This is a genomic window from Pseudomonas sp. RGM 3321, assembly GCF_022836805.1.
Taxonomy (GTDB): Bacteria; Pseudomonadota; Gammaproteobacteria; order Pseudomonadales; family Pseudomonadaceae; genus Aquipseudomonas.
In genome coordinates this window covers 1-45,687 of the sequence record NZ_JALHBH010000081.1, presented here as the reverse complement: position 1 = coordinate 45,687, position 45,687 = coordinate 1, and the positions used below count along the sequence as shown (strand labels likewise).

Sequence of the window (45,687 nt, the reverse complement as noted above, 5' to 3'; positions counted from 1 at the left end):
CAGCGCTGGGTCACGGCGATGGACATTGCGATTGGGCAGGCCAAATGCCTGGACGATCCTGAGATGCGCGAGGTGTTGGTGGCGATTGCGAATTGGAGGATGGATAAAAAGATTTTTGGAGACGTCCAGAAGCTGCTTGGCTGGACACAACTTAGCTCTGAAGCGCAGGTGTTGGTAAGAGCTACCTATCTTTACTATCAAGAAGGCGAGTTTCCCCCTAGAGAATTAGTACCGCTTACACCTCCAGCTTTGATTACGGATCCCTTGGAAAAAGGAAGCTCACGGTGAAGCATCTTAAGCCAAAGACCTTGCTTCGACCACGACTGAGGCCTTACATCTGGACAACTGTAATATTTCTGGCTCTCTGGCTCGGATTTGTTTTGCTTATATATTTAAAAGCACAGGAAAACAACATGGAACTTCGAGACATAAATCCGGTAACCCGTTGGGGAATCGCAATCATTATAGGAACCGTCTTCCTTACCTACAGCGGTCACTGGTGGGGTAAAGCTGTTGCTCATGAGAAGGCCGAACTGACGGCCTATAAATCAAACGTAGCAGCACAGATCTCAGATCAGCAGTCTACCCTAAAACGGACATATGCCTTGGAAATGCGCGGAATCGGACTAGCTGTGGGTGGCTGGCATCAATCATCTGTGTGGCGAAAAATAAAAGAGAAGAAAAACAACTTCTCTTCGATCTACTCGCAGAATCCGAGAGACTACACAGACTCCCTGCTTTCCAGAGAGAATACTCAGAGAGCCAATATCCGAGCTGCCTTTAAGCATTCAGCCGGAGAGTCGGTCGCATACTGGCCCATCCCGACGTTCGCAATTGCTCCACCCAAGCAACCCTCAGACACGGGTGCATCCGATAGCATACTGAGCGGTCGTAATGCAGCAACTTTAGGGGTCACTCTCTTCTTATGGCAGGACGCCGATAACACCACCCATCTCCAAAGTATGATTGAACATCTTTTTCTTTTCTTTGACGAAAATCAGAACGTGCCTCAGGCATTGATTGTTAGTGAAGATGGCGACCTAACCCGTAACGGGTTACGCGTTGCGGGTACTCCAGGACTGCAAAATGCTCAGGTTGTACCCACTGTGTTCGAAAGTATGACCGGATTGTTGGTCACTCGGTCGGATAGAGTGGATAGGTATATTCGTCCTTATGCGGTCCAAGAACCGGAAGACAACCAAAACAAGAACACTGACCTAGGCAAACTTTGGGCTTTCTACTGGGAGCATTCACGCAAATTCAGAAAAGTCTATGAGGACTCCGAGAAAGCCAAAGGCATTGAGGATCCCCTTTCACCCGGCACCATGTCCACCGCCTACTGGCAATCCCAACTCCCTACCCTCTGGAAAACCATCAGCAACCGTGGCCCTGGCAATTTCGAACCCTCCCCCTGGCTGCCGATCCGTTGGGGTCAGCATCAGGTCAAGGAGTTCGACGCTGCGCCGGTGCTCGGCTATCTGCATCGCCCGATCAAGGCGCCCATGCAGGATGAAAACGGCAAGCGTCTAAAACCGGCCTTGCAAGCCAAAGCGTTGCAAGCCGCCTGGGTGCAGGCGCTGGATACCTTGCCAGATGGTCAGAAACCTGTGCGGGTGTTCTATGACAGCACCAATAACCCGGAAGCGGAAATCGCCCTGAACAACGCCCTGCACGACCTGAACAAGGACGGCCACGGTCTTGAGCTGGGCAATGTCGAAGAGGGCTACAACATCGGTCGTCGTCTGGGCAATACCGGGGTCAGTGGTGCGCTGGTCGAGATCAATCTGGCGACCATCGCCAGTTACAAGGATGGCGGCGTCAGTGCCGTGGTCTACGCCGGCACCGATGGCAGCCTGACCGTACAAATGGTCCGCCCGCCCGATGAAGCCCGCAAAGCGAAGAACAGCCAGAACCGCGGCGCAGACCCGTTCACCTTCGGCTCGCCAACCGGCGGAGCACCCGCAGAGTGAGTTATCCGGTCTGCCTGGGCGACGCCACCAGCAGCGGTGGCCGAGTGGTGTCCTGCCAACTGGCAGGCACCCACACCCTCAACGGCAAGCCTCCGGCCGTGCTGGGCGACAAAGCCACCTGCACGCTTCATGCGGGTGAGTTCGCCTTTATCGAGGGCCACCCCACCCGAAAACTGAACGGCATACCGGTGGTCCTGCACGGCCACCGACTGGCGTGTGGCTGTCAGGGTGTGGCCAGCCATGCTCTGAATGTGCGAGTGGTTTAGGATATTTCGTGATCAGGTCATGCAGCGCAAGTACAGGAAACAACGTGGAACTGCCCCCTCAATTGGAACAAGGAAGAAACATGTACACGCGTTTTTGTCAGGCCGTCGTAGGGATGCATTTAGTCGCCGGGATGGTTCTATTAGCGGGCTGTGCGCAAGAGTCAGTGCCCCGTGTGACGAGTTGATTGGTGACTACGCCACAAAGCCCAAGAATCAGCCAAGGATTCGTATCGAGAAAAGCGGCGAGAAGTTCTTGTTCACGCATAGCGAATCAGGTGCACAGGTCAGTGAGCCGCTCACCCCCTTACCCAACGCCGAAATAGTGGAAATGTTTGAAGGAAAGATAGTCCCGCCTCGCTGCATTCTCACCGCTGATGGTATGAAGATAATGAAGCTCCCCGCTGGCAGCGGCGTTAATCCCACAGAGGATCCCGATCGGAAACTTTCGCATTATCCCGAGCCCACCCCATTCCTCATGGGCATATCTGCGGGAGTAGCGGCTGTACTGGGTCTTTACCCCGTACCTCACCAAGAACAACTCAAAGATATCGACGAGGAAGATGAAGAGGACGAAGGTTACATTTACAGTAAATAACCTACAGTTCGTGCAAATAAAGAAAAGCCCCGACTCTCACGAGCCAGGGCTTTGTCATACCGCACAAACCACTATTCCTGAACCACCCGCACAATCCGTTGCGGCAGTGGAATCTCGATGCCTGCGTCCTTCAGGCGGTCGCGCGCTTCGATGTTGAACATCGACGTCACGTCGCCCATATCGCCACTGCTGGTCCAGACACGCAGGGACAAGGTAATTGCGTTCTCCCCCAGCGCAGCCACCACAGCCTGGGGGCCCGGGTCCTTGAGTACGCGCGGGTCGTCGGCCATGTCCAGCAGGACCTGCAAGGCCTTCTTGAGATCGGCGTCGTGGCTGACGCCGATGTCGAAGGTGATCTTGCGGGTCGGCTGACGGTTGGTGTTGGTGATGATGCCGTTGGACAGGTTGCCGTTGGGAATGATCACGGTACGGTTGTCGCCGGTGCGCAGCACGGTGTGGAAGATCTGGATGTTGTCGACGGTTCCCGACACACCCTGCGCTTCGATCCAGTCACCGATGCGGAACGGGCGGAACAACAGAATCAGCACGCCACCGGCGAAGTTCGCCAGGCTGCCTTGCAGGGCCAGCCCGATCGCCAGACCGGCAGCACCGATCGCCGCCACGAACGAGGTGGTTTCCACGCCGATCATCGACGCGACGCTGACCACCAGCAGGATTTTCAGAATGATGTTTGCCAGATTGCTGACGAAGCCCTGCAAAGCCAGATCGGCGTGTCGCAAGGCCAGCAAGGCGCCAAGTTTGCCGGTCAGCCGGTTGATCAGCCACCAGCCTACACACAGTGTGACGACTGCCAGCAGCAAGCGGCTGCCGTACTCCATGATCATCGGAATCCAGGCCTGCGACGCTTGCCACAGATGACCGACTTCTGCGTTTAAATCCATCGTTATCTCCTTACCCACCATGAACTGCCATCGAAACCACGGCGACCTGCCGTCATTTCAATGCTCAAGGCGATTCGGACTGGCCGGGGGACGCAGGGTTCCCCGGCTTTCAGTGCAAATAAAATATTAGTCGCGGAAGTTGTTGAATTGCAGTGGCATGCCCGAATCATAGGCACGCAGCGCTGCGATCGCTTCTTGCAGGTCGTCGCGCTTCTTGCCGGTCACCCGCACCTGCTCGCCCTGAATGGCGGCCTGGACCTTGAGTTTGGCTTCCTTGATGTGGGCGACGATTTTCTTCGCCAGCTCCTTGTCGATGCCTTCACGGAGGGTGACTTCCTGCTTCATCAATTTGCCGGAGGCATAGGCGTCCTTGATCTCTAGGCATTTCGCGTCGATCTTGCGTTTGACCAGCGCCAGCTTGAGGATTTCGATCATGGCCTCCAGCTGGAAGTCTGCTTCTGCGGTCAGCGTGACAGTCAGTTCCTTGAACTCGAACGTGCCTTTGCCTTTGAGGTCGTAGCGACGGTCCAGCTCTTTGATAGCGTTGTCGACGGCATTCGTGACTTCGTGTTTATCCAATTCGGACACTACGTCGAACGAGGGCATGTATGTTCTCCAGATAAACGGCGTGCGCACGATTCGGGCACGCGTGACTTGACGGTTTGAAAGAACGCTCATTATAACGAGACTTTTCCTGCATTCACTGTGAGCCTTTCATGCACGTCCTTGTTTTCACCTTCAGCAGACCGCTTCAACGCCTTAACGTGCCTCACTGATGGCGCTCACATGGCATGTTATCGGCGCGGGGAGTCTGGGCACTCTGTGGGCGGCGCGACTGGCGCGCGCAGGTCTGCCGGTGCGGTTGATCCTTCGCAATGCTGAACGGCTGGCGGCGTATAACGCAAGCGGCGGTTGCGTGACACTGGTCGAAAACGATATCTCCCATACGTACTCGGTCGAAGCACAGACCGCCGAACATCAACAACCCATCGAGCGGCTGCTGGTCGCCTGCAAGGCCTACGACGCTGAGCATGCTGTTGCGCAGTTGGCACCGCGTCTGGTGGCTCGTGCAGACGTCATCCTGCTACAAAACGGCTTGGGCAGTCAGGACGCTGTGACTGCAAGAATCCCCCATATCCGCTGCGTGTTCGCCTCCAGCACCGAAGGCGCGTTTCTGGAGGCGGACTGGCGCGTCAGGTTCGCTGGCCACGGTTTCAACTGGCTGGGTGATGTATCCGACCCGACAGCCCCCGCGCTTGTGCAGGATTTGCACGACAGTGGCATTCCCCACGAATGGACACCGGACATCCTGACGCGGCTGTGGCGCAAGCTGGCCTTGAACTGCGCGATCAACCCGCTGACGGTCCTGCACGACTGCCGTAATGGTGGCCTGCTCGAGCACGCGTGCGAGGTCGCAACACTTTGCGCTGAGCTGAGCGATTTGCTGGGCAGCTGCGGCCAGCCAGCGGCCGCACAGGACCTGCACGATGAAGTGTTGCGTGTTATCCATGCAACGGCAGCCAATTACTCATCCATGTATCAGGACGTACTTCACGGGCGACGCACCGAAATCAGCTACCTGCTGGGTTACGCGTGTGCAGCGGCCGTGCGTCATCGCTGTCCCGCAGCACACCTGCTGCAATTGCAGACACGTCTGACAGCACATCTGGCACACAAGGGTTTGCGTACTGACTAGCGCGCGCTACCCTGCTCGCATCACACGTCACTGCGACTTGCCCAATGCCTTTGCGTCAACGCCTGGAAAACCTGCCGGTAGGTCAGAAACTGCTGGCCGCCCTGCTGGTCCTGATGACCACCGTGCTGCTGGTTGCGAACCTGACCTTCATCAGCGCGGCTTATTACATCTCTCAGGAAGCGATGGCCCCGCAGGCCCTGCAGACCATTGGCCGTCTGATCAGCAGCGCCAATCTCAACGAGCGCGCCTTGAACTCGCCTGCCGATGCACGTGCCTTGCTCAAGGAACTCAAAAGCTACGGCCCGCTACGTGCAGCGGCCATATATGACAGCGACGGAGAACGACTTGAGCAGATGCAACAGGGCGAGGGCCTGCAACTGCCCAGGCACTACAAAGACCTCGAAAGCTGGCGGCTTACCGAGTTTCGCAGCACGCAGGTCATCACCGTACCGAAAGGCGACGAACCGCCCGGGCACATGTTGCTGGTTGCCAGCAGCGAGCTGCCTCCCGCGTTCTACACCGGCACACTGACCGCGAGCCTGGGCATTCTGGTGTTCAGCGTGTTGCTGTGGCTGGTGGTGGCACGGCAGATCCGGCGCTTGATTACAGAGCCCATTTATCAGCTGGAAGAACTGTCGCGGCAGGTGACCCGCGAAGAAAACTACGCGCTGCGTGCAGAGCCTGGCAACGAGGATGAAATCGGCAGTCTGGCCGAGGCATTCAATACCATGCTGTCGCGTATCGAAGCGCGTGAGCAACAACTCAAGCGCGCTCGGGATGATTCCCAGGAAGCTTACGATCAGGCACAGGGGCTGGCCGAGGAAACCCGCCATACCAACCGCAAACTGGAACTGGAAGTTCAGGTGCGCAGCAAGATCGAGAAGAAGCTCACCGGCTTTCAGAACTACCTCAACAGCATCATCGATTCGATGCCCTCGGCGATGATCGCGCTGGACGAGCAGCTGTACGTCACCCAGTGGAATCAGGAGGCGACAGCGCTGTCCGGAACCACGCTGGACGAAGCGTTGAACCAGCCGATCTTTCTGGCCTTCGAACCGATGCGCTCGTTTCTGCCGCAAATCAAGCACACCGTCGAGCGCCACAGCGTGACCAAGATCGAGCGCGTGACCTGGATCAAAAACGACGAGTCGCGCCACTATGCACTGACGTTCTACCCGCTGACCGGCGATGCCGGGCGTGGCGTGGTGATCCGCATCGATGACATCACCCAGCGTATATCGCTGGAAGAAATGATGGTGCAGTCGGAGAAGATGTTGTCTGTCGGCGGTCTGGCCGCGGGCATGGCCCACGAGATAAACAACCCGTTGGGCGCCATTCTGCACAATGTGCAGAACATCAGGCGGCGTCTGTCCCCGGAACTGCCGAAGAACATTGAGCAGGCCGAAGCCGATGGTGTAGACCTGGCACAGGTCAATCATTACCTGGAAAGCCGCGAAGTACCAAAACTGCTCGATGGCATCCAGCAAGCAGGTGCGAGGGCCGCAAAGATTGTCAGCCACATGCTCAATTTCAGCCGCTTGAGCAGTCGTCAGCTTTCAGCTTGCGACTTGCCGGCCTTGATCGATCAGGCAGTGGAAATTGCCAGCAACGATTTTGACCTTACCGTCGGTTTCGACTTCAAGGGCCAGCACATCATCCGTCAGTTCGACCCCGAACTGGGTCCGGTGCCGTGCATCGCCAACGAACTGGAGCAGGTGCTGCTGAACCTGCTGAAGAACGCCGCTCAGGCCATTCACCAGCGCCCGGAGAGCGAGGAGCCTGGACGCATCATCCTGCGCACCCGTCTCAACCCGCCCTGGGCCGAAATTCAGGTGGAGGACAACGGCATCGGCATGTCCGAAAACGTCCGCAAGCGTACTTTCGAACCGTTCTTTACCACCAAGGAAATTGGCCAGGGCACCGGGCTGGGTCTGTCGGTGTCGTATTTCATTGTTACCAATAATCATAAAGGCCAGATGGAGGTGCATTCCTCTCTCGGCACAGGCACCTGCTTTACGCTGCGTCTACCGCTGGTGGCCAATCAGGTAAGCGTTCAGCAGCAGGTTATTTCCAAGTCTTGATCAGGAATCGCAGCGATGGGCTTTCGTTTGTCGAAGATTTACACACGCACCGGTGACGCCGGAGAGACCGGTCTGGGCGACGGTCGACGGGTGTCCAAGGATCATCCGCGCGTCGAGGCCATTGGTGAGGTCGATACGCTCAACAGCCAGCTCGGCCTGTTGCTGGCCGGACTGATCGATGAGGCCAAAAGCGTGCCGGCCCTCAACGAAGTGATCGAGGTGCTCGCGCCTTGCCAGCATCGGCTGTTCGATCTGGGGGGCGAACTGGCGATGCCGACCTACAAAGCGCTGAATGACGCTGAGGTCGCGCGGCTGGAAGCAGCAATCGACGTGTGGAATGAAGAACTGGGGCCGCTGGAAAATTTCATCTTGCCAGGCGGCTCATCGCTAATCGCTCAAGCGCATATCTGCCGTAGCCTTGCGCGCAGTGCCGAACGCCGTTGCCAGCATCTGAATGCGGTCGAGCCACTGGAAGGCGCCGGGCTGGCGTACATCAACAGGCTGTCGGATTTGTTGTTCGTCGCAGCTCGGCTGATCGCCAGAAGACAGGGCATCGCGGAAATACTTTGGCAGCCCGCGCCCAAGCCGGTTTGATCGGCGCCACGAGGCTTATCGTTCCCCCCGCGTGGTAATGCATTTTCATGACGCTCTACGCGACTATCGTGCGACGCTCCGCGTCGGCATGCCGTTCAGGACGCTCTGCGTCCTCTGTAGCAACTCAGACGATCTCGTCAGGCCAGAACGCGCGGATCCCGGCCACGCCCTGTGCGCCGCTTTCCCAGGCCTGTTGGCGCTGCGCAGGGCCTACGCCGCCCAGCAGAAAGACAGGCTTGTTGAAACCTGCGATCAATCGGATGGCCTGCTCCCAACCCAGCGGCTGTGCGTCCGGATGAGTCAGGGTGGGCTGAACGGGTGACAGGGTGACGAAATCCACCCCCATCTGTTCGGCCAGAGCCAGCTCTTCGGCGTTATGACATGACGCGGCCAGCCAGCGATTCTCAGGGAACGGACGTCCACGACTGGCGTACTTGCGCAGTTGCTCCGCCGTGAGGTGCCAGCCAGCGGACGGGAAGTCTCCCAGCCACTCCAGAGGGCCTTTGAGCATGAGCTGCGCCTTGCCCGCACACAGCCCCGCCGCATCCACCGCCAGATCGCGGTACTTCGGGTCATAGCCACCAGGAGCCCGCAACTGGACCAGCTTGATACCGCCCGCGATAGCTTTCTGCATACCGCGCAACAGCTCGATATTGTCCAGCCCGTCAGGCGTGATCAGATACTCGCCGGGCAAACGTGCCGCGGCGACAATCGGCTGGTTGGCGGCCGGAAAGTCGTAGTCAGGCAGCTCTCGCGCAGCCGCCCAGACCAGTGGCTGCCCTTCTGCACCATGCGGCTCGCCGGTAAATGCCGAAACTTCCCAGACATCCAGCAATACCTGCTTGTCCGCATAGTCGTGACAGACCTTGATCAACGGGCGCGCTGCCGTGACCTCAATCGCCAACTCTTCCTGAAGTTCACGTGCGAGTGCGGCCTGGATGGTCTCACCCTCTTCGACCTTGCCACCGGGAAACTCCCAGAGGCCACCTTGATGCTGAGTGTCGGCACGTCGGGCAATCAATACACTGCCGTCAGCGCCACGAATGACGGCGGCAGCCACATGAACTCGTTTCACGATCAGGACTCCTGCAGGCCTGCCTGCTGCCAGCGTTTGAAGGCGGGCCACTGGTAGATGGTTTCGATATACGCCAGCGCCTCTGACGGCAACTGGACGTGGTAGCCGCGCAGACGAATCGCCACCGGTGCGAAGAACGCATCAGCAATGCTCGGCTTGCCAAACAGAAAAGGGCCCGTTTGGGCAGCGGCAGCGCGACATTCGGCCCACAGCTCGACAATGCGGTCGATATCGTTCTGGGTGTCGACGGTGATCACTTCCAGCGCCTTATCCTGACGCAGGTCCATTGGCATGTTCGAGCGCAAGTTGACGAAACCACTATGCATCTGCGCACACGCCGAACGGGCCTGGGCACGCGCGGCGGTGTCACGCGGCCACAGCTCGACGTCCGGGAAGCGCTCGACCAGATATTCACAGATCGCCAGCGAATCGATGATCGTGCCGTGCTCACACTGAAGCGCAGGTACCTTGCCGGTTGGCGAGTACTTGAGAATGTTCTCGCGGGTGTCCGGCAGGTTCAGGCGGATGACCTGATCGGTGAACGCAGCACCGGTCATTTCCAGCACCAGCCAGGGACGCAGCGACCAGGAGGAATAGCGTTTGTCGCCGATAATCAGATGCAGGCTCATGGTTCAGCTCCATTGCGCCCGGCGCGAAGGCAGGATGCTCGCGCGCCGGGCATTGAGTCAGGTGCGATATTCCGCGTTGATCTTCACGTATTCGTGAGAAAGGTCGGTAGTCCAGATGGTTTCGCTGCAATCACCGCGACCCAGCTCGATACGGATGGTGATTTCTTCTTCGGCCATTACCGCCGAGCCCTGCTCTTCGGTGTAGGTCGTGGCGCGGCAGCCCTGGCTGGCAATGCATACGCCGCCCAGGAATACGTCGATCTTGCTCACGTCCAGGTCCGGCACGCCTGCGCGGCCGACAGCCGCCAGAATACGCCCCCAGTTCGGATCGGAGGCGAACAGGGCGGTCTTGATCAGCGGCGAGTGGGCCACGGCATAACCGACGTCCAGGCACTCCTGATGATTGTCGCCACCGTTGACTTCTACCGTCACGAACTTGGTCGCACCCTCACCATCACGCACGATGGCCTGAGCGACATCCATGCACACGTCGAACACGGCTTTCTTCAACGCGTCGAACAGCGGGCCCTTGGCCTCGGTGATCTCGGGCAGATCAGCCTGACCGGTGGCAATCAGCATGCAGCAGTCGTTGGTCGAGGTATCGCCATCGATAGTGATGCGATTAAAGGACTTGTTGGCACCGTCGCGAATCAGGTCCTGCAGTACGCTCTGTGACACTTTGGCATCGGTGGCGATGTAGCCAAGCATGGTCGCCATGTTCGGGCGAATCATGCCTGCGCCTTTGCTGATGCCGGTCACGGTGATGGTCACGCCATCTTGGGTGAACTGACGGCTGGCGCCTTTGGGCAGGGTGTCGGTGGTCATGATGCCGGTCGCCGCAGCGGCCCAGTTATCCACAGACAGATCATCAAGCGCAGCTTGCAGCGCGCCTTCGATCTTTTCCACAGGCAACGGCTCGCCGATCACGCCCGTTGAGTAAGGCAGCACCGCTGATGCATCGACGCCAGTCAGTTGCGCCAGCTTTTCGCAGGTACGTCGCGCAGCAACCAGACCTGGTTCGCCAGTGCCCGCGTTGGCATTGCCGGTGTTGGTCAGCAAATAACGCACCGTGCCCTGAACGCGCTGCCTGGCCAGGATGACTGGCGCGGCACAGAACGCATTCAAGGTGAATACACCGGCAACGCTGGAGCCTTCAGCACAGCGCATGACCACGACATCCTTGCGCCCTGGGCGTTTGATGCCGGCAGAAGAAATGCCAAGTTCAAAACCGGGAACCGGGTGCAACGCAGGCAAAGGACCAAGACCAACAGCCATCGGGGTGCTCCTCAAGGAGTATGGCGCCGTCCGCATCGGTACGGCGATCAATGAAAAAACGCCGCGACGGGCAAGCCGGTCGCGGCGCAGGTATTACACAGTCAAAGGCTTAGTTGATCTGGCCGTGACAGTGTTTGAATTTCTTGCCCGAACCACACCAGCACAGTTCGTTGCGACCCAGTTTCTGGTCGTTGCGGACCGGCTCGGATGCGACGGCTAAAGGCGCTTCGCCACCCTCTTCATCCAGCAGCGGCTGGTCGATGCCCGGCGCAGGAGCGTGTTCGAACTGCATGCGGCTGGCCAGTTCTTCGGCTTCCTGACGCAGGCGCGCCTCTTCTTCCTCTGGATCTTCGCGACGAACCTGAACGTGCGAAAGTACACGAATGGTGTCGCGCTTGATCGAATCGAGCAGTTCCTGGAACAGCGTGAAGGACTCGCGCTTGTATTCCTGCTTCGGGTTCTTCTGAGCGTAGCCGCGCAGGTGGATACCGTGGCGCAGGTGGTCCATGGTCGACAGGTGATCTTTCCACAGGTCGTCCAGCACGCGCAGGAGGATCTGCTTCTCGAAGGAACGCAGGGCTTCGGCGCTGGCCTGATCTTCCTTCTCGTTGTACGCCACCAGCAGCTGCGCCATAATTTTTTCGCGCAGGCTGTCTTCGTGTAGGTTGTCGTCTTCGTCCAGCCACTGCTGGACGGGCAGTTTGACGGCAAAGTCGGTGTTCAGCGCAGCTTCCAGGCCAGCAACGTTCCACTGCTCCGGCAGGGATTGCGGCGGAATATGCTGACTGATGAGGTTGTTGAGTACTTCCTCACGGAAGTCAGCAATGGTCTCACCAATGTTCTCGGCAGCCAGCAGTGTGTTACGCATGTGATAAATCACTTTACGCTGCTCGTTGGCCACGTCATCGAACTCCAGCAATTGCTTGCGGATGTCGAAGTTACGACCTTCCACTTTGCGCTGCGCTTTTTCGATGGCGTTGGTCACCATGCGGTGCTCGATAGCCTCACCGGACTGCATGCCCAGCGCCTTCATGAAATTCTTCACACGGTCCGAGGCGAAGATACGCATCAGGCTGTCTTCGAGCGACAGGTAGAAACGGCTGGAACCGGTGTCACCCTGACGGCCGGCACGACCGCGCAGCTGGTTATCGATACGGCGCGACTCGTGACGCTCGGAGGCAATAACGTGCAGGCCGCCCGCCTCGATCACCTGCTGATGGCGTTTCTGCCAGTCAGCCTTGATCTGTGCGATCTGCTCAGGGGTTGGGTCTTCCAGATTGGCGACTTCAACTTCCCAGTTGCCGCCCAACAGAATGTCGGTACCGCGACCGGCCATGTTGGTAGCAATGGTCAAAGCCCCCGGACGACCGGCCTGCGCGATGATTTCTGCTTCTTTTTCGTGGAACTTGGCGTTCAGAACCTTGTGATCGATGCCTTCCTGCTTGAGCAGGTTGGACATGTGTTCGGAGGTTTCGATGGTCGCAGTACCTACCAGCACCGGGCGGTTCTCTGCAATGCAGGCCTTGATGTCGGTAACGATGGCTGCGTACTTCTCTTCCGCCGTCAGATAGACGAGGTCGTTGAAGTCTTTACGCGCCAACGGCTTGTTCGGCGGGATGACCATGACGGCCAGGTTGTAGATCTGGTGGAATTCGAACGCTTCAGTGTCGGCCGTACCGGTCATGCCGGACAGTTTGTTGTACAGACGGAAGTAGTTCTGGAACGTGGTCGATGCCAGGGTCTGGCTTTCGGCCTGAATGTTCAGGTTTTCCTTGGCTTCGATGGCCTGATGCAGGCCCTCGGACAGGCGACGGCCCGGCATGGTACGGCCGGTATGCTCGTCGACCAGCAGAACCTGACCGTCTGCAACGATGTACTCGACGTTGCGGTTGAACAGTTTGTGCGCACGCAGACCGGCATAAACGTGAGTCAGCAGGCCCAGGTTATGCGCCGAGTACAGGCTTTCGCCTTCAGCCAGCAGGCCGACTTCGGTAAGCATTTCCTCGATGAACTGGTGACCGGCTTCGTTCAGCTCGACCTGACGGGTTTTCTCGTCAACAGTGAAGTGGCCCGGCTTGGTGACTTCGCCTTCCACTTCCTCGATATGCTGCTCAAGCTTGGGGATCAGGCGGTTGATTTCGGTGTACAGCTTGGAGCTGTCTTCAGCCTGACCTGAGATGATCAGCGGCGTACGCGCTTCGTCGATCAGAATCGAGTCGACCTCGTCGATTACGGCGAAATTGAGTTCGCGCTGGAACTTGTCGTCCATGCTGAACGCCATGTTGTCGCGCAGGTAATCGAAGCCGTATTCGTTATTGGTGCCGTAGGTGATGTCGGCAGCGTAAGCGGCGCGTTTTTCTTCCGGCGGCTGGAATGGTGTGACGATGCCTACGGTCAGACCGAGGAATTCGTACAACGGACGCATCCAGTTGGCATCTCGGCGAGCGAGATAGTCGTTCACGGTGACTACGTGAACGCCCTTGCCGGACAGCGCATTGAGATACACAGCCAACGTACCGACCAGGGTTTTACCTTCACCGGTGCGCATTTCCGCGATCTGACCTTCGTGCAGGGTCATGCCGCCGATCAACTGAACGTCGAAGTGGCGCATGCCCATGACGCGCTTGCCCGCTTCACGAGCGACAGCAAAGGCTTCAGGCAGCAATTGATCGAGGGTCTCGCCTTTGGCTATGCGGGCCTTGAACTCTTCGGTCTTGGCGCGCAATTGCTCGTCCGAAAGGGCCACCATTTGCTCTTCGAAGGCATTGACGATCTGTACCGTCTTGAGCATGCGTTTTACTTCACGCTCGTTCTTGCTTCCAAAAAGTTTTTTCAACAAAGGCGCAAACATATCGACAGGATCTTCCACACATAGGAATGGAGGGCGGCCCCGTGAGTCGCCCGTGCAGCCCAGATGGCCGCATGCGAACGAGCATTCTACCCGGAAACGATGGTGAGGAAAGTGGCGTTATTCCACGATGCTGGCACAGCGCTGTTATGGGGCAGGTTTACAATGGGGCCAATTTCAAGCACTTCAACCCACAGTCCGGGGAAGTTACTCATTGATTTGCATATGAAAGCACGGAAATGCCCTGAAAAGCAGCCGTTAGAACGCTTTCTGTTAAGATGTTCATCTTGTTACCAGGCACTCCACCATGGCCTTTCGTCCTCTGAACGCCCGTCCGCCCGCGGTTCTGCTGCGTGAAGCCAAGCCTCTGAAGGCTATCTTTCGTCACGCCGAACGCCTGAGCCATTTGCAGCGCCTGCTCGAAAGTCAGCTGCAGCCAGCGGCGCGCGAGCATTGTCGTGTGGCCTCGTGGCGCGAAGGCACCTTGTTGCTGATCGTGACGGACGGTCACTGGGCCACGCGCCTGCGCTATCAGCAAAAGCGTCTGCACCGGCAACTGATGGCCTTCGACGAATTCATCAACCTGACCCGCATTGTTTTCAAGGTGCAGCCACCTGAAGCCCCTCGCGGAGCCGCTACTCACACCATCGACCTGTCGACGGTTGCTGCCGAAAACATTCAGGCCACCGCCGATGGCATAACCGATCCCAAGCTGCGTGCCGCACTTGAGCGGCTGGCCAGCCATGCCAGGGACAAGAAATAGCGTCTGAGTGATTTTCGCCAGATCCTCTGCGCAACTGACTTTCCCAATGAAGCCGATAAAAAAAGGCCACCCGAGGGCAGCCTTTAAAGAACAAAAGGAAAGAGAGTAAAGCTTGCCTACACGGCCGCAACAGGGCGCATGTAGGAAATAGGTGCCGTACTGGCATCCTCGAAAGTCACCACTTCCCAGGCGTCTTTCTGCTCGATCAACGTGCGCAGGAGACGATTGTTCAGTGCATGCCCCGATTTGAAGCCCCGGAACTCACCAATCAGGCTATTGCCCAGCAGGTAAAGGTCACCGATGGCGTCGAGGATTTTGTGTTTGACGAATTCGTCCTCGTAACGCAGGCCGTCTTCGTTCAGTACGCCGTCCTTGTCGACCACGATGGCGTTTTCCACACTGCCGCCGAGTGCGAGGTTGTGCTTGCGCAGGTACTCGATGTCACTCATGAACCCGAAGGTCCGGGCACGGCTGACTTCCTTCACGAAGGAAGTGCTGGAAAAGTCCACGCTTGCACTCTGGGTGCGATCACGGAAGACGGGGTGATCGAAATCGATCTCGAAACTGACCTTGAACCCTTCGAAAGGCACGAAAGTAGCGCGTTTACCGCCCTCTTCCACTGTGACTTCACGCAGGATGCGGATGAATTTCTTCGGCGCGTCCTGTTCTTCCAGGCCAGCCGATTGAATCAGGAATACGAAAGGGCCTGCGCTGCCGTCCATGATAGGAACTTCGGAGGCAGAGAGCTCGACGTAGGCGTTATCGATGCCAAGGCCAGCCATGGCCGAGAGCAGGTGTTCTACCGTGTCAACTTTGACATCACCATTGACCAGAGTGGTCGACAGAGTGGTGTCGCCGACGTTTTCCGCACGCGCAGGGATCTGCACGACGGGGTCAAGGTCAGCTCGGCAAAACACAATGCCGGTATTCACAGGTGCGGGCTTGAGGGTCAGGTAAACCTTCTCCCCGGAGTGCAGGCCTACACCTGTGGCACGGATAATATTTTTCAGGGTGCGTTGTTTAATCATGGCATGGGCCGCTTCAGCGCAAGTTGCGAACTGGTATCAACAAAGGCTGGCGATGATAGCAGACCATGCCTTTGCTGAACACCAATCACCCTAATACCCCTGATACATTTCATCAATCGGCCTGACGACGCAGGAAAGCCGGGATGTCCAGGTAATCCAGATCATCGTTAGGGTTCATCTTCGCTGCTGCCGTAGCGCCTGCGTGTGCCTGATTGCGCATCACGGTAGGACGGTCCAGATCGCGGTAGTTGACCGACGGTGCTTCCTGACGCGACGCCTGCTGGGCAGGAGCCTGCTGGGTGGTCTGCAGCGTGTTGTCGATGACCTTGACCGGCTTCTCGATTTTCGCGCCCAGGCCGGTGGCAACCACAGTCACGTGCAACTCGTCACGCATGTCCGGATCGATAACCGTACCGACCTTGACCATCGCGTGCTCGGAAGCGAACGCTTCGATGATGCTACCCACGTCCGAGTACTCACCCAGCGACAGGTCAGGACCGGCAGTGATGTTGACCAGGATGCCGCGAGCGCCCTGCAGGTTGACGTCTTCGAGCAACGGGTTGCGGATGGCCGCTTCGGTGGCTTCACGCGCACGGTTAGGACCGCTGGCGCAGCCAGTGCCCATCATCGCCATGCCCATTTCGCTCATCACGGTACGGACGTCGGCGAAGTCGACGTTGATCATGCCCGGACGCTTGATGATGTCGGAGATACCGCGAACGGCACCGGCCAGTACATCGTCAGCCTTGGCGAAAGCCGACAGCAGGCTGGCGTCCTTGCCCAGGATGGTCAGCAGCTTCTCGTTGGGGATAGTGATCAACGAGTCGACGCTTTCGGACAGCATGCGGATGCCTTCATCGGCGATCTGCATACGCTTGCGACCTTCGAACGGGAACGGACGGGTCACGACTGCGACCGTCAGAATACCCATTTCCTTGGCCACTTCAGCAATGATCGGTGCTGCACCGGTACCGGTACCGCCGCCCATGCCAGTGGTGATGAAAACCATGTTGGTGCCCTGCAGAACTTCTGCAATGCGCTCACGATCTTCCAGTGCGGCCTGACGACCGACTTCAGGGTTGGCGCCAGCGCCAAGGCCTTTGGTCACGCCGGTGCCCAGTTGCAGAATGGTCCGCGCGCCAATGTTTTTCAGCGCTTGAGCATCCGTGTTGGCGCAGATGAATTCCACGCCTTCGATGTTGCTCTTGACCATGTGATTGACAGCGTTTCCGCCACCACCGCCTACACCGATAACCTTGATAACCGGGCTTTGCGGGACGTTGTCTACGAGTTCGAACATTTTCTCTCTCCTTCCGCTTTCTAGTTAGTTTTGCCTACTGCCTGCCGATATTGCTTTTGAAGCCCTGAATCTGAAGCTGTGAAACTTTTAAACGTTGAAACTTAGAAATTGCCCTGCACCCAACGCTTGATACGCTCAAGCACCGGTGCCTTGGTTTCGTCGCTGTAACTGCTGTTGCCGACCATTCCGGACAGCGAAATGCCGTCCGACTGCTTTTGCAGCCCGTACATCAACAGGCCTACGCCGGTCGAGTAGATCGGGTTGCGCACGACATCAGCGAGCCCTTTGACGCTGTGCGGCACGCCGAGGCGCACCGGCATGTGGAAGATTTCCTCGGCCAGTTCGACCGCACCTTCCATTTTCGCTGTGCCCCCGGTCAGCACGATGCCGGCCGGGATCAGGTCTTCGTAACCGCTGCGGCGCAGCTCGGCCTGGATCAGAGTGAACAGCTCGTCGTAACGAGGCTCTACCACTTCGGCCAGGGCCTGACGCGACAGCTCGCGAGGTGGACGGTCGCCCACACTTGGTACTTTGATGGTTTCACCGGCACCGGCCAGTTTGGCCAGGGCGCAGGCGTAGCGAATCTTGATTTCTTCGGCGTACTGGGTCGGGGTACGCAACGCCATGGCGATGTCGTTGGTGACCTGATCGCCCGCAATCGGGATAACCGCCGTGTGACGAATGGCGCCTTCGGTGAAGATCGCGATGTCGGTCGTACCGCCACCGATATCCACCAGGCACACGCCCAGCTCTTTCTCGTCATCGGTGAGTACGGAATACGCCGACGCCAGTTGTTCAAGAATGATGTCGTCGACTTCCAGACCGCAGCGACGCACGCACTTCTCGATGTTCTGCGCGGCGTTCACTGCACAGGTCACGACGTGAACCTTGGCTTCCAGACGTACACCGGACATACCCAAAGGCTCGCGCACGCCTTCCTGGTTATCGATCACGTAATCCTGAGGAAGGGTGTGCAGCACGCGCTGGTCGGCAGGAATGGCAACCGCCTGAGCAGCATCGAGCACACGCTCCAGGTCCGCAGAACTGACTTCGCGATCACGAATCGCCACGATGCCGTGCGAGTTCAGGCTGCGAATGTGGCTGCCTGCAACGCCGACAAATGCCGAGTGAATACGGCAACCCGCCATCAGCTGCGCTTCTTCGATTGCACGCTGGATCGACTGCACAGTCGACTCGATATTCACTACCACGCCCTTCTTCAGGCCGCGGGAGGGATGGGTACCGATACCCACGATTTCCAGCGAGCCATCGGCCGCGACTTCGCCTACCAGTGCCACCACCTTGGAGGTACCGATATCCAGCCCGACGATCATTTTGCCGCTTTGCACGTTTGCCATGGTCCTGCCTCTTATCAATTCTTCGCGACAGCGGGTTTATCCGTCGTTGCCGCTGCCTGTTCGCGCCAACCGACCGCTAGGCCGTTGGAGTAACGCAAGTCAACGCGCGCGATATTCGTGATTTGTTCTTTCAGCGTTTTGTCGTAAATCGCGATGAAACGGCGCATTTTTTCGACGAGGTGGTCGCGTCCAAGCAACAACTCGATACCCGGGCCAGCACTACCGGCGCCTGTTGTCAGGAACCAGCTGCCGCGCTCGCGCAGCTCCAGGCGCACGATGGAGAAGCCCAGCGGGCGCAACATCTGACTCAACACCTGATACTGCTGCATCACCTGTTGCTGGGCCCGCTGCGGGCCGAACAACTGGGGAAGATGTTCGTAATTGGACAGTTCACGCGGCGTGAAAGCCTGTCCCTGGTTGTTCAACAGCGCTTCATCACCCCAACGGGCAACCGGCAACTGCTCTTCAAGACGAATCACGACCTGATCCGGCCATACACGACGAACTTCGGCGTGGGCGATCCAGGGCATCTGCTCAAGCTCGGTGCGCATGCCGGTCAAATCGATCTTGAAAAAACTCGACGCCACATAAGGCGCAATCCGCTGCTGCACAGCCTGCTGGCTGATGTAACTCAAATCGCCCTGCACATTGATACGAGTAATCGGGCGGTCGGCGTACGGCAGCAGGCGTTGCGCGGCTTCATAAGTGCCGAAGCCCAGAACCACCAGCAACACAGGCCAGAGCAGACGCTTCAGAAAACTGAAGTTGGCCTTGGGCAGGCGCGCCGACAGAGGCTCCTTGGCCACCATTCGGCTGGCGCCACGCGGCACCGGCTTGTTGCGGCCGGGTGCAGGTGGCTGAGGACGTGCCGACGCGCCGTACATGCCTTACCCTCTCGCCTGAACACTGTCGGCCAGAATCGCCAACACCAGTTGTTGAAAATCCAGACCTGCAGCACGCGCAGCCATAGGCACCAGACTGTGATCGGTCATGCCGGGCACGGTGTTAACTTCCAGTAACCAGAACTTGCCTTGTGCGTCCTGCATGACATCCGTGCGCGCCCACCCTGCAATGCCGATGGCGTCGCAAGCGCGTGCTGCAAGTTGTTTGAGTTCCTGTTCCTGCGCATCGCCAAGCCCGCAAGGGATCCGGTACTGAGTATCGGACGCCAGGTACTTGGCATCGTAATCATAAAAACTGTGAGGAGTGCCCAGGCCAATGGGAGGCAACACCTGGCCACGCAAAGACGCCACAGTAAACTCAGGTCCCTGAATCCACTGTTCGACTAATACTTGCGAATCGTAGGTACTGGCGGCTTTCCAGGCGGCGATCAATTCATCGACGCTGTTCACCTTTGCCATACCGATACTTGAACCTTCATGGGCCGGTTTGACGATCAAAGGCAAGCCCAGTTCCGTCGCTGCGCAAATACAATCGCTCTCGTTTTCAAGAACGGCATGCAAGGGCGTCGCAAGGCCGAGACTCTGCCAGACCTGCTTGGTGCGCAACTTGTCCATCGCCAGCGCGGAAGCCAGTACACCACTGCCGGTATAAGGGATTTCCAGGCATTCCAGCAGGCCTTGCATAGTGCCGTCTTCGCCGCCTCGCCCGTGCAGAACAATGAACGCACGGTCGATTTTTTCGCTGACCAGTCGCTGCAGGAAGTCATCGCCTACATCGATGCCGAACGCGTCCACGCCAGCATCGAGCAACGCCTTGAGCACCGCATTACCGGAGTTCAGGGAGACTGCCCGTTCAGCACTCTTGCCACCAAAAAGCACGGCGACACGGCCGAAGCTTTTCGGCTCGAGTGTCGAGCGCAGGGAAGACCGGGCGACGGCTGTCATTTCAGCTTCCCTTCGGTGGGGGCCACTTTAGCGCCAGCGAACAGCGGACTTTTCAGCAGTTGTGGCGCAAGACCGCCGATGTCGCCAGCGCCCTGGCACAGCAGAATGTCGCCAGCGCGCAGCAGCGGCTTGACCAGCGGCGCCAGCTCGACGCCGCGCTCGATGTAGATAGGGTCCAGTTGACCGCGCTGACGAATGCTGTGGCACAGGTTGCGGCTGTCGGCGCCGGGAATCGGTTCTTCACCCGCCGGGTAGACTTCCATCAGCAGCAACACATTGGCGTCCGCCAGAACCTGTACGAAATCGTCGTACAGGTCACGGGTACGGCTGAAGCGGTGCGGCTGGTAGACCATCACCAGACGACGATCCGGCCAGCCACCACGTACGGCGCTGATCACAGCAGCCACTTCGCGCGGATGGTGACCATAGTCATCGACCAGCATCACGTTACCGCCTTCGACCGGCAGCTCGCCGTACACCTGGAAGCGACGACCAACGCCCTGGAACCCCGAAAGGCCCTGCACGATCGCCTCATCGCTGACACCTTCGTCGGAGGCAATAGCGATGGTCGCCAGCGAGTTGAGTACGTTGTGATTGCCGGGCATGTTCACCGACACATCCAGCGGCTCGCGATCGCGGCGCAGTACGGTAAAGAATGTCAGCATGCCGTCCTGACGCACGTTGATTGCACGTATGTCGGCAGACTCGCTGAAGCCGTAGGTCAGCGTCGGGCGCTTGACCTGTGGGAGAATTTCACGCACTACCGGATCGTCGATGCACATGACCGCCAGGCCATAGAACGGCAGGTTATGCAGGAACTCGACAAAGGTCTTCTTCAGTTTGTTGAAGTCGCCTTCGTAGGTCGCCATGTGATCGGCGTCGATATTGGTGACCACCGCCACAAGAGGCTGAAGGTGCAGGAAGCTGGCGTCGCTTTCATCGGCTTCGGCGATCAGGTAACGGCTGGTGCCCAGCTGGGCGTTGGTGCCCGCGGCGTTCAAACGGCCGCCAATCACAAAGGTCGGGTCCAGGCCACCAGCAGCGAACACCGAAGCGATCAGGCTGGTGGTGGTGGTCTTGCCATGCGTACCGGCGACAGCGATGCCGTGGCGATAGCGCATCAGTTCGGCGAGCATCTCGGCGCGGGGCACGACTGGAATACGGCGTTCCAGTGCGGTGGCGACTTCCGGGTTGGAAGTGTTCACAGCGCTGGACACCACCAGTACGTCGGCACCCACGGTGTTCTCGGCACGATGGCCGATAAAAATCTGTGCGCCGAACGATTCCAGACGCTCGGTCACGGCCGAGCCTTTGAGGTCGGAGCCCGAGACTTCGTAGCCCAGGTTCAACAACACTTCGGCAATCCCGCACATGCCGACGCCGCCGATACCGACGAAGTGGATGCGACGGATACGGCGCATTTCAGGTTGCGGCATGGCGCGTTGATTCTCAACCATGAGCCACCTCCACGCAGACGTTGACGACAGTGTTGGTTGCATCAGGCTTGGCCAGGCTACGTGCTGTGCGGGCCATGCTGTTCAATTGTTCGGGTTGCATCAAAACCTCTTTCAGGCGTGCTGCCATCTCGGCGGCGCCAGTTGTCGCTTGCGGCATGACGAAGGCTGCGCCTTCGCGAGCCAGATAGTCAGCGTTACGTGACTGATGGTCATCAATCGCGTGGGGCAGCGGTATCAGCAACGACGGCAGACCGGCGGCGGCCAGTTCGCTGATGGTCAATGCGCCTGCGCGGCAGACCACCAGATCGGCCCAGCTATAAGCCTGGGCCATGTTCTGGATGAACGGCGCAACCTGCGCCTCGACGCCTACGTTGCGATAACGCTCGGCGGTGACTGCGTCGTGATTCTTGCCCGACTGATGAAACACTTCGGGCTGGATGTCCTGAGGCAACTGGGCCAGCGCCTCAGGCAGCAATTTGTTCAACGGCTCCGCGCCCAGGCTGCCGCCCAGTACCAACAGACGAGCCTTACGTCCGGCCAGCGCCTGACGCGGTGTTTCCAGAAACAGCTCGACACGCACCGGGTTACCGGTGGTGCGGCGTTTGGACGAGGCCGCAAAGGTGTTCGGGAACGCCTCGCACACGCGGCTGGCGAAAGACGCCAGGCTGCGGTTGGCTGTGCCGACAACGGCGTTCTGCTCATGAATGATCAACGGTACGCCTGCCAGCTTCGCCGCCAGACCGCCAGGGCCGGTGACGTAGCCACCGAAGCCAACCACGCAGACCGGCTTCACCTGACGCACAACGTTGCGCGCCTGCATCAGGGCCTTGAGCAGCATGAAAGGCGCCTTGAGCAGCGACAACCGGCCTTTGCCACGCAACCCGCTGACATTGATCAGGTGCAGCGTCAGACCGGCCTGCGGGACCAGTTCGTTTTCGATTCCGCGTGGCGTGCCCAGCCAGTGGACCTTGTAGCCACGAGCCTGAAACTCGCGTGCACAGGCCAGCGCCGGGAATACATGCCCGCCGGTGCCGCCAGCCATGATCAGTACATTAGCGTCCATGGGGCGTCTCCTCGGCGAAGTCGCTTTCCTTGAACTCGGCTTCTTCACTGCCCATGTTGTTGCGCGATTCCCACTCGATACGCAGCAGCAGGCCAAGGCTCGCGCAGCAGATCACCAGAGAGCTGCCGCCGTAGCTGAGGAACGGCAGAGTCAGCCCCTTGGTCGGCAGCAGACCGACGTTCACACCGATGTTGATCAGGAACTGACCGATCCACAGGAACGACAGACCGTAGGCCACGTAGGCACCGAAGAACTGCTTGGCGCGCTCGGCCCACATGCCGATGTACATACCGCGAATACTGACAAACAGAAACAGTGCGACGGTGATCAGCGAACCTATGACGCCCAGCTCTTCTGCAAGCACCGAGAACACGAAGTCGGTGTGCGCTTCCGGCAGATAGAACTGCTTCTGCACGCTGTTGCCCAGCCCGACGCCGAACCATTCGCCACGACCGAAGGCGATCAGCGCCTGGGTCAATTGATAACCGGAACCGAACTGGTCAGCCCACGGGTCGGTAAAGTTGGTCAGACGCGCCATCCGGTATGGCTGGGCCTGGACCAGAACAACGACCGACGCCACAGCCAGAACCACCATCAGCGAGAAACGGAACAGGCCGACACCGCCGAGGAACAACATGGCAGCTGCCGCGCCCATCATCACTACGGTCGCACCGAAGTCAGGCTCCATCAGCAGCAGACCTGCCATCGGCAACAGCACGATGAACGGCTTGAAAAAGCCCATCCAGCTTTCGCGAACTTCCTGCTGCTGACGAATCAGATAGCCCGCAAGGAAGATCACCACAAACACCTTGGCGATTTCCGACGGTTGCACGTTGAACGCGCCGAAGCCAATCCAGCGCATAGAACCGTTCACCTCACGCCCGATCCCCGGCACCAGCACCAGCAGCAGCAGACCAAACGCACCGAGCAGCATCAGCCAGCCCAGACGTTGCCAGGTGGCGACCGGGATCATCATGGTCACGCCGCAAGCACCCAGGCCGATCAAAAGATAAACCAGGTGGCGGGTCATCATGTACAGCGTGTTGCCCGACTGAACTGCCGCAACTTCCGACGAAGCGGAAGTAATCATTACCAGCCCAAGGCCCAGCAACGCCAGACAGCCGACCAGCATCGGGAAGTCGAGGTCAATACCGCGCCCGCTGATCAGTGGCGATGGATAAGGCTTGATCACACCGAAGATCATGACAAGCACTCCACTGCCTGCGCGAACACACGTCCGCGCTCTTCATAATTCTTGAACATGTCCAGGCTGGCGCATGCAGGCGAAAGCAGCACCGCATCGCCATGCTGAGCCAGTCGGGCGCTTTGCTCGACAGCAGCCTGGACGGTGCCGACACGCACCAGAGGAACGACATCACCCAATGCCTGGGCAATCAGCTCGGCGTCGCGGCCCAGTAACACCGCAGCGCGGCAATGCTCAGCGACTGGCGCACGCAATGCGCTGAAGTCAGCGCCTTTGCCATCGCCACCAGCGATCAGTACCAGCTTGCCGTCGATATCCGAACCCAGGCCTTCGATGGCGGCCAGTGCGGCACCGACGTTGGTGGCCTTGGAGTCGTTGTAGTAATGAACGCCGTCATGCTCACGCAGCCACTGGCAGCGATGCTCCAGGCCGGTGAATTCACGCAGGCTGGCGAGCATTGCATCGAACGGCAGGCCAACCGCATGCCCAAGCGCCAATGCAGCAAGGGCGTTGGCCTGATTGTGAGCACCACGAATTTTGAGCTCACGTGCCGGCATCAGGTTTTCGAACTGGAACGCCAGGTATTTTTCGCCGTTTTCTTCACGCAGACCAAAGCCGTGGAAATCAGGCTTGTTGAGACCGAACGTCCAGCAAGGCAGGCCTTCACCAATCAGCGGACGGGACAGGGCATCCTGACGGTTGACCACCACTTGCCGCGCGCCACGGAAAATCCGGTGCTTGGCCAGGTGGTAAGCCGGCAGGCCGCTGTAGCGGTCCATATGGTCTTCGCTGATGTTCAGCACGGTTGCCACTTCAGCATTGAGCTGGTCGGTGGTTTCGAGCTGAAAGCTGGACAGCTCCATTACGTACAGTTCGACATCGTCGCTGAGCAGGTTCAGCGCCGGAGTACCGAGATTGCCCCCGACCGCAACGCGTTTACCTGCAGCGACGGCCATTTCACCCACCAGCGTTGTCACCGTGCTTTTCGCATTCGAACCGGTGATGGCGATGACCGGCGCCTTCGCGTAACGCGCGAACAGCTCGATGTCGCCAGACAGCTTGACGCCGCGCGCGTGCGCCTGCTGCAGGGCCGGTGTGGCCAGCGCCAGACCGGGGCTGACATACAGCTCGTCGGCACGGCAGAGGAAATCCACGTCCAGCTCGCCACAACGCACTTCCACCTGCGGATAGTCGCGACGCAAGGTCGCCAGCTCAGGAGGATTCTCCCGCGTGTCGGCCACGGCAAAGGACACGCCCCGGTTCGCCAGGAAGCGAACCAGGGACATGCCACTTTTGCCAAGCCCCACAACAATGCGGAAGCGGTCGGAAACGATCAGGGACACTCGTTCTACCTCAGTTTCAGCGTGGCAAGGCCAATGAGCACCAGAATCACGGTGATGATCCAGAAACGGACGATCACACGTGGCTCGGGCCAGCCTTTGAGTTCAAAGTGGTGGTGGATCGGCGCCATACGGAATACGCGGCGGCCGGTAAGTTTGAAAGACGCAACCTGAATGACCACTGAAAGGGTTTCCATCACGAACACGCCGCCCATGATGAACAGGACCATTTCCTGACGAACGATCACCGCCATGGTGCCCAGCGCCGCGCCGAGTGCCAGCGCACCGACGTCGCCCATGAACACCTGCGCCGGATAGGTGTTGAACCAGAGGAACCCGAGCCCGGCGCCAATCAGCGCGCCTGAGAAGACAATCAGCTCGCCCGCCCCCGGCACGTAGGGAATCAGCAGGTATTCAGCAAATTTCACGTTACCCGACAGGTAGCAGAAGATGCCCAAGGCACCGCCCACCATCACCGTTGGCATGATCGCCAGACCGTCCAGGCCGTCAGTCAGGTTGACTGCGTTGCTGGAGCCGACAATCACGAAATAGGTCAGTACGATGAAACCGATACCCAGCGGGATGCGCACATCCTTGAGCATCGGCACGATCAGCGTGGTTTCGGTTGCCGACGGCGCAGTCGTATAAAGGAAGATCGCGGCACAGAGGCCGAATACCGACTGCCAGAAATACTTCCAGCGGCTCGGCAGGCCACGCGAATTCTTTTCGATCACTTTGCGGTAGTCATCGACCCAGCCGATGGCCCCGAACAAAAGTGTCACCAGCAACACAACCCAAACGTAACGGTTGCTCAGGTCAGCCCACAACAACGTACTGATACCGATGGACGAGAGGATCAGCGCGCCGCCCATGGTCGGCGTACCCGATTTGGACAAGTGCGACTGCGGGCCGTCGTTGCGGACCGACTGGCCGATCTGGCGCATCTGCAAGGTGCGGATCATCCACGGCCCCAGGCACAGCGACAGTGTCAGTGCAGTGAGCACGCCAAGGATCCCGCGCAAGGACAGGTACTGAAAGACCGCAAAGCCTTTGTAGAACTGTTGTAAAAACTCGGCCAACAGCAGCAGCATTAATGTTTCTCCAGGCTAGAACCGCACAAGGCAGCCACGACGTTTTCCATCGCAGCGCTACGCGAGCCCTTGATCAGTAAAGTGGTATTAGGGTCTTGCTCGGCGCCCAGCGCTGCGATCAGCTCTGCCTGACTGGCAAAGTGGTAAGCATGTTCACCAAAGGCGCTGACGGCATGAGTCATCAACGGGCCGACAGCATACAGCGCCGAGACCTTGCCAGCGGCATAGGCCCCTACGTCGCGATGGCCTTGTTCGGCCCACTCACCCAGTTCGCCGATATCGCCCAGCACCAGGACGGTGCGACCGGTAAAACCGGTAAGGATGTCGACGGCCGCGTTGATCGAGGCAGGGTTGGCGTTGTAGGTGTCATCAATGACGCGCGTGCCGTTGCTGGCGATTTGCGCAACCGCACGGCCCTTGACCGGCTGCACGTTGTTCAGGCCTGCAACAATGCCTTCCAGCGTCACGCCCAGAGCGCAGGCTGCAGCCGCAGCTGCCAGAGCGTTGGCCACGTTGTGTGCGCCCAACAGATTCAACTGAACCTGGGCGACGCCGAGCGGGCTGTTCATGGTGAAGCCCGGGCAGCCCCGGGCATCACGACTGAGTTCGCTGGCGTGCAGATCCGCCGCAGCGTCAGCCAGTGCGAAGGTCAGAATGTTGCGATTGCCGGCACGCTTGCGCCAGACAGGGAACGCCTTGTCTTCCAGATTCAGCACCGCAGTGCCGCTGGCATCAAGACCTTCCAGAATCTCGCCCTTGGCTTCGACAATTTTGTCCGGCCCGCCAAACTCGCCGACATGGGCGGTTCCGGCGTTGGTAATGATGGCGACGTGTGGCTTGGTCAGGCTCACGGTGAAGGCAATTTCGCCCACCCGCGATGCGCCCAGCTCGATGACCGCCGCACTGTGCTCGGGAGCCAGCTCCAGTAACGTCAATGGCACGCCCAGCTCGTTGTTCAGATTGCCACGAGTGGCCAGCACAGGGCCGCGCGTACGCAGGATGCTCGCGAGCATTTCCTTGACCGTGGTCTTGCCGCTGGAACCGGTCATCGCTGTAACCGGCTTGTCGATGAACGCATTGCGGTTCATTGCGCCTAGTTGCGCGAGCGCCTTGCGGGTATCGAGCACGACCAGTTGCGGCAGGCTTGCGCCCTGCACTTCGCGCTCGACCAGAGCACCGACCGCGCCTTTGGCAGCCACCTGCTCGAGGTACTCATGGCCGTCGAAGCGCGGTCCGGTCAGGGCCACAAACAGCTGGCCCGGCTCGATGCCACGGCTGTCAGTGCTCACGCCGTCAAAGCTGCAGTCGCCAGCGACCAGACGGGCGTCAAGTGGCACGACCAGTTCGCTGAATGTCATTGGCTTAATCATTCGCAGGCCCCCATGCAGCAAGCGCCTTGGCAGCTTCCTGCAGGTCAGAGAACGGATGGCGCTGACCGTCGATTTCCTGATAGTCCTCGTGCCCTTTACCGGCCAGCACCACGACATCATCGGCACTGGCGCTGGCAATCAGCTCGGCAATGGCCTGGCCGCGACCTTCGATGAAGCGCACCTTGTCGACAGCAGCGAAGCCAGGGCGAATATCGTCAAAAATACTGGCTGGCGATTCGGAGCGCGGGTTGTCGTCGGTGACCCACGCACCGTCGGCCAGGCGTTCGACCACTTCAGCCATCAGCGGACGCTTGCCGCGATCACGATCACCGCCACAGCCGAACAGGCACAGCAGGCGGCCTTTAGCGTGCGGGCGCAGTGCTTCGAGGACTTTTTCCAGCGCATCCGGAGTATGCGCGTAATCGACAACCACCAGCGGCTTGTCGGCACCACCCAGACGCTGCATGCGCCCGACCGGGCCTTCGAGTTTCGGCAGCACCTTGAGAATTTCGTCCAGCGCGTAATCCAGGCCCAGCAAAGCGCCGACCGCAGCCAGCACGTTGCTCAGGTTGAAGCGACCCAGCAGGCTGCTGCGCAGGAAATGCTCGCCCTGAGGCGTGACCAGCGTAGCGCGCACGCCATCGTCATCGAATTTCGCATCGCGGCAATACAGGTAGGCCGAGCTGTCCAGCTGGCTGTAGGTGATCAACCGCGACTCTTGCTTGATAGCGGCCAGCTCACGACCGAAAGCATCATCCAGGTTGATTACCCGGCATTTCAGGTCGGACCATGCAAACAGCTTGGCCTTGGCGGCAGCGTACGCTTCCATGGTGCCGTGATAATCCAGGTGATCACGGGACAGATTGGTCAACACCGCCACATCAAACGCCAGCGCCGTCGCCCGCCCTTGATCCAGCCCATGAGACGACACTTCCATCGCCACTGCGCGCGCACCGGCCTTTTTCAGATCGGTCAGCGTCGCCTGAACGGCAATCGGGTCAGGCGTGGTATGACGGCCGCTTTGCAGCGCGCCGTAGAAGCCTGTGCCCAGCGTGCCGACAATGCCGCAATGCTGACCCAGTGCATCAAGCGCCTGTGCAACCAGTTGGGTGACGCTGGTCTTGCCGTTGGTGCCGGTAACACCTACCAGATTCAGACTGCGGCTCGGGTCGCCGTAGAAGCGGCCGGCAATATCGGACAACTGCGCGGCGAGCCCCTTGACCGGGATCAGCGGCACGTCGGTGATCGGCAGAACGGTCGAGCCTTCGACTTCGTAAGCCACAGCCGCCGCGCCACGCTTGAGCGCGTCGGCAATATGCGCACGGCCATCGACCTTGATACCCGGTATGGCTAGAAACAGATCACCCGGACGGACATTGCGGCTGTCGAGAGTCAACTCGCGAATCAATGGATCGCGGTCGGTGTGAGCGAAAATCTTGCTCAGATTAAAGGCCATCAACCACGCCCTCCTTTGGCTGCCGGTGCTGCATTGACTTGTTCCGGTGGGGCAAGGTTGTCAGGCGTGACGTTCATCAGACGCAACGTACCGGACATGACCTTGCTGAATACCGGAGCCGAAACCAGACCACCGTAGTAACCGCCCTTGCTCGGCTCGTCGATGACCACGACGATGGCATAACGCGGGTTACTCATCGGGCCGAAACCGGCGAACAGGGAACGATAGGAGTTCTCTGCGTAGCCCTTGGTGCCGATGGACGTCTTACGCGCCGTACCGCTCTTGCCGCCGACGTGATAGGACGGCACACGGGCGCGATACACGCCGCGCGGGTCTTCGATAACCTGCTGCAACATGCCCTGTAGGGTCTTGGCGGTTTTCTCGGGAATGGCCTGGGTCGATTCCGGCTCTTTATCCGTTTTCAAAATGGTCAGTGGCACGATGCGGCCGTTATTGGCCAGCGCGCCATAGGCATGTACCAATTGCAGAGCGGTGACTGACAGACCGTAGCCATAGGACAGCGTGGCGGTCTCGGCCTTGCGCCATTCGCGATAATTGGGCAGGTTGCCAACGCGCTCGCCTGGGAAACCGAGACCGGTGTATTGACCGAAACCAACGCGCTGCATGGCACGGAAGATCGATTCGCCGCCCACATCGAACGCGACCTTGCTCATGCCGACGTTACTGGAGTTGATCAGGATGCCGGTCAGATCGAGGATCGGGCCCTCGGTCTTGGTCACGTCACGAATCGTGTACTTGCCGATCTGCAGGGTGCCCGGATAAACCTCGACCTTGTCGGTGGGCTTCCAGCGGCCACTGTCCAGCGCAGCAGTCATGGAGATCGGTTTCATGGTCGAGCCAGGCTCGAACACGTCAATGATGGCCCGGTTGCGCATGGCAGCAGGCACCATGGTGCGGCGATTGTTCGGGTTGTAGGTCGGCTGATTGACCATCGCCAGAACTTCACCGGTCTTGACGTCCATGATCACCATGCTGCCTGCCTTGGCCTCGTTTTCCACGATGGCGTTGCGCAGTTCACGGGTTGCCAGGTATTGCAGGCGCAGATCAATAGACAAAGCCAAGGTCTTTCCGGCCTTGGCATTCTTGGTCACCTGAACATCCTTGATCAGTCGGCCGCGCCGGTCCTTGATGACCTGACGCTTGCCGGGCACTCCCGCAAGCCAGTCGTCATATGCCAGCTCGACACCTTCGCGACCGTGGTCATCAAGGTCGGTAAAACCAACCATGTGCGCGGTAACATCACCTGCCGGGTAGAAACGGCGGAACTCTTCGATGCCATAAACGCCAGGGACTTTCAGATCGAGTGCTGCCTGACCCTGCTCCGGCGTCATGCCACGAACAAGGTAGATGAATTCCTTGGTGGATTGCGATTCCAGGCGATCAGTCAACGCTTTCAGATCTTGCCCGGTAGCCGCTGCGAGCATCGGCCACTTGGACTTGTCCTGCTGCATTTCGCGCGGGTTGGCCCACAGCGTCGTCACCGGAGTACTGACGGCAAGTGGCTCGCCATTACGGTCGGTGATCAGGCCTCGGTGAGCCGGAATCGGGATATGCCGCAGGCTGCGTGCATCGCCCTGTTCCTTGAGAAAGGTGTGGTCGATGACCTGCAGGTCGACGATGCGCCAGCAAATGGCGAGCACAAGGGATACCAGCAGCCCCACGACCACGCGAAAACGCCACGGATAAAGAGCGCCTTCAAGTTTCATCATGGCGCCACCATCCGTACTTCGGCAGCGCTTGGAATGCGCATTTTCAGCTGTTCGGTGGCCAGATTCTCGATGCGGCTGTGTGCAGTCCAGGTACTCTGTTCAAGAATCAGCCGACCCCACTCTGCCTGCGCCTTGTCACGCACGCTCATTTCCGAATACAGCGAGTTGAGCAGTTGACGATTCCAATGTGCGCTATAGGAAACGCCAATCGCTGAAATCAGGACAGCAATGAACAGCAGCAGCATAATGAAGCTGCCGCCGGGCAGAGGCTTCAGAAACAGACGGCTCACCTGAGCTTCTCCGCTACACGCATGACAGCACTGCGCGAACGCGGGTTGGCTTTTGTTTCGGTATCAGAGGCGAATTGAGCCTTGCCGTGAATTTTGATTTTCGGTTCGAACGGCTTGAACTGAATCGGCAGATTGCGTGGCATGTTGTCGGCTTCGCCCTTGGCGAGCTTGCGCATGAACAATTTGACGATGCGGTCTTCCAGCGAGTGAAAACTGATGACGACGAGGCGACCACCGACTTCAAGGGCATCCAGTGCGGCGTCAAGACCGGCTTCCAGATCACCCAGCTCGTTGTTCACGTGAATACGCAGCCCTTGAAAGGCACGCGTTGCAGGATTCTTGCCCTTTTCCCAGGCAGGGTTGGCCACTTTGAGGACTTCTGCCAGATCAGCAGTACGCTCGAAAGGCTGGACTTCACGGCGCGCGACCACCGCATTGGCCATCCGCTTGGCAAATCGCTCTTCGCCGTATTCCTTGAATACGCGGGCAATTTCTTCAGCTGGTGCAGTCGCAATGAACTCGGCAGCGCTCACGCCACGGGTTGGGTCCATACGCATGTCCAGCGGGCCGTCGTTCATGAAGCTGAAACCGCGCTCGGGGTCATCCAGCTGCGGAGACGACACGCCCAGATCCAGCAGAATACCGCTGACCTTGCCCGCCAAACCGCGTTCCCGAGCCTCGGATCCCAATTCGGCAAAACTGCGCTGCACAATGACAAAGCGGCCGTCTTCGGCCGCTAGCGCTTGCCCTGTGGCAATCGCTTGAGGGTCCTTGTCGAACCCCAGAAGCCGACCGTCAGGACCAAGCTGGCTCAATATCAGACGACTATGCCCGCCACGTCCGAACGTGCCGTCCAGATAGCAGCCATCGGCACGCACCGCGAGAGCCTCCACGGCTTCTTCAAGCAGCACGGTGATGTGGGTAAAGCCGCTGTTCATAGTCACAGGATCAAATCACGTAATTCGTCGGGCATAGCGCCAGGTTTTTGAATGGCAGCCAGGTCAGCATCAGCAAGAGCATTCCAGGCGTCCTCGTCCCACAGTTGAAACTTGTTGAGTTGGCCCACCAGCATTACGCGCTTATCCAGCCTGGCGTATTCGCGCAAGCGTGGCGGCACGAGAAAACGCCCGCTGCCATCGAGCTCCAGATCGACAGCATTACCAATCAAAAGCCTTTGCAGACGACGATTCTCTTCACGAAACGTCGCCAGATCACGAAGTTTTGCCTCTATCAGCTCCCATTCGGAAAGCGGGTACAGGCAAAGACAGGGATCAACAGCATCAATAGTCACGATAAGTTGCCCGGCACTACGCGAATCCAGCTCGTCACGGTACCGGCTCGGCATAGCGAGACGGCCCTTGGCATCGAGATTGATCGCGTTGGCACCACGGAACACAGGCGCATTCTCCGAATATTAGCTTTTTGCGCTGAAAAAACCCACTTCATGCCACTTTCTGCCACTTGTGCACACTATAGGAACGCGCCCACCACACCGTCAAGGCACGGTCTTAAGGAAAACCCTTACATTTCGGAGATTTAGGAGAGGTATTGGGTATAAAAGGGTAATTTTACGAAGGCTCTGACAGATAAATCCCAAACAACTCAAATCGTTGCGATTCAAAGTTAATGTGATTTATGAGCTGTAAGATTTTTTTGGTATTACGAGAGGGTTTTGCTGCTTGAAACGAAGGGTGAGAAAAAGGTGGAGAGTCGATCTGTAAGCCGGGTTCTGTCGAGAACAGTCATTCCTCTACGACGGCCATCACTGGACGTCTTTAGCAACCTACCCGGTTCCAGCGCGGGCCACGCCTAGGAACCCTATTTGGTCTTGCTCCGAGTGGGGTTTACCTTGCCACGAACTGTTACCAGACGTGCGGTGCGCTCTTACCGCACCTTTTCACCCTTACCGGCACCGAAGTGCTTAGGCGGTTATTTTCTGTGGCACTTTCCGTAGGCTCACGCCTCCCAGGCGTTACCTGGCACTCCGCCCTATGGAGCCCGGACTTTCCTCCCCCCCCTGTTGCGGAACAACAAGAGGCAGCGACTGTCCAATCGACTCTCCGCCGCCAAGGTTAGCGGCACATGCCTCCAAGAACAAGCTTTAATAGCACGTGGGGTGCGCTTGTCCCCGTTATCCACCCCTTTAAAGGCAACCCATCACTCCTTCTGCTTCTCCAGCGCCACCTGATAAAGCAGGTTCTTGCGCACGCCGGTTATTTCAGCTGCCAGGGCTGCGGCGCGCTTGAGAGGCATCTCCGCAAGCAGTAAATCCAGTATGCGGCGCGCCTCCTCACCAATGACATCCCCGTCCTCGGGCGGTGTCCAGCCGGCTATCAGCACAACGCATTCGCCACGCTGCTGATTACTGTCGGCCTCGACAAAAGCCCGCAGCTCACCCAAAGGCAGACCCTTGAGCGTTTCAAAGGTTTTGGTTATTTCACGCGCCAGCAAGGCCTGACGATCGGCACCGAAGACCTGCTCCATGTCCTGCAGACACTCAAGAATCCGGTGCGGCGCTTCATAATAAATAAGCGTGCGCGGCTCTTCCTTTACTCGCTCAAGTTTTGCCTTGCGCCCTGCAGCCTTGGCAGGAAGAAAGCCCTCGAAAATAAATCGGTCCGAAGGCAGCCCGGCCGCAGAAAGAGCGGCAATCAGGGCACAAGCACCCGGTACAGGGACAACCGGCACACCTGCAGCACGCGCCTGGCGTACCAGGTGATAACCGGGATCAGAGATCAGCGGCGTGCCTGCGTCGGAAATCAGCGCTACATCGTCGCCAGCCAGCAGACGCGTTATGAACCGACTACCCTCATCACGTTCGTTATGCTCGTGACAGGCGGCCAGCGGTGTGGATATCCCGAAGTGCTGCATCAGCCGTGCAGAATGGCGCGTATCTTCAGCCGCAATCAGCGTGACCTCACGCAACACCTTCAATGCCCGCACGCTCACGTCGTCCAGATTGCCGATAGGAGTCGCCACTACATAAAGCGAGCCCGGAGTGGAATTCGAAACAACCGGAACAGTCAAAACGCAAACCTCACAGGTTAAAGCTGATACTTGGAAAGAACGCATTGTACAGGCTGAAGCACGGCCTAGCGGTTCGCGCGTCAGGGATGCCGATAAAAAAGGAATAAATACATGATCAAGGCCGGACACAACACAACGCAGCCCGCTCGAATTGAACGATTTGGCCGCCAGATGACCCTAACGCGACCAATATCACGGCTTTAAACACCTTCGACATCGCACCCCGGCCAGCGCTTGGGTACAATTCCCCGTTAATTCGCTCGAGTTTCAGGAACATACCAATGATCGCTTGTCTGCGGCTGCTCTCTGCCCTCTGCCTCGCTGCCCTTCTCGCAGCCTGTGCCAGCTCGCCCTCGTCCAGTCTTGGCGAGCTGCCTCGAACCCCCGACGCCAGCATCGAGCAGTTGCTCGATCAGGCCGCCACAGCCAAAACACCCGAGCAGGCTGCCACGCTGCGCTTGAGTGCGGCCGACCTGGCCGCCCGCCAGAATGACGCAGGGCGCGCTGCGCAGATTCTCGGACAGGTGCAGATCGATCAACTCAAACCCGGACTGCAGGTGTTCGCCAGCACACTGTCCGCAGAGCTGGCAATGGGCCGCAATCAGCCCAAGGCAGCACTGACCGCGCTGAACCACCCAAGCATGCAACGCCTGGGCGAACTGTCGGTCGAGCAGCAGGTTCGCACCCACATGGTCAAGGCGCGCGCCCTGGAGGCCGATGGCCAGGCTTTGGCGGCCGTCAATGAGCGAGTACTCGCCGGCCCTCTGCTGCAAGATGCAGAAGCCAGCGCCAACAATGACGCGATCTGGACGCTGGTGTCCGCTTTGCCGGCCGAGCAACTGCAAAGTACAGCCAGTGGCGATATGGGCGGTTGGCTGAACCTGGCCCGCTCGATCAAAGGCGCAGGCACACTTGAGCAGCAACAGGCTGCCATCGACAACTGGAAAGCCCAGAACCCGAAACACCCTGCAGCGCTCCAACTGCCTACCGCACTCGCCCAACTGCGCGCCCTGACCAGCGAGCCAATTACCAAAATCGCTTTGCTGCTGCCGCAGGATGGCCAACTGGCTGCCGTTGCCAAAGCGTTGCGCGAAGGCTTCATGGCCGCGCACTTTCAGGCGCAACAAGCAGGACAGAATCCACCCGCCATCCAGGTGTTCGACAGCTCGCGCGTTACCTCGATGGACGAGTTCTACCGTCAGGCTCAGGCCGCTGGCGTACAGCTGGTCGTCGGTCCGCTGGAAAAGAACCTTGTCAAACAGCTGAACAGCCGCCAGCAGCTCCCAATCACTACCTTGGCACTGAACTACAGCGACACCAGCAACGAAGGCCCAGCCCAGCTGTACCAGTTCGGCCTGGCTGCCGAAGACGAAGCCCGCGAAGTTGCACGTCGCGCCTGGGCCGATGGCAAGCGCAGCGCTGTAGCAATGGTGCCTAAAGGCGAATGGGGCGACCGCGTGCTGGATGCCTTCCGCAAGAGCTGGCAGGCCAAGGGCGGTACGCTGATCGCAGCCGAGCACGTTGACCAGCCTGTAGAACTGGCACAGCAGGTCGCCGATCTGTTCCAGCTGCGCAACAGCGAAGGCCGCGCCCAGCGCCTGCAGAGCACTGCCGGTACCCAGGTAGCCGCACAGCCAAGCCGCCGCCAGGACATTGACTTCATGTTCCTCGCCGCGACGCCGCAACAAGCGCAACAGATCAAGCCAACCATGGTTTTCCAGTACGCAGGCGATGTTCCGGTCTACGCCACCTCGCACCTGTTCACCAACAGCAACGATCATGCGCAGTACATGGACCTCAACGGTGTGCGCTTTTGCGAGACGCCATGGCTGCTGAACGCTGAAGACCCACTGCGCCAGCAAGTCACCGCGCAATGGCCACAAGCTGCAGGCAGCCTTGGTCGCCTGTATGCAATGGGCATCGACGCCTACCGCCTGGCCCCACGCCTTGCACAACTCAAGGCGATGCCTGACAGCCGCATCGATGGCCTGTCAGGCAGCCTGAGCATCAACCCTGGCCGTCGCGTCGAGCGTCAGTTGCCATGGGCGGAGTTCGTCGACGGCAAGATCCAGCGTCTGCCGGACACAGCGCCTTGATGCCACGCAGCAGCCACCAACAAGCAGGGCGCGAGGCTGAAGCCTTCGCCCTGCAGTTTTTGCAACAACAGGGGCTGCACCTGATTGAACAAAACTGGTTATGCAAACGCGGCGAGCTTGATCTGGTCATGCTTGACGGCGATACAGTAGTATTCGTCGAAGTTCGCTACCGGCGCCATTCAGGCTGGGGTGGAGCTACGGAAAGCGTTGATTTTCGCAAGCAGGCAAAACTTGTCACCGCCGCACAGCTTTTTCTGCAGCAAGGAACGGACTGGGCCAGTCACCCCTGTCGTTTCGACGTGATCGCCATTGAAGGCCAGCCTGGCAACGCTGCACCGCTGAACTGGATCAAGAGTGCTTTTGACAGCTGACCTGCGCATGGGCACAGCAGCCCTGCCGTGTTAATGACCTGTATTAGCTTCTACGCTCACCGATTTCGCTATTTGTTTTGCCGGCTGCACACCTTGTGTGCCGGATAGCTCCCGGGAGAACCCGGCGCATCCGTCCCGCCGCCGTACGCTCTAATTAAGGTCACATTGATGGACATGCAATCCCGAATTCGCCGGCTGTTCCAGGCCAGCATCGAAACCAAGCAACAGTCGATGGAAGTCCTTGCACCCTATATCGAGCAAGCCAGCCAGGTCATGGTCAATGCCCTGCTCAACGAGGGCAAGATGCTCGCGTGCGGCAACGGCGGGTCGGCTGGCGATGCACAGCACTTTTCCTCGGAACTGCTCAACCGTTTCGAGCGCGAGCGGCCGAGCCTGCCAGCCATCGCCCTCACAACCGACAGCTCGACGATTACCTCGATTGCCAACGATTACAGCTACAACGAAATCTTTTCCAAGCAGATCCGCGCACTGGGCCAACCAGGTGATGTGTTGCTGGCTATTTCCACCAGCGGCAACTCGGCAAATATTATTCAGGCCATCCAGGCCGCACATGATCGCGAAATGATTGTCGTAGCATTGACGGGACGTGACGGTGGCGGCATGGCTTCCCTGCTATTGCCCGAGGACGTGGAGATCCGCGTACCTGCAAATGTCACGGCACGCATACAAGAAGTCCATCTGCTGGCGATCCATTGCCTTTGCGATTTGATCGACAGCCAACTGTTCGGGAGTGAAGAATGACCCCTAATCGTCTCAGCCTATTGGTTCTGACACTGTGCCTGAGCGTCACCGGATGCAGCTCGGTGATCACGGCCACTCGCGACAAGCCGATCGAAGATGATCGCGGCACCCGCACTTTCGGCAGCAAGATCGATGACTCGCTGATCGAGACCAAGGCGGCCGTCAACATCTCCAAAGCCAACCCAGATCTCGCAGAAGGCTCGCACATCGTTGTGACCAGCTTCAACGGCATCGTGCTGCTGGCTGGCCAGACACCTCGCGCCGACCTCAAGGCAATTGCCGAACAAGCCGCCAGCTCGGTTCAGCGCGTCAAGAAGGTCAACAACGAGCTACAGGTCATGGCACCCTCTTCGCTACTGGCGCGTAACAACGATGCCTGGCTGACCACCAAGATCAAAAGCCAGATGATTGCCGACGCATCCATTCCTGGCTCACGCATCAAGGTGGTGACCGAGAACGGTATTGTGTTCCTGCTGGGCCTGGTGACTCAGGACGAAGCCAATCGCGCCACCAACCTGGTACAGGGCGTTTCCGGCGTGCAGAAGATCGTCAAACTGTTTGAGTACATCGACTGACGGGTAACTGGCAGGCGAAAAAAAGGCGATCCGGAGATCGCCTTTTTTATTGCGCATTTTTTACTTCACGACCTTCAGACTCGGCCGACCACTCGGGCGCGGTGGTTCGCTGTCGGGCGGGGTATCATCTTCGATCTCGATTTCCTCACCCTCATCCATGGAGGGCTCCAGATCGAAAACCATACCCTGACCATTCTCACGGGCATAAATACCCAGGATGGCAGCTACAGGCACGTAAAGCGTGTGCGGCACACCGCCGAAGCGGCCTTCGAAGCTGACAGCTTCGTTATCCATATGCAGATGGCGCACCGCACTTGGCGAAACATTCAGGACAATCTGCCCGTCATTGGCAAACCCTTGCGGGACCTGCACCGACGGGTAATCCGCATTGACCAGCACGTGCGGGGTGCAATCGTTATCGACGATCCACTCATAGAGAGCGCGAACAAGATAAGGGCGACTGGAGTTCATTAACGGCTCCTTAAACCTTAGCGCATTTCACGTTCGGCAGCAGACAGACTCGTCTGAAAAGCCTCACGCGCAAATTGGCGCTCCATATAATCAAGCAACGGCTTGGCAGGCCGTGGCAATTCAATACCCAAAACTGGCAAACGCCAGAGTATGGGGAGTAGACAGCAGTCAACAAGACTTAGCTCGTCGCTCATGAAAAAAGCTTTTTCCGCAAACAACGGTGAAACCCCGGCCAGACTTTCACGAAGCTCCTTGCGCGCCTGGACACGAGCAGGCTCTTTGCTGCGCGTATCGAGGATCAGGTCCACAAGACCACACCAGTCTCGCTGGATGCGATGGATCAGCAGACGGCTGTTGGCGCGAGCCACGGGATAGACAGGCAACAAGGGCGGATGCGGATAGCGCTCATCCAGGTATTCCATCACCACCGTCGACTCATACAACGCCAGGTCACGATCAACGAGAGTCGGCAAGCTGCCATACGGATTTACTTCAATCAGCTGCGGCGGATGACGACCTGCCACAACCTCAATGATTTCGGCGCTGACACCCTTCTCGGCGAGCACAATGCGCACACGATGAGAATAGTGGTCGGCGGGGTCGGAGTAGCAGGCCAACCGGTTGGTCACGCCCATGGCGATCCTCCTCGCTTGTTAAAATTTATCGGACAGACGAACGAACACGCCTAAAGGGCGCATCCGATAATGAACGCAACAGGACAGGTGTTCGTCGCGGGCCACAAGATAGCTCATTTACGCGATGTAAATTCTGTAATCTTCGCCGACAGGCTTATAAATCTCGCAATATCGACATGACACGCCCAGCTTGAAAACACCTCGACCGCAAGAATCACGCCCATAAAAAAACGCCCAGCCCCGCGAGGGGATGGACGTTCTTTCTTTGAACGAAGAACGAATTAACGCTTCGAGTATTGCGGACGCTTACGCGCTTTACGCAGACCGACTTTCTTACGTTCAACTTCACGAGCATCGCGAGTCACGAAGCCTGCTTTACGCAGAGCGCCACGCAGAGTCTCGTCGTATTGCATCAGAGCGCGAGTGATACCGTGGCGGATTGCGCCAGCCTGACCACTTACACCACCACCGATAACGGTGACGTAGATGTCGAACTTTTCAACTGTCTCGGTCAGTTCCAGCGGCTGACGAACTACCATGCGGGCAGTTTCGCGACCGAAGAAATTGTCCAGGGAGCGGTTGTTGATCGAGATGTTACCAGTACCCGGACGCAGGAAAACGCGAGCGGTTGCGGTCTTGCGACGGCCAGTGCCGTAATTTTGAGTCGCCGACATAATGAACTATTCCGTTAAAACTTCAGTTCTTGGGGCTGCTGAGCAGTATGAGGGTGTACAGCGCCCGCATAGACTTTCAGCTTACGATACATGTCGCGACCCAGCGGGTTCTTAGGCAGCATGCCTTTGACCGCGGTCTCGATCACGCGCTCAGGAGCTTTGGCGATCAGCTTTTCGAAGTTGATCGACTTGATCCCGCCCGGAAAACCGGAGTGTGAGTAGTAGATCTTGTCGGTGGTTTTGGCACCAGTAACGCGGATCTGCTCGGCATTGATCACGACGATGTAGTCGCCGGTATCAACGTGCGGAGTGTATTCCGGTTTGTGCTTGCCACGCAGACGGCTCGCGATTTCGGTGGCCAGACGACCCAGGGTCTGACCAGCAGCGTCGACGACGAACCAGTCGCGCTTAACTGTTTCCGGTTTAGCAGTAAAAGTTTTCATTCTTTATAGCCTCAGGGGCCGCCCTGAAAATTAGACGGCGGATCTTACTGAATAGTGCGTACTTTGACAAGTCAAAGGCAGCCGGAAACAGACGCTATCGGGGGCTCGGGTCAGCGCGTCCGTTATACGGCAAGATTCTTCGGCAGACGGCGCATCACTTCCACTGCAAAGAGCTGGCGGATTATACAGACTGTAAAAATAACCTCAACCGGATTTTTTGTTCACATTCTGTTTATTGCCTGCGGGGCGTGGATTGGCGGATATTTACCCGCTTAGCACAAAGCCATCATGCGCACCTCTCGCAGAGATACTGGCATGAGGAGGCTGGACACACCTGACAAAAAATAAGACGATCCAGCCGTTGCTTGACCATTTACCCATATAAGAATAACGATTATGCCGATCCAACACGCCACTCTGCTGCGCCGCGTAAGCATTCTGACCACCGATAAGATGTTTGCCTCGACGGTCATGCAGGCCAAGGATTTCTTCCACCTGGCCAGCCTGCGCTACAGCAAACAACTGGGCCATGGCCTGGTACCCGCTTTCGAAACCCGCCTCGTCAGCCCGGACGGACTCCCCGTCAGCAGTTTCAGCGACGTCACACTGCCAGTCGACGGCGCGCTTTGCCAAAGCGATATCATCGTTATCCCGGCCTTTTGGGATGATTTTGAAACCCTGTGCCAACGCTACCCGCAGATTCTGCCCTGGCTGCGTGAGCAGCATGCCAACGGTGCCGTACTCTGCGCCGAGGCCACCGGAGTCTACTGGCTTGCCGAGGCAGGATTGCTCGACGGCAAGGAAGCGACTACCTATTGGCGCTTCTTCAGCGCATTTGCCGAACGCTACCCCAAGGTGCTGCTTAACCAGGAAAAGCACCTGACTGACGCCGATAACGTGTACTGCGCAGGGGGCACGACGTCAGCGTGCGACCTCTATATCTACCTGATCGAGCGGTTCTGCGGTGCCAACGTTGCCCAGGCCGTGGCCCGCGATATTCTTTACGAGGTACGCCGCACCTACTCACCGGGCCGGATCGGCTTTGGCGGGCAGAAACTGCATCAGGACGTGGTGATTCTGCAGATTCAGCACTGGCTGGAAGAGCACTTTGCCGACAAGTTCCGCTTTGAAGATGTGGCCCGCGAGCATGGCATGAGCATTCGCAATTTCATGCGCCGCTTTCAGACCGCAACCGGTGACAAGCCGCTGCATTACCTGCAACGGCTGCGGATCGAAACGGCAAAGGGATTGCTGTCAGGGTCTCGCAAAAGCATCAAGACCATCAGCTACGAGGTGGGCTATGACGACGCCAGCTTCTTCGCCCGGCTGTTTCGCCAACACACAGAGCTGTCGCCCAACCAGTACCGACAGCAGTTCGAGAGCCAGAAGGAAAAGCTGTGAGCTGCGGCATGGGCGAGTTTCAAGCGTGTAGCTTGAAACTCGCCGCTTGCAGTGGCTACTAGGGCTTGTGCGCCCGCGAGAGGAATTCGTGGGATTGCATTTCCAGCAGACGGCTCAGGGTGCGTTGAAACTCGAACATCAACCGGCCACCGGTGTACAGGTCCTTCAACTCAACCTCGGCTGAAATGATCAGCTTGACGTTGCGATCGTAGAACTCGTCGACCATGTTGATAAAACGTCGGGCGATGTCATCGGTAGAAACGTCCATCTGCTCGACCCCGCTGATCAGCACGGCATGAAAGATCTTGCCCAGCTCGATGTAGTCGTTCTGGCTGCGTGGCCCGTCGCACAATTCGCGGAAGTCGAACCAGGCAACGTCATCACAGGTACGCAGGGCGCGGATCTCGCGGTTTTCGATCATCAACACATCGTTTTCGATGGTTTCTGCGCAATCCGGGGTCAGAGCCTTGAAGCTTTTACGCAGGCTTTCCTGCGCAACTTCGTTGAGCGGGAAGTGAAACAGCTCAGCCTGTTCCAGGTGACGCAGACGGTAGTCGACGCCGCTGTCGACGTTGACGATGTCGGTGTTCTGCTTGATCAGCGCAATGGCAGGCAGGAAGCGCGCGCGCTGCAGACCGTCCTTGTACAGGCCGTCTGGAACGATGTTGGAGGTTGCCACCAGCGTTACGCCATTTTTGAACAGCTCTTCCATCAACGTGCCCAGAATCATGGCATCGGTGATGTCGGAAACAAAGAACTCGTCGAAACAGATGACCCGTGCCTCGTCGGAAAAACGCTTGGCGATGATCGTCAGCGGATTTCGTTCGCCCTTGAGGGTCTTCATCTCTTCGTGCACGCGCTTCATGAAGCGGTGGAAGTGCGTACGGACCTTGTCCTGAAACGGCAGCGCATCAAAGAACGTGTCGACCAGGTAGGTCTTGCCACGGCCTACGCCACCCCAGAAATATAACCCCTTGACCAGGGTCGGCTCTTTCTTGCCGAACAGCTTGCCGAACAGGCCGGGCTTGCTGTCGTGAGCGGCAACCAGATCGTCATACAGGCGCTGCAAATGGCGCACAGCGTTTTCCTGCGCGGCATCGTGAAAGAAGTCCGGGCGTTTCAGATCAGATTGATATCGTTCTAGGGGCGTCATAATTCGTTAGCAAGGCAACAAAAACGGGTCGTCACTGTAGCGACGACCCCGGGGATTGGCAATCAGTCCTGTTGAGGAGCAAGTGCCAGCTTAAGGGTTTGAATCGCGTTGTCGCGCGCAGTGGCATCGGCGAACACCGGGCTATCGGCCACACACTCACCGTCCAGCCACAGCGTGAAGCCATTGGCTCCACTGCGCAGATCCAGCTCACCGCCCTGCTGCAACTGCTTGCTGGCGATACCGGCTGCCTTGCCGTCGGCAAAATTGCGCGACAACAGCAGTTGCTCGCCATCGGCGGCCAGCAGGCGGAAACGGAAGCTGCCGTCGTCTTCACGGAAACTGACGAAACGTGCGCCTTTAGTGGCCTTTTTCTTGCCAGTATCGGCGTTTTGCACCGTGGCGCGGAACGAGCGCAGGCCCACCGCCTCACGCAGTTCCTCCAGAAATGGCGTGGCAACCCGACGTGCCTTCTGCGCGCCAGCGAGCAGGATATCTTCGAGATCGGCAGGACGCTCGATCAGCCCTAGATATTTTTCACGGGGCTCGCTCAATTGGGTATCCAGCAAAGCGAACAGACGGTTCTTCGCTTCACCCCAGCCCAGCCCCTGCAAAAGGTCGGAACGGAATTCAGCGCACTGCTCTGCCGTCGAGAAGGCTTGATACAGGGTGAACAGGTGCGAGGTATCCGGATCCTTCGCTTCACCCGGCGCGCGCGAGTCGGTGACGATGCGCGATATGGCGCTTTTCATCTCCTTGGCACTGCTGAACAACGGGATGGTGTTGTCGTAGCTTTTGGACATCTTGCGCCCGTCCAGACCGGGCAGCGTGGCGACGCTCTCTTCGATCAAGGCCTCGGGCATGACAAAGAATTCCTTGCCATTGCCAAACAGGTGGTTGAACCGCTGGCCGATGTCGCGGGCCATTTCAACGTGCTGGATCTGGTCGCGACCCACCGGAACCTGATGCGCATTGAACATCAGAATGTCGGCGGCCATCAGTACCGGGTAGCTGTACAGCCCCATGGTGATACCTGCATCCGGGTCTTCGCCACCTTCGACGTTCTTGTCCACCGATGCCTTGTAGGCGTGCGCGCGGTTAAGCAGGCCTTTGGCCGCCACGCAGGTGAGCAGCCAGGTCAGTTCCGGGATCTCCGGAATGTCCGACTGGCGATAGAAGGTCACACGATCAACGTCCAGGCCAGCTGCCAGCCAGGTCGCAGCGATTTCCAGACGAGAACGCTGAATGCGCAGCGGGTCATCGCATTTGATCAGGGCGTGGTAGTCGGCCAGAAAGTAGAACGAGTCGAAATCGCTCTGACGACTGGCAACAATGGCCGGGCGAATCGCGCCCGCGTAGTTACCCAGATGGGGAGTGCCGGTGGTCGTGATACCGGTCAGGATACGAGTGGTCATGGCAGGTCGCTTATCTAAAGGATGCAATACGGGCTGCAATCAGTTGGAAAGTCGCGGCAGAAGCAGATCTTTCAGATCGGTCAGCTTGCCGTGAAAAAAGTGTCCGCATTCTGCCACTTTCAGCAGCTCATGGGGGCGTTGCAGCGCGGCCGACCATGCATAGACCGTTTCAGGGTCGATGACCTCATCGGCTTCTGGCTGAATGATCGTCAGCGGGCAGGCGTGTGGCAATACGCTCTGGTCCTGGAGCCGCGAGGCAGCTGCAGCAATCAGAAACAAATGCGTGAGCTTTTCGCCCTGCCCTTCGAGGCGACCGCCCAGATTGGCGGCAACGTAGCCACCGAAAGAAAAACCGAACAGGGTTATGGGCAGATCAGGATGTTGCGCCCGCAGCCATTGCGCGGCAGCCTGGGCATCATCGATTTCGCCTGGCCCGGCGACCGACGTACCGGCACTGGCACCGACACCGCGATAATTGAAGCGCAAGGTGATCAGACCTTGATCCCTTGCGGTACGCTGCAACGTCGAGACGACTTTATTGAGCATCGTTCCGCCCTGTATCGGGTTAGGATGGCAGATCAGTGCAACGCCTCGGGCGTCAGGTATTTCCTGATACAGCGCTTCGAGCTGGCCTTCTGGGCCATCGATAAATAATGGGGTTTCACGCATGAGCAAAACAGAACTCCGTGACCTCGAAATGGGTCGACTCGTCTAGCTGATTGTCTGCGGCTTGCATATCAACGATACATCGCGGGTATACAGCGCAGGTTCCAGCCGTTAACGTAAAGCAAAGCCGTTTATAGAGGAAGGACTCGTGGAACACTCGCTCTTAGTCTGGTTGTTGCCGACGCTCGCCCTGGTGGCCGGTGTCGTCATTGGTTTTCTGGTAGCACGCCTGCTGCCCAACACCGTTCCGAACAGCACCCAGCGCCAGCTGGACAACATTCAGGAGCGTTTCGACACCTATCAGAACGAGGTAGTCACGCACTTCAACAGCACGGCCAATCTGGTACAGAAGCTTTCGCAGAGCTATCAGGATGTTCAGGAACACCTTGCCGAGGGTGCCAACCGTCTGGCTCTCGACGAGCTGACCCGCCAACGTCTGCTGGCTGCGCTACATCCGGAAGCCAATCAGGCCCATCGCGACCGCCTGACTCCTCCGCGCGACACCGAGACACCCAAGGACTACGCCCCCAAGTCGCCCAACACGCCTGGAATGCTGGATGAGCATTACGGCCTGAAAAGGTAAGAATTCACAGCCACACAAAAGCCCGCTGGCGAGAAAATCTCCAGCGGGCTTTTTTGTGCCCTATGTCCCGTCCTGAATAAGGTTTACACCTTCTGACCTTTCCTCAGGAGGACTTAATGGATTCGGGTAAAAGGCGCAGCCAACGCGATTACACGCTAGCCTTTAAATTATCGGTCGTAGACCAGGTTGA

General features: G+C 58.4%; 43 protein-coding genes, 1 other RNA gene and 1 pseudogene. 14 read left to right on the top strand and 31 right to left on the bottom strand.

Going from position 1 to position 45,687, the window contains the following annotated elements:
- From RGM3321_RS01945 to RGM3321_RS01930, 4 genes and pseudogenes are all read left to right on the top strand, one after another.
- Window positions 1-288 (top strand): DUF3274 domain-containing protein (locus RGM3321_RS01945; RefSeq protein WP_244391303.1); only part of this gene is annotated, 288 nt, incomplete at its 5' end.
- Complete coding sequence (locus RGM3321_RS01940; protein WP_347880959.1) at window positions 285-1,970, top strand: DUF2875 family protein; 1,686 nt, start codon at window positions 285-287, stop codon at window positions 1,968-1,970. The genes RGM3321_RS01945 and RGM3321_RS01940, both read left to right, overlap by 4 nt.
- Complete coding sequence (locus RGM3321_RS01935) at window positions 1,967-2,236, top strand: PAAR domain-containing protein (protein ID WP_244391301.1); 270 nt, start codon at window positions 1,967-1,969, stop codon at window positions 2,234-2,236. The genes RGM3321_RS01940 and RGM3321_RS01935 overlap by 4 nt, the downstream gene beginning before the upstream one ends.
- Before the next feature lie 80 nt (window positions 2,237-2,316).
- Window positions 2,317-2,831: pseudogene (locus tag RGM3321_RS01930) on the top strand (hypothetical protein).
- Between the two features lie 71 nt (window positions 2,832-2,902).
- Here RGM3321_RS01930 and RGM3321_RS01925 read toward each other — a convergent pair.
- Window positions 2,903-3,733: a mechanosensitive ion channel family protein gene (locus tag RGM3321_RS01925; RefSeq protein ID WP_244391300.1), complete on the bottom strand. Its 831-nt coding sequence runs from the start codon at window positions 3,731-3,733 to the stop codon at window positions 2,903-2,905.
- 126 nt (window positions 3,734-3,859) lie between these two features.
- Window positions 3,860-4,339 (bottom strand): YajQ family cyclic di-GMP-binding protein, encoded by a 480-nt coding sequence (locus tag RGM3321_RS01920; RefSeq protein WP_002555031.1) that lies wholly within the window; start codon window positions 4,337-4,339, stop codon window positions 3,860-3,862.
- A gap of 169 nt (window positions 4,340-4,508) precedes the next feature.
- Between RGM3321_RS01920 and RGM3321_RS01915 the strand changes: the two genes are divergently transcribed.
- Genes RGM3321_RS01915 through RGM3321_RS01905 form a run of 3 tightly spaced genes read left to right on the top strand, consistent with a single transcriptional unit; the run spans window position 4,509 to window position 8,104 of the window.
- Window positions 4,509-5,429, top strand: coding sequence for a putative 2-dehydropantoate 2-reductase (locus RGM3321_RS01915; protein ID WP_244391299.1), 921 nt, complete (start codon window positions 4,509-4,511; stop codon window positions 5,427-5,429).
- Window positions 5,430-5,473: 44 nt separating this feature from the next.
- Entirely contained in the window at window positions 5,474-7,510 is a 2,037-nt protein-coding gene (locus RGM3321_RS01910; RefSeq protein ID WP_058400723.1) for an ATP-binding protein, read from the top strand.
- A 15-nt stretch (window positions 7,511-7,525) separates the two neighbouring features.
- Window positions 7,526-8,104 carry a cob(I)yrinic acid a,c-diamide adenosyltransferase gene (locus RGM3321_RS01905; protein ID WP_244391298.1) on the top strand — a complete coding sequence of 193 codons (579 nt, stop codon included), beginning with the start codon at window positions 7,526-7,528 and terminating at the stop codon, window positions 8,102-8,104.
- 124 nt (window positions 8,105-8,228) lie between these two features.
- Here the strand turns inward: RGM3321_RS01905 and RGM3321_RS01900 are convergent, their stop codons facing one another.
- The 4 genes from RGM3321_RS01900 to secA form a co-directional block, all read right to left on the bottom strand.
- Window positions 8,229-9,179, bottom strand: coding sequence for a Nudix family hydrolase (locus RGM3321_RS01900; protein WP_244391297.1), 951 nt, complete (start codon window positions 9,177-9,179; stop codon window positions 8,229-8,231).
- Window positions 9,180-9,181: 2 nt separating this feature from the next.
- Window positions 9,182-9,808: a glutathione S-transferase family protein gene (locus tag RGM3321_RS01895; protein WP_244391296.1), complete on the bottom strand. Its 627-nt coding sequence runs from the start codon at window positions 9,806-9,808 to the stop codon at window positions 9,182-9,184.
- 57 nt (window positions 9,809-9,865) lie between these two features.
- Complete coding sequence (gene argJ / locus RGM3321_RS01890) at window positions 9,866-11,083, bottom strand: bifunctional glutamate N-acetyltransferase/amino-acid acetyltransferase ArgJ (protein ID WP_244391295.1); 1,218 nt, start codon at window positions 11,081-11,083, stop codon at window positions 9,866-9,868.
- Between the two features lie 109 nt (window positions 11,084-11,192).
- On the bottom strand, window positions 11,193-13,934 hold the full coding sequence (gene secA, locus RGM3321_RS01885) for a preprotein translocase subunit SecA (RefSeq protein WP_244391294.1): 2,742 nt from the start codon (window positions 13,932-13,934) through the stop codon (window positions 11,193-11,195).
- Window positions 13,935-14,238: 304 nt separating this feature from the next.
- On the opposite strand from secA, the gene RGM3321_RS01880 reads away from it, so the two are divergent.
- Window positions 14,239-14,694 (top strand): DUF721 domain-containing protein, encoded by a 456-nt coding sequence (locus tag RGM3321_RS01880; protein ID WP_244391293.1) that lies wholly within the window; start codon window positions 14,239-14,241, stop codon window positions 14,692-14,694.
- Window positions 14,695-14,810: 116 nt separating this feature from the next.
- Here the strand turns inward: RGM3321_RS01880 and lpxC are convergent, their stop codons facing one another.
- From lpxC to rsmI, 18 genes are all read right to left on the bottom strand, one after another.
- Window positions 14,811-15,722: a UDP-3-O-acyl-N-acetylglucosamine deacetylase gene (gene lpxC, locus RGM3321_RS01875; protein WP_002555040.1), complete on the bottom strand. Its 912-nt coding sequence runs from the start codon at window positions 15,720-15,722 to the stop codon at window positions 14,811-14,813.
- A 112-nt stretch (window positions 15,723-15,834) separates the two neighbouring features.
- Window positions 15,835-17,022 (bottom strand): cell division protein FtsZ, encoded by a 1,188-nt coding sequence (ftsZ, locus tag RGM3321_RS01870; protein WP_002555041.1) that lies wholly within the window; start codon window positions 17,020-17,022, stop codon window positions 15,835-15,837.
- Between the two features lie 101 nt (window positions 17,023-17,123).
- A complete protein-coding gene (ftsA, locus tag RGM3321_RS01865) occupies window positions 17,124-18,380 on the bottom strand; it encodes a cell division protein FtsA (RefSeq protein ID WP_002555042.1) in 1,257 nt (418 codons plus the stop codon).
- Between the two features lie 14 nt (window positions 18,381-18,394).
- Window positions 18,395-19,264, bottom strand: coding sequence for a cell division protein FtsQ/DivIB (locus RGM3321_RS01860; RefSeq protein ID WP_244391292.1), 870 nt, complete (start codon window positions 19,262-19,264; stop codon window positions 18,395-18,397).
- Between the two features lie 3 nt (window positions 19,265-19,267).
- Entirely contained in the window at window positions 19,268-20,227 is a 960-nt protein-coding gene (locus RGM3321_RS01855; protein WP_244391291.1) for a D-alanine--D-alanine ligase, read from the bottom strand.
- A complete protein-coding gene (gene murC, locus RGM3321_RS01850) occupies window positions 20,224-21,684 on the bottom strand; it encodes a UDP-N-acetylmuramate--L-alanine ligase (protein ID WP_244391290.1) in 1,461 nt (486 codons plus the stop codon). The genes RGM3321_RS01855 and murC overlap by 4 nt, the downstream gene beginning before the upstream one ends.
- Window positions 21,677-22,747 (bottom strand): undecaprenyldiphospho-muramoylpentapeptide beta-N-acetylglucosaminyltransferase, encoded by a 1,071-nt coding sequence (gene murG / locus RGM3321_RS01845; RefSeq protein WP_244391289.1) that lies wholly within the window; start codon window positions 22,745-22,747, stop codon window positions 21,677-21,679. The genes murC and murG overlap by 8 nt, the downstream gene beginning before the upstream one ends.
- Window positions 22,737-23,948, bottom strand: a complete 1,212-nt coding sequence (gene ftsW, locus RGM3321_RS01840; RefSeq protein WP_244391307.1) for a putative lipid II flippase FtsW — start codon at window positions 23,946-23,948, stop codon at window positions 22,737-22,739. Before ftsW ends, murG begins: the two co-directional genes overlap by 11 nt.
- Window positions 23,948-25,294 carry a UDP-N-acetylmuramoyl-L-alanine--D-glutamate ligase gene (murD, locus tag RGM3321_RS01835; RefSeq protein WP_244391288.1) on the bottom strand — a complete coding sequence of 449 codons (1,347 nt, stop codon included), beginning with the start codon at window positions 25,292-25,294 and terminating at the stop codon, window positions 23,948-23,950. Before murD ends, ftsW begins: the two co-directional genes overlap by 1 nt.
- A 5-nt stretch (window positions 25,295-25,299) precedes the next feature.
- Window positions 25,300-26,382, bottom strand: coding sequence for a phospho-N-acetylmuramoyl-pentapeptide-transferase (mraY, locus tag RGM3321_RS01830; RefSeq protein WP_003431468.1), 1,083 nt, complete (start codon window positions 26,380-26,382; stop codon window positions 25,300-25,302).
- Window positions 26,382-27,752: a UDP-N-acetylmuramoyl-tripeptide--D-alanyl-D-alanine ligase gene (gene murF / locus RGM3321_RS01825; protein ID WP_244391287.1), complete on the bottom strand. Its 1,371-nt coding sequence runs from the start codon at window positions 27,750-27,752 to the stop codon at window positions 26,382-26,384. The genes mraY and murF overlap by 1 nt, the downstream gene beginning before the upstream one ends.
- Window positions 27,745-29,208 (bottom strand): UDP-N-acetylmuramoyl-L-alanyl-D-glutamate--2,6-diaminopimelate ligase, encoded by a 1,464-nt coding sequence (locus RGM3321_RS01820; RefSeq protein ID WP_244391286.1) that lies wholly within the window; start codon window positions 29,206-29,208, stop codon window positions 27,745-27,747. The genes murF and RGM3321_RS01820 overlap by 8 nt, the downstream gene beginning before the upstream one ends.
- Complete coding sequence (locus tag RGM3321_RS01815) at window positions 29,208-30,938, bottom strand: penicillin-binding protein 2 (protein WP_244391285.1); 1,731 nt, start codon at window positions 30,936-30,938, stop codon at window positions 29,208-29,210. Before RGM3321_RS01815 ends, RGM3321_RS01820 begins: the two co-directional genes overlap by 1 nt.
- Window positions 30,935-31,228, bottom strand: a complete 294-nt coding sequence (ftsL, locus tag RGM3321_RS01810) for a cell division protein FtsL (RefSeq protein ID WP_002555053.1) — start codon at window positions 31,226-31,228, stop codon at window positions 30,935-30,937. Before ftsL ends, RGM3321_RS01815 begins: the two co-directional genes overlap by 4 nt.
- Complete coding sequence (gene rsmH, locus RGM3321_RS01805) at window positions 31,225-32,166, bottom strand: 16S rRNA (cytosine(1402)-N(4))-methyltransferase RsmH (protein ID WP_244391306.1); 942 nt, start codon at window positions 32,164-32,166, stop codon at window positions 31,225-31,227. Before rsmH ends, ftsL begins: the two co-directional genes overlap by 4 nt.
- A 2-nt stretch (window positions 32,167-32,168) precedes the next feature.
- On the bottom strand, window positions 32,169-32,624 hold the full coding sequence (gene mraZ, locus RGM3321_RS01800) for a division/cell wall cluster transcriptional repressor MraZ (RefSeq protein WP_002555055.1): 456 nt from the start codon (window positions 32,622-32,624) through the stop codon (window positions 32,169-32,171).
- A gap of 306 nt (window positions 32,625-32,930) precedes the next feature.
- Window positions 32,931-33,288: RNase P RNA component class A (gene rnpB / locus RGM3321_RS01795), an RNA gene on the bottom strand.
- Between the two features lie 97 nt (window positions 33,289-33,385).
- Window positions 33,386-34,255 carry a 16S rRNA (cytidine(1402)-2'-O)-methyltransferase gene (gene rsmI, locus RGM3321_RS01790; RefSeq protein ID WP_244391305.1) on the bottom strand — a complete coding sequence of 290 codons (870 nt, stop codon included), beginning with the start codon at window positions 34,253-34,255 and terminating at the stop codon, window positions 33,386-33,388.
- Between the two features lie 281 nt (window positions 34,256-34,536).
- Between rsmI and RGM3321_RS01785 the strand changes: the two genes are divergently transcribed.
- The 4 genes from RGM3321_RS01785 (at window position 34,537) to RGM3321_RS01770 (ending at window position 38,059) form a co-directional block, all read left to right on the top strand.
- Window positions 34,537-36,351 carry a penicillin-binding protein activator gene (locus tag RGM3321_RS01785; protein ID WP_244391284.1) on the top strand — a complete coding sequence of 605 codons (1,815 nt, stop codon included), beginning with the start codon at window positions 34,537-34,539 and terminating at the stop codon, window positions 36,349-36,351.
- On the top strand, window positions 36,351-36,722 hold the full coding sequence (locus RGM3321_RS01780; RefSeq protein ID WP_244391283.1) for a YraN family protein: 372 nt from the start codon (window positions 36,351-36,353) through the stop codon (window positions 36,720-36,722). The genes RGM3321_RS01785 and RGM3321_RS01780 overlap by 1 nt, the downstream gene beginning before the upstream one ends.
- A 168-nt stretch (window positions 36,723-36,890) precedes the next feature.
- Complete coding sequence (locus RGM3321_RS01775) at window positions 36,891-37,484, top strand: phosphoheptose isomerase (RefSeq protein ID WP_002555059.1); 594 nt, start codon at window positions 36,891-36,893, stop codon at window positions 37,482-37,484.
- Window positions 37,481-38,059, top strand: coding sequence for a BON domain-containing protein (locus RGM3321_RS01770; RefSeq protein WP_002555060.1), 579 nt, complete (start codon window positions 37,481-37,483; stop codon window positions 38,057-38,059). Before RGM3321_RS01775 ends, RGM3321_RS01770 begins: the two co-directional genes overlap by 4 nt.
- Window positions 38,060-38,119: 60 nt before the next feature.
- On the opposite strand, the gene RGM3321_RS01765 is transcribed toward RGM3321_RS01770, so the two are convergent.
- The 4 genes from RGM3321_RS01765 to rplM form a co-directional block, all read right to left on the bottom strand.
- Window positions 38,120-38,530, bottom strand: a complete 411-nt coding sequence (locus RGM3321_RS01765; protein ID WP_004656546.1) for a ClpXP protease specificity-enhancing factor — start codon at window positions 38,528-38,530, stop codon at window positions 38,120-38,122.
- A 17-nt stretch (window positions 38,531-38,547) separates the two neighbouring features.
- The gene (locus RGM3321_RS01760) at window positions 38,548-39,165 is read right to left on the bottom strand and encodes a glutathione S-transferase N-terminal domain-containing protein (RefSeq protein ID WP_244391282.1); all 618 of its coding nucleotides are present in this window, start codon (window positions 39,163-39,165) and stop codon (window positions 38,548-38,550) included.
- A gap of 281 nt (window positions 39,166-39,446) precedes the next feature.
- Window positions 39,447-39,839 carry a 30S ribosomal protein S9 gene (gene rpsI, locus RGM3321_RS01755; RefSeq protein WP_002555064.1) on the bottom strand — a complete coding sequence of 131 codons (393 nt, stop codon included), beginning with the start codon at window positions 39,837-39,839 and terminating at the stop codon, window positions 39,447-39,449.
- Window positions 39,840-39,853: 14 nt separating this feature from the next.
- The gene (gene rplM / locus RGM3321_RS01750; RefSeq protein WP_002555065.1) at window positions 39,854-40,282 is read right to left on the bottom strand and encodes a 50S ribosomal protein L13; all 429 of its coding nucleotides are present in this window, start codon (window positions 40,280-40,282) and stop codon (window positions 39,854-39,856) included.
- Between the two features lie 495 nt (window positions 40,283-40,777).
- On the opposite strand from rplM, the gene RGM3321_RS01745 reads away from it, so the two are divergent.
- Window positions 40,778-41,683, top strand: coding sequence for a GlxA family transcriptional regulator (locus RGM3321_RS01745; RefSeq protein ID WP_244391304.1), 906 nt, complete (start codon window positions 40,778-40,780; stop codon window positions 41,681-41,683).
- A gap of 58 nt (window positions 41,684-41,741) precedes the next feature.
- Here RGM3321_RS01745 and zapE read toward each other — a convergent pair whose 3' ends face one another.
- The 3 genes from zapE to RGM3321_RS01730 all read right to left on the bottom strand — a co-directional run bounded on the left by zapE (window position 41,742) and on the right by RGM3321_RS01730 (window position 44,917).
- A complete protein-coding gene (gene zapE, locus RGM3321_RS01740; protein ID WP_002555066.1) occupies window positions 41,742-42,836 on the bottom strand; it encodes a cell division protein ZapE in 1,095 nt (364 codons plus the stop codon).
- Between the two features lie 62 nt (window positions 42,837-42,898).
- Window positions 42,899-44,248, bottom strand: coding sequence for a tryptophan--tRNA ligase (locus RGM3321_RS01735; RefSeq protein ID WP_244391281.1), 1,350 nt, complete (start codon window positions 44,246-44,248; stop codon window positions 42,899-42,901).
- A gap of 39 nt (window positions 44,249-44,287) precedes the next feature.
- A complete protein-coding gene (locus RGM3321_RS01730; protein WP_244391280.1) occupies window positions 44,288-44,917 on the bottom strand; it encodes an alpha/beta fold hydrolase in 630 nt (209 codons plus the stop codon).
- A gap of 145 nt (window positions 44,918-45,062) precedes the next feature.
- Between RGM3321_RS01730 and RGM3321_RS01725 the strand changes: the two genes are divergently transcribed.
- Window positions 45,063-45,497 carry a DUF1043 family protein gene (locus RGM3321_RS01725; RefSeq protein ID WP_244391279.1) on the top strand — a complete coding sequence of 145 codons (435 nt, stop codon included), beginning with the start codon at window positions 45,063-45,065 and terminating at the stop codon, window positions 45,495-45,497.
- Window positions 45,498-45,687 lie beyond the last annotated feature (190 nt).

Excerpts from the sequence above, each read along its gene's own strand:
- RGM3321_RS01925 (WP_244391300.1), bottom strand. The coding sequence starts at position 3,733 with ATGGATTTAAACGCAGAAGTCGGTCATCTGTGGCAAGCGTCGCAGGCC.
- RGM3321_RS01920 (WP_002555031.1), bottom strand. The coding sequence starts at position 4,339 with ATGCCCTCGTTCGACGTAGTGTCCGAATTGGATAAACACGAAGTCACG.
- RGM3321_RS01915 (WP_244391299.1), top strand. The coding sequence starts at position 4,509 with ATGGCGCTCACATGGCATGTTATCGGCGCGGGGAGTCTGGGCACTCTG.
- RGM3321_RS01910 (WP_058400723.1), top strand. The coding sequence starts at position 5,474 with ATGCCTTTGCGTCAACGCCTGGAAAACCTGCCGGTAGGTCAGAAACTG.
- RGM3321_RS01905 (WP_244391298.1), top strand. The coding sequence starts at position 7,526 with ATGGGCTTTCGTTTGTCGAAGATTTACACACGCACCGGTGACGCCGGA.
- RGM3321_RS01895 (WP_244391296.1), bottom strand. The coding sequence starts at position 9,808 with ATGAGCCTGCATCTGATTATCGGCGACAAACGCTATTCCTCCTGGTCG.
- argJ (WP_244391295.1), bottom strand. The coding sequence starts at position 11,083 with ATGGCTGTTGGTCTTGGTCCTTTGCCTGCGTTGCACCCGGTTCCCGGT.
- secA (WP_244391294.1), bottom strand. The coding sequence starts at position 13,934 with ATGTTTGCGCCTTTGTTGAAAAAACTTTTTGGAAGCAAGAACGAGCGT.
- RGM3321_RS01880 (WP_244391293.1), top strand. The coding sequence starts at position 14,239 with ATGGCCTTTCGTCCTCTGAACGCCCGTCCGCCCGCGGTTCTGCTGCGT.
- lpxC (WP_002555040.1), bottom strand. The coding sequence starts at position 15,722 with ATGATTAAACAACGCACCCTGAAAAATATTATCCGTGCCACAGGTGTA.
- ftsZ (WP_002555041.1), bottom strand. The coding sequence starts at position 17,022 with ATGTTCGAACTCGTAGACAACGTCCCGCAAAGCCCGGTTATCAAGGTT.
- ftsA (WP_002555042.1), bottom strand. The coding sequence starts at position 18,380 with ATGGCAAACGTGCAAAGCGGCAAAATGATCGTCGGGCTGGATATCGGT.
- RGM3321_RS01860 (WP_244391292.1), bottom strand. The coding sequence starts at position 19,264 with ATGTACGGCGCGTCGGCACGTCCTCAGCCACCTGCACCCGGCCGCAAC.
- RGM3321_RS01855 (WP_244391291.1), bottom strand. The coding sequence starts at position 20,227 with ATGACAGCCGTCGCCCGGTCTTCCCTGCGCTCGACACTCGAGCCGAAA.
- murC (WP_244391290.1), bottom strand. The coding sequence starts at position 21,684 with ATGGTTGAGAATCAACGCGCCATGCCGCAACCTGAAATGCGCCGTATC.
- murG (WP_244391289.1), bottom strand. The coding sequence starts at position 22,747 with ATGGACGCTAATGTACTGATCATGGCTGGCGGCACCGGCGGGCATGTA.
- mraY (WP_003431468.1), bottom strand. The coding sequence starts at position 26,382 with ATGCTGCTGCTGTTGGCCGAGTTTTTACAACAGTTCTACAAAGGCTTT.
- murF (WP_244391287.1), bottom strand. The coding sequence starts at position 27,752 with ATGATTAAGCCAATGACATTCAGCGAACTGGTCGTGCCACTTGACGCC.
- RGM3321_RS01820 (WP_244391286.1), bottom strand. The coding sequence starts at position 29,208 with ATGGCCTTTAATCTGAGCAAGATTTTCGCTCACACCGACCGCGATCCA.
- RGM3321_RS01815 (WP_244391285.1), bottom strand. The coding sequence starts at position 30,938 with ATGATGAAACTTGAAGGCGCTCTTTATCCGTGGCGTTTTCGCGTGGTC.
- rsmH (WP_244391306.1), bottom strand. The coding sequence starts at position 32,166 with ATGAACAGCGGCTTTACCCACATCACCGTGCTGCTTGAAGAAGCCGTG.
- RGM3321_RS01785 (WP_244391284.1), top strand. The coding sequence starts at position 34,537 with ATGATCGCTTGTCTGCGGCTGCTCTCTGCCCTCTGCCTCGCTGCCCTT.
- RGM3321_RS01780 (WP_244391283.1), top strand. The coding sequence starts at position 36,351 with ATGCCACGCAGCAGCCACCAACAAGCAGGGCGCGAGGCTGAAGCCTTC.
- RGM3321_RS01775 (WP_002555059.1), top strand. The coding sequence starts at position 36,891 with ATGGACATGCAATCCCGAATTCGCCGGCTGTTCCAGGCCAGCATCGAA.
- RGM3321_RS01770 (WP_002555060.1), top strand. The coding sequence starts at position 37,481 with ATGACCCCTAATCGTCTCAGCCTATTGGTTCTGACACTGTGCCTGAGC.
- RGM3321_RS01765 (WP_004656546.1), bottom strand. The coding sequence starts at position 38,530 with ATGAACTCCAGTCGCCCTTATCTTGTTCGCGCTCTCTATGAGTGGATC.
- RGM3321_RS01760 (WP_244391282.1), bottom strand. The coding sequence starts at position 39,165 with ATGGGCGTGACCAACCGGTTGGCCTGCTACTCCGACCCCGCCGACCAC.
- rpsI (WP_002555064.1), bottom strand. The coding sequence starts at position 39,839 with ATGTCGGCGACTCAAAATTACGGCACTGGCCGTCGCAAGACCGCAACC.
- rplM (WP_002555065.1), bottom strand. The coding sequence starts at position 40,282 with ATGAAAACTTTTACTGCTAAACCGGAAACAGTTAAGCGCGACTGGTTC.
- zapE (WP_002555066.1), bottom strand. The coding sequence starts at position 42,836 with ATGACGCCCCTAGAACGATATCAATCTGATCTGAAACGCCCGGACTTC.
- RGM3321_RS01735 (WP_244391281.1), bottom strand. The coding sequence starts at position 44,248 with ATGACCACTCGTATCCTGACCGGTATCACGACCACCGGCACTCCCCAT.
- RGM3321_RS01730 (WP_244391280.1), bottom strand. The coding sequence starts at position 44,917 with ATGCGTGAAACCCCATTATTTATCGATGGCCCAGAAGGCCAGCTCGAA.